Source organism: Gilliamella sp. W8123 (genome assembly GCF_016101085.1).
Classification (GTDB): Bacteria; Pseudomonadota; Gammaproteobacteria; order Enterobacterales; family Orbaceae; genus Gilliamella; species Gilliamella apis.
In genome coordinates, this window is record NZ_JACFRE010000008.1 from 1 (window position 1) to 57,671 (window position 57,671).

Below are 57,671 nucleotides of genomic sequence, written 5' to 3' on the forward strand. Positions count from 1 at the left end.
AACACGACCTTTGTCTGCTTGTCGCTGACGCCGTGTCAGTGGATGCGCATTATAGGCACTTCATTTTTTTTGGCAAGTGAAAAATTGCAATTATTTATTTGTTCGAATAAGCTTTAATCAGCATTAACGCTAATACAATGATATTTATTAAGATTATATTCAGTAAATTTTTTAGTTAATTTTTCAACTTGCTGATTATGCAATGTACTTATCACAATATTATCTAAAGTAGATAGTTTATTTAAGCTATTTAGATCATACTGATCATTAAGTAATGTATTAACTCTTGATGCAATTGCATATCCTGAATCGATAAAAGTTGTATTAGGAAAAAGTATTCTTAACTCATCTTTAATAAACGGATAATGAGTACAGCCAAGTACAATAGTATCGGGGACAGTAGATAAATTTAGCCATGGCTGCAATAACTTCTCCAGTTGCTGCATATCAACAGCAATACCTTGTAATTTATTTTCTGCTATATGGGCTAATTCAGATAAACCAAGCAATTTAACATCACAATCTGGAGCAAACTCCTGAATTAAATTACTGGTATATGCTCTTTGTATTGTTGCTTTGGTTGCTAATAACCCTATACATTTATTTTTAGTAACTTTGCTGGCAGGCTTAATTGCAGGTACAACACCGACAATTGGAAAAGGAAAGTTTGTCCGTAAACTTGGTAAACAGATAGTGCTAGCGGTATTACATGCAATCACAGCTAAATCAATAGAGTATGATTGTAAAATGGTAGCAATGATATGATTCACTCTAGTAATTAAATATTCAGATGATTTATCACCATAGGGAAATCCTTCATTATCAAAAGCATAAATATAATGTAGATTCGGCATTTTATTATAGATTTCATTATAAATTGATAATCCACCGATACCCGAATCAAAAACTAATACTGTGGGAGATTGTTTTACAATATTCATATATAGTTAATGAAGGTTAAAAAAATAAACGAGCCATATCCTAAATTGATTAAAATTTTATGCAAGTAATTTTGTTTGTGGTAGTACTGGCTTTTTTTAGAATAAATCATTAAAATGGACGTCTAGATGGTAAAACTGCTAAACACAAGCAACTTTCATTGTTATTTTATATTTAGAGAATTGCACTAAATAAGTTAAAGAAGGTAAAACATGTCAGAATTTCTATTTACTTCAGAATCTGTATCAGAAGGTCATCCAGATAAAATAGCCGATCAAATATCTGATGCAGTATTAGATGCTATTTTAGAACAAGATCCTAAAGCACGAGTTGCTTGCGAAACTTACATAAAAACCGGTATGGCATTAGTTGGTGGAGAAATTACAACTTCTGCATGGGTTGATATTGAAGAATTAACCAGAAAAACCATTAATGATATTGGTTATACTAGTTCAGAAATGGGCTTTGATGCCAACTCTTGTGCAGTTCTCAATGCAATTGGTAAGCAATCGCCGGATATTAATCAAGGTGTTGATCGTCAAAATCCACTGGAGCAAGGTGCTGGTGACCAAGGTATTATGTTTGGTTATGCAACGAATGAAATGCCTAATTTAATGCCAGCGGCAATTAGTTATGCTCATGATCTTATGCATCGTCAAGCTGAAGTAAGAAAAAATGGTACTCTCCCATGGTTAAGGCCTGATGCCAAAAGCCAAGTCACATTGATTTACCAAGATGGAAAAATCCAAGGAGTCGATACTGTAGTTTTATCGACCCAACATTCAGAAGGCATTGAACAAAAAGAGTTGCATGAAGCGGTTATGGAAGAGATCATTAAACCAACGTTACCAAACGAATGGTTAACTTCAAGAACAAAATATTTTATCAACCCTACTGGACGCTTTGTTATTGGTGGTCCTATGGGAGATTGTGGTTTAACTGGTCGAAAAATTATTGTTGATACCTATGGCGGTGCCGCACGTCATGGTGGTGGTGCATTTTCTGGCAAAGATCCTTCAAAAGTAGACCGCTCAGCAGCTTATGCAGCAAGATATGTTGCCAAAAATATTGTAGCCGCAGGACTTGCTGATAAATGTGAATTACAAATTTCTTACGCTATCGGTGTTGCTCATCCAACTTCTATTTATGTTAATACTTTTGGTACTGAAAAAATTGCTCATGACAAAATTATATCATTAATAAAAGAATTTTTTGATTTACGTCCTTATGGACTAATTCAAATGCTTGATCTTATCCAGCCAATTTATCAAAAAACCGCCAGCTATGGCCATTTTGGTCGAGATATCTTCCCTTGGGAAAAAACCGATAAGGCAGCTATTCTTCGCGATGCAGCAGGATTATAAACACATACCAATTTATCTACATAATCAAGTATTGGCTTGTTTAAGAACCCACTTAATTCAAGCCAATCAAATATTAAAAACCAATTATAAAGAGCCTAAAATCAGTTACAAACCTAAAGGTAGTGTTGCAGGCTGCGCATTATTAACCCATTGGGAAATACAACTTAATAACACAATGCTCTATGAGAATAAGGAAGATTTTATTAATGAAGTTGTGCCTCATGAATTAGCTCATCTCATTACTTTTCAATATTTTGGTAAAGTAAAACCGCATGGCAAAGAATGGCAATATGTCATGTCTAAAATAATGAAAAAAGAACCAAAAGTGACCCATAATTTCAAAATTAAACGCAATGGATATATATATTTTTGTGACTGCCAAGAGCATCATTTATCACCAATACGGCATAACAAAATTATAAATAATAAAACTAGTTATCAATGTCGTAAATGCGGTACTATACTCAAACTTAAAAATTGTATTTAATTTTGAAATAAATCATGCCTAATTTTGATACTCATTTTTACAAAAGCTCGATTTTCATTGTAATTTTAAGCCTTTGTCTTTACATCTTTGGTAACTTTTACATTCCATTATATGGAAAATTAACAGTTAGCTTAGTTGAACACTTCCAATCTCTGTTCTTATTATTTATGTGTTGTTACACATACTATTATGCTAAAAATTTCAAAAATCATGCGGATCTCTACAAATTTTGGATTTGGACAATATTTTGGTGGTTTATGCTATTTGGTCGAGGAATCAGTTGGGGGCGAGATTTTTTCCCTGACGTGCCACGTTTTTATTACAAAATCATTGCTAGCATTATCATGGCAATACCCATATTAACTATATTTTTACCAACCATTCGCCGAGAAATAGCTCGTCGATATAAATATGACACAATTCCTGTCTGGCATCTGTTTTTTGCCTTTCTTTTTTTAGGTATTGCCGACATGGCTGAACACCGTCGTTTAGGTTACCAATGGTTAGTTTTAGATCCTCATCGCAAAGATCTTATTGAAGAGTTGATGGAGATACCTTGTCTTTTAAGCCTTGCATTAACAACATTTTATATGCAAAAAAATGAACAAAAGAGGTTAAATAAGTCATGTTAAGCTATCGTCATAGCTATCACGCAGGCAATCATGCCGATGTATTAAAACATATTGTATTAACATTATGTATTAACTCATTAAAAGAAAAAGAAAAACCATTTTTGTACTTAGATACTCATTCTGGAGCTGGTCGTTATTTACTACAAAGTGAACATTCTGAAAAAACAGGGGAATATTTATCTGGTATCAATTTAATTTGGCAACAATCCGAAACACCTGAATTGCTTAATACTTATTTATCGGTTTTAAAACGTTATAACCCGTTCGATAAGTTGAAATATTATTTAGGATCCCCTTTAATTGCTAAACAATTACTAAGAGAACAAGACAAGATCAGTCTTACTGAACTTCATCCTACAGATTACCCATTATTGCGACAAGAATTCAGTAAAGATAAGCGAGCTAAAGTATTAAGAGAAGATGGGTTTGCTCAATTAAAATCAAAATTACCCCCAGAGTCTCGACGTGGCATTGTTTTGATTGATCCTTCATATGAAATAAAAGATGACTATCAAAAAATCCCTAAAGCATTATTGGAAGCATATAAACGTTTCGCAACTGGCATTTATTTAATTTGGTATCCGGTTGTTTCTCGAACTCAAACGCAAAAGATGATAGATGAAATTGTTAACTTAGGTATTAAGAAAATTTCTCAATTTGAATTTGCAATCAAACCAGATAATAACCAAAAAGGTATGACCGCTTCGGGTATGATAGTTATTAATCCGCCATGGAAGTTACACGAACAAATGCAAACCATTATGCCGTGGTTGAAAAACACCCTTGATACAGAAAAAATGGGGAATTATCTTATTAAAGAATTAGTTCCAGAATAATTTCTAATAGTTATAAACCAAAAATGCGAGAACCTCTCGCATTTTTAATAAATAATATTTAAACAACAATTAAATAATAAAAATCAAGGAAAGAAATGACAAGCAAACAAATAAATCCATAAAATTATAGTTAGTAACAGGGAAAGAAAAACTGCTGCAGAACCATAATCTTTTGCCCGCCCTGACAATTCATGCCTTTCACTACCAATACGATCAACCACACATTCAATAGCACTATTAAGTAATTCAACAATCATCACAACGCCAATTGAACCCAATAATAAAATGCGTTCATAAATAGAAAAATCGATTAACATTACTGTTATATAAGCTAGAATTAATATAATTAATTCTTGACGAAATGCGACTTCATATTTTATTGCAGACTTAAATCCCTTCAAAGAATATTTTGTCGCATTAATAATGCGTTGCAATCCGGTCGGTTTATTCATATTTATATTCGATCCCTAAATTATCGTACATAACCGTAGTTCATAAGACGTTGGAATCTTCTTTCAAGCAGTTCTGATAATGCTAAACCTTCTAATTCATCCAGATCAGCTAATAATTGTGCTTTAAGTGAAGTAGCAATAGCAGTATAGTCACGATGAGCGCCACCAAGAGGTTCTGGTACGATAGAATCGATCAGATTCAATTTTATCAATTTGTCAGCAGTCATATTCATTGCTTCTGCTGCTACTGGCGCTTTATCAGCACTTTTCCATAAAATTGATGCACATCCTTCCGGAGAAATAACTGAGTAAGTACTATACTGTAGCATATTAACTTTATCTGCGACACCAATTGCAAGTGCGCCACCCGATCCACCCTCACCAATGACAGTACAAATTGTTGGTACATTTAATCGTGACATCTCACGTAGGTTACGGGCAATTGCTTCAGCTTGTCCTCTTTCCTCTGCACCAATTCCAGGATAGGCTCCTGGAGTATCAATAAATGTAATAATTGGTAACTTAAATCGCTCAGCCATTTGCATTAATCTCAATGCTTTACGGTAACCTTCTGGAGCAGGCATACCAAAGTTACGATAGATTTTCTGTTTAGTTTCACGACCTTTTTGGTGGCCAATCACCATAACTGGGCGATCATCTATACGCGCTATGCCACCAACAATTGCCTTATCATCAGCATAGGCTCTATCACCAGCCAACTCATCAAAATCAGTAAAAATTTCATTGATATAGTCTAATGTGTAAGGGCGATTAGGGTGCCTAGCTAATTGAGCCACATCCCAAGGCGATAGATTAGAAAATATTTTTTTAGTCAATTCACGACTTTTCTGATTTAATTGCTTAATTTCTTTATCTAAATTAATATCTAATTCAACTTGTTGCGAATCAATATTCTTTAAGGAATTAATTTTTGCTTCTAATTCCGCTATCGGCTTTTCAAATTCCAAAAAATTGTTCATAACGCTTGTGATTGCCTCTTGTATTATTTGTATTTTATTAAAAATACGTTACTAAATTTAGTATACTGACTATTTATTAAAATAAAATTAAACCAATTCTACTATGTAATTGTCATTGAAGTCATCAATATTTATTATTAATAGACTTAAACAGGTTAAATAGCACCTTTAATATTTATTTAAATCTTTATTTCTAAATAGCCCAAATTTTTATTACTTATTCGATTAATATAACTTAATTAATCAAATTCAAAATTCACACGCTCATTACCTAGTAAGGTTTTTAGTTCTATTATTAGTGCATCTTCAGGTACTATACGCCAAGTGGTACCAAATTGTAGGCGTACGATAGAGTCTTCTCTTTGATAATATAAATTAATTGGCACACTACCGTGTCGATAAGGTTCTATAATTTGCTGTAGTCGTTGTAGGATTGTCCGATTAACTTCAATATCAGTTAATGTAACAGCTAACCCTTTAACATATTTAGCCCGAGCATCTTTTAAGTCAACAATATCACGAACAGATAATTTAAACCCACCATTGAAATCATCATGACTTACTTGCCCTGAAACAATTAGAATTTTATCTTTTACCAGTAAATGACCAAATTTATCTAATGCTTCAGAAAAAAGCATGCCATCAATTCGTCCTGACCTATCATCTAAAGTAAATAATCCAATTTTATTACCTTTTTTGGTAATTCGAACTCTGGCATCAACAACAATACCGGCAAAAGTAGCCATTTTGCCCCATCCAGTAGGTGCTGCCTCGCTAATACGAAGGCCCCCTGAATATCGATTGAGTTCTTTTAAATATTGGGTAACCGGATGGCCGGTTAAATAAAGTCCTAATGCTTCACGTTCACCATCAAGTAAAACTTGTGCTGGTAATTCAGGTACAGCAGCATATGCATGTTCAACTTGTTCTGGCTCTTCAGCAAGGACTCCGAACATATCTTCTTGACCAATATTCTGTGCTTTAGCATATTGATCTGCCGCTTGCATGGCATCATTAATACTATGTAAAATAGCCGCTCTATGTGGTCCTAATTTATCGAAAGCACCAGCCATAGTTAATTTTTCTAACACCCGACGATTAATTCTTTTCATATCAGTTCGAGCACAAAGCTCAAAGATATTTTTAAAATAACCACCGCTATTACGCGCCTCTACAATTGCTTCAATCGGCCCTTCACCTACCCCTTTTATGGCACCAATGCCATAAACAATTTCACCTTTATCATTCACATGAAAATGGTAAAGACCACTGTTAATATCTGGAGGATTAACTTGCAACCCCATTCTTAGACATTCGTCAACTAAACCAACAATTTTATCTGTATTGTCCATATCAGCTGTCATTACAGCAGCCATAAATTCAGCCGGATAATGAGTTTTTAACCATAATGTTTGATATGAAACCAGTGCATAAGCTGCGGAGTGAGATTTATTAAAACCATAGCCAGCAAATTTTTCAACCAGATCAAAAATATGCATTGAAAGCTCACCATCAATGCCTTGCTTTTCCGCACCTTCTTTAAAAACAGAACGTTGTTTAGCCATCTCTTCTGGTTTTTTCTTACCCATCGCTCGTCGTAACAAGTCTGCACCACCTAGCGTATAACCAGATAGTGTTTGGGCAATTTGCATAACTTGTTCTTGATATAAAATTATGCCATAGGTTGGTTCTAATATTGGTTTAAGAGATTCGTGTTGATGATTGATATCTGGATATGATACTTCTTCTCGTCCATGCTTACGGTCAATAAAATTATCTACCATCCCTGACTGTAACGGCCCCGGTCGAAATAAAGCAACTAAAGCGATCATATCTTCAAAGCAGTCTGGCTTTAACCGCCTGATCAAATCTTTCATACCACGCGATTCCAATTGGAAGACCGCGGTAGTTTCAGCTTTTAATAATAATTGGAAAGATTCTTCATCATCTAATGGAATACGAGTAATATCAACTGCGGCCTTACCATCCTTTAACTGGCGCTCATTAATCATTTTAATCGCCCAGTCAATAATGGTTAAGGTACGTAATCCTAAGAAGTCAAATTTAACTAGTCCAGCATATTCAACATCATTTTTATCAAATTGCGTTACTGGATGGTGGCCCTCAGGATCACAATAAATAGGAGAAAAATCAGTAATCTTAGTTGGAGATATTACAACACCTCCAGCATGTTTACCTGCATTTCGAGTAACACCTTCCAACTGTCTTGCGATATCAATAAGAGACTTAACTTCTTCGTTATTATCATAAAGCTCTTGTAGTTGTGGTTCAGCTTCAAATGCCTTAGCTAAGGTCATACCAGGATCAAGAGGAATTAATTTTGAGATACGATCGACAAATCCATAAGGATGGCCAAGTACTCGCCCTACATCACGGATAACCGCTTTTGCAGCCATAGTACCAAAGGTAATAATTTGCGATACAGCATCTCGACCATACATATCAGCAACGTGATCAATAACCATATCACGCTTTTCCATACAAAAGTCGACATCAAAATCCGGCATTGAAACCCGTTCTGGATTCAAAAAACGTTCAAAAAGTAGATCAAATGCTAATGGGTCTAAATCAGTGATCTTTAAAGCATAAGCAACTAAAGAACCCGCTCCTGATCCGCGTCCTGGTCCAACAGGAATATCATTATCTTTTGACCATTGAATAAATTCCATTACGATCAAAAAGTAACCCGGGAAACCCATCTGATTTATTACGTTTAATTCTGTTTCTAATCGTTCATCATATTCTGGACGTTTTTGTTTTCGTTCTTCGGGATCAGGAAAAAGAAATTCTAATCTCTCTTCTAAACCTTCTCGAGATTTATGTACCAAAAAATCTTCCGTCGACATATCACCAGTAGGAAATTGTGGTAGGAAATATTCACCAAGCCTTATAGTAACATTGCATCGCTTAGCTATTTCTACACTATTTTCTAATGCCTCTGGAATATCTGAAAATAAATCGCACATCTCTTGTTCAGTACGCAAATATTGTTCAGCTGAATAATTTTTCGGTCTATTAGGATCTTCAAGTGTATTACCATCATGAATAGCGACGCGAATTTCATGTGCTTCAAAATCCGAAGATTTCAAAAATCGTACATCATTAGTCGCCACAACAGGTAAGGCATGTTGTTCAGCTAGCTTAATAGCACTATGAATAAATAATTCTTCATTAAGGCGATTTGTGCGAACCAATTCAAAATAAAAGTGTTGATTAAAATTTTCTTGATAAAAGTTAATTGCATCATCAATAATCGCCTGATTATCACGAATAATACCAATACCAATATCACTTTCACGACCAGCTAATATGATTAAACCATTGCGATGCAATGTTAACCATTCTTGATCAACAACTGGTAAATCTCCAATATAGCCACGCTGGTAAGCTTTAGAAATTAATAAAGTAAGATTTTGGTAGCCTTCATTATTTGCAGCTAATAATGTTAACCGATAAACCTCATCACTTAATTGTGAATTTTTAACAGCTAAATCGGCACCAATAATCGGTTTGATGCCCTTACCCATTGCTGAACCATAAAACTTCACCAGTCCACACAGATTGGTAAAATCAGTAATAGCAAAAGCAGGCATTTGCAACTTGCTGACTTCATTAACTAAAGCACCTACTTTAGCAATGCCATCAATCATTGAAAAATCGCTATGTAAGTGAAGATGAATAAACTTAGGTTCAGTCATATTTACCAAAAATAATTACTCCGAAAATTAGCCTCAATTATAGCATAAACCATATGAATATTCTTATTGTCTTTATTTATCGGAAAATCCCATAACGGACAAATAAAATTCGTTATTTATATTAAAAATTTTTAATAGTTAATCGCTTTATCCATCACGATATTTTGCTATTTTTAGTGATATACCTAAATATTAATATTAAATTAGTTAGTATTAACAGTTGGTTAGCTTCTTTGACACAGATATGAACTTTTTGAACTGATACTAACTAAATAAAGATTTTTAGATAATACAAATTAATATCAAAATTTATCCATAGGTATAACTACGATTATCGCTGAGGAAAACTTATCGTTTATGGGAGAAACAATAAAAGGTGTGATTCCCATCACTAAATTGTGATGGGAAAAAAAGATTAGATCTTTTTAAATAAAACTGAACCGTTAGTACCACCAAAACCAAATGAATTACAAAGCGCATATTCTAAGTTTTTCACTTGACGAGCAGTATGTGGAACATAATCCAGATCACAACCTTCATCAGGGTTATCAAGATTAATTGTCGGTGGAACAGCTTGATCACGTAACGCAAGCACCGTAAAGATAGATTCAACAGCACCAGCAGCACCTAATAAATGCCCAATCATTGATTTGGTTGAACTGACCATTACTTTATTAGCGTTTTCTTGGAAAATACTTTTAACCGCTTGCGTTTCAGCTTTATCGCCAGCTGGAGTTGACGTACCATGTGCATTAATATATCCAACTTGTTCCGCTGTTATACCTGCATCTCGAATAGCACATTTCATAGCTAATGCTGCGCCACTACCATTTTCTGGAGGTGAAGTCATATGATAAGCATCGCCACTCATACCAAAACCAACGATCTCAGCATAAATTTTAGCGCCACGTTTTTTAGCATGTTCATATTCTTCTAAGAACATGATACCTGCACCATCACCAAGCACAAAACCATCACGATCTTTATCCCACGGGCGACTTGCAGCTTTAGGATTATCATTGTTAGTTGATAATGCACGAGCAGCACCAAAACCACCAATACCCAATGGGGTACTAGCTTTTTCACCGCCACCAGCTAACATTGCATCGGCATCACCATAAGCAATCATACGTGCAGCATGACCAATATTATGCACGCCCGATGAACAAGCGGTAGCAATAGTAATACTTGGCCCCTTTAATCCGTAGATAATTGATAAATGACCAGCAATCATATTGACTATTGTTGATGGCACAAAAAATGGGCTAATTTTACGCGGTCCACCATTGACTAATGCACTATGATTTTCTTCAATTAATCCTAGTCCACCAATACCTGAACCGATAGCACAACCGATGCGTTCTGCGTTTTCTTCAGTAACTTCAATGCCAGCATCTTGCATTGCTTGCATACCTGCAACAATACCATATTGGATAAAATAATCCATTTTACGAGCATCTTTACGTGAAATATTATAATCTTCGCCATTAAAGTCTTTAACCATTGCGGCGAAGCGCGTTGCAAAAGGGGCTGTATCAAAGTGTTCTATAAGTTCTACGCCACTTTGACCTGCTAATAATGCTTGCCAAGTAGACTCAACTGTATTACCTAATGGAGATATCATGCCCATTCCAGTAACAACAACTCTGCGTTTAGACACATTGTCCTCCAGAAAAGGATTGAAATAAAATTTGAATCATTGAAAATTTTATTATGAGTTTTCAGAATTTTACGTCAAATTAACTCTATAAAATAGAGACATAAATAAAAACTAGGCGATCATTTGACCGCCTATTGTGAAAACTCTGCTAACCTTATTGATTTGCAGTAATATAATCAATTGCTGATTGTACAGTTGTAATTTTTTCAGCTTCTTCATCAGGAATTTCTGTATCAAATTCTTCTTCTAAAGCCATAACTAATTCAACTGTGTCAAGAGAGTCAGCGCCAAGATCTTCAACGAAAGAAGATTCATTCTTAACTTCGTCCTCTTTCACACCAAGTTGCTCAACAATAATTTTCTTAACTCGCTCTTCAATAGTGCTCATACTCTTTTTTTTCCTATAAATATCGCCGAAAGTGGCGGTGAATGTAAGTTTATAAAATGTTGAAAAAGATGCCAATCATTTTTCAACCCAATTGCTTATTTTTTGTTCAAAACATCAAATTATTGGTTTATTTTACACTATTCTGATCAATTACACCATATACATGCCACCATTGACATGTAAAGTTTCACCTGTGATGTAAGATGCGTCATCAGAAGCCAAAAATGCCACCGCATTAGCAATCTCAGCCGGTTCACCTAAACGTCCTGCTGGTACTTGCGCTAATGTTAAAGCTTTTTGCTCATCCGTTAGTGCTTCAGTCATATCAGTTGCAATAAATCCTGGCGCTACCACGTTAACAGTAATTCCACGAGATGCAACTTCACGTGCTAAAGATTTACTAAATCCAATTAATCCTGCTTTTGCTGCAGAATAATTAGCCTGACCAGCGTTACCCATAGTTCCTACAACTGAACCTATAGTAATAATTCGGCCATAACGTTTTTTCATCATAGTACGCATTAATGCTTTTGATAAACGAAAAACTGATGTTAAGTTAGTATTTAAAATATCTTGCCATTCGTCTTCTTTCATTCGCATTAATAGATTATCACGGGTAATACCTGCGTTATTAACTAAAATATCAATATCGCCAAATTCCGTTTTAATTGCATTAATAACTGATTCGATAGATGCTTCGTCAGTTACATTTAGTGCTAAACCTTTTCCGCTAGAGCCTAAATATTCACTTATGGCCTGTGCGCCTTTTTCTGTCGTTGCAGTACCAATCACTGTTGCACCACATGCAACTAATTTTTCCGCAATGGCCTTTCCAATTCCACGGCTTGCACCAGTTACTAAAGCAATTTTTCCTGATAGGTTCATAACTACCCCTTTTGTATTCTATTTAGTATTTTCAATTGCAACATCTAATGACGCTTTATCATTAACAGCACAAGCTGATAATGAATCAACAATTCGTTTAGTTAAGCCAGTTAAAACTTTACCTGGGCCCATCTCAACTAATAGTGTTACACCTTGTTTTGCCATTTCTTCAACCGTTTCAGTCCAACGAACTGGGCTATATAACTGGGCTATTAATGCCGCTTTAATATTTTCTGCAGATGATTCAACTTTAACATCAACGTTATTAATCACAGCAAATTGAGGTGCATTAAACGTCATGTTATTTAAAGTTGTCGCTAGTTTATCAGCGGCTGGTTTCATTAATGCACAATGTGAAGGAACACTTACCGCCAATGGTAAAGCACGTTTAGCTCCGGCTTCTTTACAAAGCGCACCAGCACGTTCAACCGCTTCTTTATTACCAGCAATAACAACTTGGCCTGGTGAATTAAAATTAACTGGCGCGACAACTTGACCTTGTGAAGCTTGTTCACATGCTTTTCGAATTGAATCGTTATCTAAACCAATAATAGCAAACATTGCACCAGTACCACTTGGCACTGCCTCTTGCATTAATTTACCACGTAACTCTACTAATTTAATAGCGTCTTTAAAATCTATCACACCAGCACATACTAATGCTGAATATTCACCCAAACTGTGACCAGCCATAAATTCTGGTTGAGGGCCATTAATACTTTGCCAAACTCGGTAAATCGCAACCGATGCAGCAAGTAATGCCGGTTGTGTTTGCCAAGTTTTATTGAGTTCATCAGCTGGACCCTCTTGCACTAAAGTCCATAAATCATAACCTAATACTTGTGATGCTTCATCGAAAGTTGATTTCACAACTGAATAATTTTCAGCAAGATCTTTTAACATACCAACAGCTTGTGAGCCTTGTCCTGGAAATACCATTGCAAATTTGGTCATTTTGAAATCCTTGATTACCTAAATAATTTATAAAATTAAAATCTAACGAGTGCTGAGCCCCAAACAAAGCCGCCACCGAAAGCTTCTAATAAAATTAACTGCCCTCGCTTAATACGGCCATCTCGTACCCCGGTATCTAAAGCACAAGGCACAGATGCGGCAGAAGTATTGCCTTGTTTATCAAGCGTCACAATAACTTTACTCATATCCATATCAAGGCGTTTAGCCGTTGCTGAAATAATCCGTAAATTAGCTTGATGTGGCACTAACCAATCTAAATCAGATTTATTAAAGGCATTTTCGGTTAAAAGTTCATCAACTAGATTAGAAAGTTCTTTGACTGCAATTTTGAATACGTCATTACCTTGCATTGTCATATAGACAGGGTCATTAAGAGAACGGCGATCAACATATGGGTATTTTAATAATTCGCCATATCGGCCGTCGGCATGTAAATGAGAGGCAATAAGACCAGGATCTTCAGAAGCACCAACCACAACCGCTCCAGCACCATCACCGAAAATGATAATTGTACCGCGATCATTTGGATCAACACCGCGGGTTAACATATCAGAACCAACAACTAAGGCATATTTTATTACACCACTTTTTACATATTTATCAGCAATATCTAATGCATAAATAAATCCAGAACAAGCTGCCGACACATCAAAGGCAACCACATCACCGAGATCTAATTTAGCTTGTAATTCTGTAGCTGAACTAGGAAAAGCATTAGCTGATGTTGCTGTTGCAACAATAATTAAACCAATTTCTTGTTTATCAATATCCGCCATTTCAATAGCTTTAATCGCGGCTTCATAGGCCATACTAGTAACAGTTTCATCAGGTGCAGCTATCCGTCTTTCTTTAATACCTGTACGAGTAGTTATCCATTCGTCGCTAGTATCCACCATTTTTTCAAGATCGGTATTGGTTCTTATTTGTTTTGGAAGATAACTTCCTGTTCCTAATATTTTTGTATACATCGAATTATTCGCTCTTGGGTAGTGCAGAAGAAAGGCTATTGGCAATCTTCTCTGGTATATTGGTTTCGATAGCTAAAATAGCTTGCTCAATTGCTGCAAAAAATGATTTTTGATTGGCACTACCGTGACTTTTAATCACAATACTTTGAAGACCAAGTAAACAAGCGCCATTATATCGCCCAGGGTCTAAATAGCCAAAATTTTTTACTATTTTTCTTTGCAGCCATTTACTCAAAAATTTCATAACTAATGAGTTGTGTCCTAAAAGCATTTTGAACGAAGATAGAAAAATTTTAATTAACCCTTCTACCGTTTTCAAAGTCACATTACCAACAAAGCCGTCACAAACTAATACATCGGTTTTACCAGTTAATAGCTCATTACCTTCTAAATAACCGATATAATTAATTTGATGATTAGCCTTCAAAACAGATGCAGCAGCACGAATTTTATCCAATCCTTTAATGTCTTCTTCACCAATATTAAGCAAAGCAACTCGAGGATTTTCAATATGAAGAACCGATTTTGCTAGTATTTCACCCATTATAGCAAATTGAACCAGCATATCACTATCACATTCAGCATTTGCCCCCAAATCAAGTACCACAGTATTTTGATTATTTAACGCAGGAATGGTGGCAACTAATGCTGGTCGATCAATGCCTGTTAAAGAATGCAACAACAACTTAGATAACCCCATCAGCGCACCAGTATTACCAGCGCTAACACAAGCTTGAGCTTTATTATTTTTTACTAATTCTAATGCAATTCTCATTGACGAACCTTGGCTATGCCTAATTGCATAAGAAGGTTTCATATCGTTAGTAATGATAGATGTTGATTCTGTCACCATCAAGCGACCTGTTTCTTGGTACTGGGTAACTAGCTTGGCATTTTCTTTAGACAAAAAAAATCTAACTTCCTTTATGTCACCAACAAGGAAGATAGAAAGATTTGGATAATGATGTAATGCTTGAATTGCAGCAGGAACAACAATACGAGGACCAAAGTCCCCGCTCATAGCATCTAACGCAATGGTTAGATTATCCAAAATGTCACCTGAAGATTTCTAATTACTAATTAATTATTTAGAAATTACTTTTCGGCCGCGATAATAACCATCAGCGGTTACGTGATGACGTAAATGAGTTTTACCTGATTCATCAACTGAGATATTAGCAACAGTTAATGCATCATGAGAACGACGCATACCACGTTTTGCACGAGTTTTACGATTCTGTTGAACAGCCATGGATTTACCCCTTATTCTTTAAACTAACTAAAATTGCAAATGGATTTGGTTTTTCATTCTCAGCAGGAATTTCACCAAACACCATATCTGCCTCTGACACTTCGCAGTGTTTACTATCATGCACCGGCGCAATTGGTAATGAGAGAATAATTTCGTCTTCAATTAACGCTAATATATCTACTTCACCAAACTCGTTAACTAAAACGGGCTCATAATGTTCCGGTAATTTCTCTGCTTGAGCATCGCTCTTAACAGGACTAAATTTATTCATCACATGAACTTCAGTGATAAAAGGTTTAAAACAACGCTGGCAAATTTGTTCTAGCGTCATTTTTGCATCAATGGTGATAACGCAAAGTCTTTGCTCATCAAAATCAAAAGACAAATGACATTCGATATCACTTTTTGGACTTTCAATCCTTGTTGCACTTTGAGCTGGATAATATCCAACATAATCAAGTCTTTTTTGTGCTGCTTTGATTGGGTCAATTGTTAATGGTAATTTATTTTGCATAAGATATGCATGCCTACCTTAAAAATTATTAAGTGCAGCTAAAAACCACACAAAGCCATAAGGCGCGCATAATACCTTTAAATCACCATTTCGTCAATGGGCAAGCACATGATAATTTGTTTTAATTGTTGATTATTTCTTAAATATTTATAATTATTATTTTACTTATTTCTTAACAAAAAATTTTGAGGAACAGGGTTTTTTAGCGCTCACAATTATTATTTATTTAATCGCAAAATAACTTGTGTTACTCACTTAGTTGAATCCCTTTCTTAATTGCAAATTAACTCAAGTTTATTACGATAAACGCCCAAAACTATCTTTTACAATAGCTTGAAAATCATCGAAATTACGACTATTTAACAACCGTTTAGTTGATCTCTCTTTAACAAAATTGACGACTAAGTTATAAATTCGCATCGCATCTTCATATTCATCTTTGCTAATTGCTAATAAGAAAATAACATGCGCAATTTTATTTGATAACCTATTGAATAATTGTACAGTTTTACGTGCTAGCACTAAGGACTGCTCTGAGAGCTCATCAAATAGAGAAGGATCAACCTCAGGTAGTTTTTCTAGCGTTTTTGCTCTTTCAACCATTGCTTTAACATGTGATAACAACATCGCTTTTTGCACATTATTTTGGGTTATTTGATGATCCGTTAACCAACGATTAATGATTTCTATCGTTTGCGCAGTCACAACTTCGGGATCTAAATCATCTTCGATCATACGGAATTGTATTTGTGGCATAGTCATTCTAATTTTCTTTTTTCTTTTTAAGATGACTTAGCCTAAAGGAAATAATTATCAATGTGGAGAGAGACTTTTTCCTATTGCAAAAGGAAATTTATTGTCAGGCTAGCTGAAAGCTGTTGTAAACAAGGATTATTATGTAGGATATGATTGAAGATTAACTAAATTGATTTTAAATTTAAACAAACTATTGCTTAAAAGTATCATTAATAAATTTTTTTGATATAAAAAACCCCTTTCCTCAAAATTTTTTCAAGCAAAGATAGTTATTTTTGTTATTGAGGCTATAAACCTAGGTAGTATTATTGTTAAAAAAGTAAATTGCCAATTTCTTTTGGTGCTTTCTAAGAAAATTTACCAGCTGCCAGATGCACCACCACCGCCACTACGACCACCGCCTCCGCCACCAAATCCGCCGAATGAACCTCCGCCAAATCCACCACCATTACCCCCTCCGAAACCGCCGCCTCGACCACCACGCCCGCTACCACCACTCATGGTTAAAATTCCACTTAAAATCGCACTGGCAACAAATGCTAAAAATATTAGAGGTAAGACAATATGTAATGAATAACCATTGAACAAAGTAAAACCACCAACTGATATACCATTTAGTAAACCAGTACCTAAACTTCGGCTAGCACTACGTTTAGTGGAAGTAATCGAAAATAAGCTAGCAATAGTGAAACAAATAAAAAAGGATGCTAATCCATAATTAAATAAATTGGCACCAAAATCACCAGCAAGTACCGTTTTGAGATCTGGATCACTATTAGTCGCCGGTACCTGCTGAGGATCATTCAACTTATTAATTAAAACTGAAAGCGCATCATGTATACCTTGATAATAGTTATTTTGTCTAAATTGTGGCGCTAATTGTTCACGAATGATATGACTAGCAATTAAATCCGTAATGATGCCTTCAAAACCATAACCAACTTCAATTCGCATCAACTTATCATCTTTAACAATTAATAATAAAATACCATTATCTTGCTCTTTTTTACCTATTTTCCACTGTATAAACACCCGATCAGCATACTGTTCAACCGTTTCATTATCGAGTTTGGAGATCATTAATACCGCGATCTGTGCACCATCAGTTCGCGTCTTTTCAAAAGCAATCAAGCTTGATTCCAAATCATCTATTTGTGATGGTTCTAAAGTATCTGACGTATCAATAACACGGCGATCAAATGTAGGAATCTCAGTTAATGCATAACTTATCGCACTAAAAAACAGTAAACAAAAGAGCAGATAATATTTTTTCATTATGCTTATTGTCCAAAATTGACTGCTGGTGGATTAGAAATTTGTTGTTCGTTTTCAACAGTAAATTGTTGTTTTGGTTGTACCCCTATAATATTTGCAATCCATTTAGTTGGTAATTGACGAATATAAGTATTAAATGATTGTACTGTTTCTATATATCGACCTCTAGCAACCGTTATCCGATTTTCAGTACCTTCAAGTTGGCTCATTAAATCTTGATAAAGTGTGTTTGCTTTAAGTTCTGGGTAATTTTCACTAACAGCAATTAAGCGACTTAATGCGGAACTTAATTCTGATTGGGCTTGTTGGAATTTTGAGAATAAAGCAGGATCGCTAAGTTGATCTGCATTAATTTGGATAGACCCCACTTTCGCTCTTGCATCTGTTACCTGAGTAAAAACGTCTTTTTCATGAGTTGCATATCCTTTTACTGTATTGACTAGATTCGGAACTAAATCTGCTCGACGTTTATACTGATTAACAACTTCTGACCAAGAAGCCGCTACTTTTTCGTCTTGAGTTTGAATACTGTTATAGTCTTTAAAAAAGAAAAATCCACCAACAATAATTAAAATAAGAATAAGCAATAGTAATTTGGATTTCATGACGAGCCCCTGTAAATAGTTAAACTTTCAAATAGCTTAAAAAAGCAATGATAATTAGAAAATACTAACCAGTAGCCTAAAAATTTTTTTACTAAACAAACTTATAATGCTTAATTAAGGAATATATTTTTACAACTTTTTATAAAAATAATTATGAACTATAAAATACAAAGAAGAGACTTTAAGATAGTAGATTTAATTTACATGGACTGATCGAGTTCTTTAATAATGCCCATGTAACTTTATTTGATTATATCTTTTTTTATGCAATTTGCGAAGAATTATCATCGGTAATTTTTTATTGGTATTGCTCACAATGCTTATTTTAAAATTTGATTTTTTAGTTTAAAAATTACTTAGATAATGACTTCAAAACATTCAAGTTGAGCAGGTTCAAAATAGATATCTGCGTTATTTGGGCGGCTATCGGTATTACGGTGAGTATGTTTGAAATGAGCAGAATTAACCCAATTTTCAAAATCTTGTTTTGATTCCCATTCAGCATATGATGAAAACAATGTGTAATCTTCATAAGTTTTACCTTTAAGGAAATAAAAACGATTAAAACCTTTCATCTCTTTTAAATGGCTATCACGATTACGCCAGATTTCAATAAAAGAGTCTTCACTACCTAACTTAATTTTAAACCGATTCATGACAATATACATCTAATACTCCTTTCATATACCATACACTCGACAAAAAAATAGCACGTGATAACACGTGCTACTTTAGTCGATTTATCTAAAATCTATTGATTTTCTTCTGCTGAATTCAATAATTCCGCTAAGTTAGCTGTAGCTTCCTCAGCTGAAACAGTTGTTGGTTGAATTACATCATCAGATGGCATTGCGCGTTTACGCAAACGTTCTTTATGATATGCATAACCAGTACCAGCTGGAATTAAGCGACCAACAATAACGTTTTCTTTCAGGCCACGAAGTTCATCATTTTTACCTGCAACTGCTGCTTCAGTTAATACGCGAGTCGTTTCTTGGAACGATGCCGCAGAAATAAATGACTCAGTAGTAAGTGATGCTTTAGTAATACCAAGCAAATCATGCAAGTAAACAATTGGTTCTTTACCTTGTGCTTCAAGCTCACGATTAATAATCTTCAAGCGTGAAACTTCAAGTTGTTCACCATCAAGTAAACGAGAACCACCAGGATGAATAACAGTTGCTTTACGTAACATTTGACGAACAATAACTTCAATATGTTTATCGTTAATTTTTACACCTTGTAAACGATAAACTTCTTGAACTTCATTCACAATGTAACGAGTTACTGCATTAACACCTCGTAGACGTAAAATATCATGTGCTGATTCAGGACCATCAGAAATCACATCACCACGGCCAACTTGTTCGCCTTCGAATACGTTAAGTTGACGCCATTTTGGAATCATCTCTTCATATGGTTCACTACCATCTAGTGGAGTAATAATTAAGCGACGTTTACCTTTAGTTTCTTTACCGAATGAGATAATACCATCAATTTCAGCAAGAATTGCCGGCTCTTTAGGTTTACGAGCTTCAAATAAATCAGCAACTCGTGGTAAACCACCGGTGATATCTTTAGTACCTACAGATGCTTGTGGAATACGTGCAAGTGTATCACCAACATTAATTTCCGCACCATCTTCTAATTGTACTAATGCTTTACCTGGTAAGAAGTACTGCGCAAGCATTTCTGTACCTGCCACAAAGATATCATTACCTTTAGCATCAACAATTTTAATCGCTGGACGTAGATCTTTACCAACACCAGTACGTTCTGCTACATCTAAGATCACGATAGAGGATAAACCTGTTAACTCATCAGTTTGACGAGTAATAGTTTGACCATCGATCATATCAACAAAACGAACAAAACCTTTGGCTTCCGAAATAACTGGCATTGTATGTGGATCCCAGTTTGCTATCGTTTCACCAGCATCAACCGCCGCACCATTACCTTTAGTTAAAATCGAGCCATAAGGAACTTTATAAGTTTCTTTCATTCGACCTAATTCATCAATAATAGTTAATTCAGCATTACGTGAAGTAATAACTAGTTTCTGATCTGGGTTAGTTACAAATTTAGCATTAGTTAGTTTAATACTACCTTTGTTTTTAACTTGAACACTAGATTCTGCTGCTGCTCGCGATGCCGCACCACCGATATGGAACGTACGCATGGTTAACTGTGTACCTGGCTCACCGATTGATTGAGCAGCGATAACACCGATTGCTTCACCTTTGTTCACTAAGTGACCACGAGCTAAGTCACGTCCATAACATTTCGCACAAACACCAAAATCAGTATCACACGAAACTACTGAACGAACTTTAACGCTATCTACAGATTCTTGTTCAAGTAGATCACAATAACTTTCATCAAGTAATGTATTGCGAGGGATTAAAATATCCGCACTACCTGGTTTTAATACGTCTTCAGCTGTTACACGACCTAATACACGTTCACGTAATGGTTCTTTAACATCACCACCTTCAATCACAGGTGTCATTACCACACCTTCTAACGTGCCACAGTCATCTTCAATAACAACTAAATCTTGAGCCACATCAACTAAACGACGAGTTAAGTAACCTGAGTTCGCTGTTTTCAATGCGGTATCAGCAAGACCTTTACGCGCACCATGGGTCGAGATAAAGTATTGAAGTACGTTTAATCCTTCACGGAAGTTTGCGGTGATTGGCGTTTCGATGATCGAACCATCTGGTTTTGCCATCAAACCACGCATACCAGCTAACTGACGAATCTGAGCTGCAGAACCACGAGCACCAGAGTCGGCCATCATATAGATGCTGTTAAATGAAGATTGAACTTCTTCTTTACCTTCACGGTTAATAACTTTTTCAGTTGATAAGTTATCCATCATCGCTTTAGCAACACGCTCATTAGCTGCTGCCCAAATATCAATAACTTTGTTATAACGTTCACCTGCAGTTACTAAACCTGATTGGAACTGTTCTTGAATTTCTGCAACTTCGATTTCAGCTTCATTGATAATTTGTAATTTCTTAGCAGGAATTTCCATATCATCAATACCAACCGATACACCAGAACGAGCTGCATAAGCAAAGCCGGTATACATAACCTGGTCAGCTAAAATAACAGTTTCTTTCATGCCTAATTGGCGATAACAAATATTTAAAATTCGTGAAATCGCTTTTTTACCAAGCGGCTGATTGATAACTGAGAAACTCATGCCTTTAGGCATAATTAACCATAAGATAGCACGACCAACAGTAGTATCAATTACAGAAGTTGTATCTTCCCATTCACCAATACTGTTACGATGGCTTTCAGTTATACGTACTTTAACTTTAGCATGTAATTCAACTAGACCTAAACGATACAGTTTTTCTGCTTCTTTAGGGCCGGTTAATACCATGCCTTCACCTTTAGCATTGACTTTATCACGAGTCATGTAGTAAAGCCCTAAAACCACGTCCTGAGATGGAACGATGATAGGCTCACCACTTGCAGGTGAAAGAATATTGTTGGTTGACATCATTAACGCACGTGCTTCTAATTGCGCTTCTAACGTTAATGGAACGTGCACCGCCATTTGGTCACCATCGAAGTCAGCATTGAATGCCGCACAAACTAATGGGTGTAACTGAATAGCTTTACCTTCAATAAGAATCGGTTCAAATGCTTGAATACCTAATCGGTGAAGTGTTGGCGCACGGTTTAATAATACCGGATGTTCACGAATAACTTCATCTAAGATATCCCAAACAACTGCATCTTCACGCTCAACCATTTTCTTCGCTGCTTTAATGGTTGTTGCATAACCACGACGTTCTAATTTACCGTAGATAAATGGTTTAAATAATTCAAGCGCCATTTTCTTCGGTAAACCACATTGATGTAAACGTAAGTATGGACCTACAGTAATTACTGAACGGCCTGAATAGTCTACACGTTTACCTAATAGGTTTTGACGGAAACGACCTTGCTTACCTTTAATCATATCGGCAAGTGATTTTAGTGGACGTTTATTTGAACCAGTGATTGCACGACCACGACGACCATTATCTAACAATGCGTCTACAGATTCTTGTAACATACGTTTTTCGTTACGTACAATAATATCTGGTGCAGCTAAATCTAATAAACGTTTTAAACGATTATTTCGGTTGATTACACGACGATATAAATCATTTAAGTCTGATGTTGCAAAACGACCGCCATCAAGTGGTACTAATGGTCGTAAATCAGGTGGCAACACAGGTAACACATTTAAGATCATCCATTCAGGTTTATTTTCTGATTGAATAAATGCTTCAATGATCTTAATTCTTTTAGTTAACTTTTTACGTTTTGTTTCAGAATTAGTAGTTGATAGTTCATCACGTAATACTTCACATTCAGATTGAACATCAATATTACGTAATAATTCTTGAATAGCTTCTGCACCCATACGTGCATCAAACTCATCACCGAACTCTTCTAACGCATCTAAATACTGTTCTTCAGTTAAGATTTGCCCACGTTCTAAATTAGTCATGCCACCATCAAGAACCATAAATGATTCAAAATAAAGCACTCGTTCAATATCACGAAGTGGCATATCAAGTAATAAACCAATACGTGATGGTAATGATTTTAAAAACCAAATATGTGCAGTTGGTGATGCAAGTTCAATGTGGCCCATACGTTCACGACGTACTTTAGCTTGTGTGACTTCTACACCACATTTTTCACAAATAACACCACGGTGTTTTAAACGTTTATATTTTCCACACAAACATTCATAATCTTTAACTGGCCCGAAAATACGCGCACAAAACAATCCATCACGTTCAGGTTTAAACGTACGATAGTTAATTGTTTCAGGTTTTTTAACTTCACCAAAAGACCATGAACGAATCATATCAGGAGAGGCAAGGCCAATCTTGATAGCATCAAAATCTTCAGTTTTTGTTTGTGCTTTTAGAAACTTTAGTAAGTCTTTCACAATTGACTCCTATGGAGTTAAATCAATTAGATAACTTATCATTACTGATAAGTTATCCCTTATAAATAGAAATCATTTTAGCTAGCTAAGATTACTCTTCATCTAACTCGATATTAATACCTAACGAACGAATCTCTTTTAACAATACATTAAATGATTCTGGGATCGCAGGTTCCATACGATGATCACCATCTACAATATTTTTATACATCTTAGTACGACCGTTCACATCATCTGATTTAACAGTTAACATTTCTTGTAAGGTATAAGCTGCACCATATGCTTCAAGTGCCCACACTTCCATCTCACCGAAACGTTGACCACCAAATTGAGCTTTACCACCCAACGGTTGCTGTGTAACCAAACTATATGAGCCTGTAGAACGAGCATGCATCTTATCATCAACTAAGTGATTCAATTTCAACATGTACATATAACCTACAGTTACTGGACGTTCAAATTGCTCACCGGTACGACCATCAAACAAGGTAATTTGACCTGAAGTTGGTAAATCACCGAGCTCAAGTAATGCTTTAATTTCTTGCTCTTTTGCACCATCAAATACTGGTGTTGCAAGTGGCATACCATTACGTAAATTTTGCGCCAATGTCATCACTTCTTGATCGGTAAATTCAGCAACATTGACTTTTTGCGCTGCACCTAAACCAAGGTCATAAGCTTTTTGGATAAAATCACGTAATTTAGCTAACTCTTGCTGTTCTTTTAGCATAGCATCGATCTTTTGACCAATACCTTTCGCCGCCATACCTAAGTGAGTTTCTAAAATCTGACCAATATTCATACGTGAAGGAACACCTAGCGGATTCAATACGATATCAACTGGACGTCCTTTATCATCATATGGCATATCTTCAATTGGGTTGATTTTAGAGATAACCCCTTTGTTACCATGACGACCCGCCATCTTATCACCAGGCTGAATTTGACGTTTAACCGCTAAGTAAACTTTAACAATTTTCAGCACACCAGGTTGTAAATCATCACCTTGAGTGATCTTCATACGTTTAGCTTCAAGTTTTTTGTTAAACTCAGCTTTAATTTCATCATGCTGTTCAGCAAGTTGCTCTAATTGCGCTTGTTTGCTCTCATTAGCAATACCAATAGTTAACCATTTTTCACGTGGTAAGGCATCTAATTTGTCGGCTTTAATACCGCCAGAAATTAATACATCACGAATACGAGCAAATAACGCTGCTTCAAGGATTTTAAGCTCTTCGGTTAAGTCTTTGCGAACTTGTTTAAGTTGCATCTCTTCAATTTCAAGTGCACGTTTATCTTTTTGTACACCATCACGAGTAAAGACTTGAACATCAATAACTGTACCTGAAACACCATTTGGTACACGAAGTGAAGTATCCTTAACATCTGACGCTTTTTCACCAAAAATAGCGCGTAGTAATTTTTCTTCTGGTGTTAATTGTGTTTCACCTTTTGGTGTTACTTTACCAACCAGAATATCGCCACCTTTAACTTCAGCACCAATATAAACAATACCTGATTCATCTAGTTTAGAAAGAGCCGCTTCACCCACATTTGGAATATCTGCGGTAATTTCTTCTGCACCTAGTTTAGTATCACGAGATACACAAGATAATTCTTGAATATGAATCGAAGTGAAACGGTCATCTTGTACCACTTTTTCAGAAACTAAAATAGAATCCTCAAAGTTATAACCATTCCATGGCATGAATGCCACACGCATGTTTTGACCTAAAGCTAACTCACCTAAGTCAGTTGATGGACCGTCAGCAAGGACATCACCACGCTCAACTTTTTCACCTAATTCCACACATGGAATTTGGTTAATACAAGTATTTTGGTTTGAACGGGTATATTTAGTTAAATTATAAATATCAATCCCTGTTTCACCAGCATACATTTCATCATCGTTAACATTAATTACGATGCGTGAAGCATCAACATATTGTACTGTACCACCACGACGAGCAACTGCAGTTACACCTGAGTCAACTGCTACTGCACGTTCCATACCAGTACCAACAAATGGTTTTTCTGCTTTTAACGTTGGTACCGCTTGACGTTGCATGTTTGCACCCATCAATGCACGGTTAGCATCATCATGTTCTAAGAATGGAATTAATGAAGCACCAACCGATACGATTTGTTGTGTTGATACGTCCATATAATGGACTTGTTCAGGGCTATATAAACCAGACTCACCATTTAAACGACAAGTCACTAAATCTTCTTTAAAACGACCATCGTCATCAAGATTTGAGTTAGCCTGAGCAATAACAAATTCACTTTCGTCGATTGCTGATAAATAGTTAATTTCATCAGTTACCACACCATCAACCACTCGGCGATATGGAGTCTCAAGGAATCCATACTCATTAGTACGAGAATATACCGCTAATGAGTTAATCAAACCGATGTTTGGACCTTCCGGTGTTTCAATCGGACATACACGACCATAATGGGTAGGATGTACGTCACGTACTTCGAATCCGGCACGTTCACGGGTTAAACCACCAGGACCTAATGCTGAAATACGACGTTTGTGAGTAATTTCAGATAATGGATTGTTTTGATCCATAAACTGAGATAACTGGCTAGAACCAAAGAATTCACGAATTGCCGCAGAAATTGGTTTAGCATTAATCATATCTTGTGGCATTAATGATTCAAGATCGCCTAGTGATAAGCGTTCTTTTACCGCACGTTCTACACGTACTAAACCAATACGGAATTGGTTTTCAGCCATTTCACCAACACTACGGATACGACGGTTACCTAAGTGATCGATATCATCGACTTCACCATGACCATTACGAATGCTGATCAATTTCTTCATTACATCAACGATATCAGTTTTAGTTAAGACACTTTCGCCTTCAATATCGTCACGTCCTAAAGAACGATTAAACTTCATACGACCTACTGCTGATAAGTCATAACGCTCATCAGAGAAGAATAAGTTATCAAATAAAGCTTCAGCTGCTTCTTTTGTTGGTGGCTCACCAGGACGCATCATTCGATAAATTTCAACTAATGCACCTAGTCGATCTCGAGTAGAGTCAACATTTAAGGTTTCAGAAATAAATGCACCATGATCTAAATCATTAGTGAATAATGTTTCAATTTTCTTATAGCCTGCATTAGTTAATTCAAGCAATAGTTCTAATGAAATTGGTGTATTAGCAAAAGCAACAACTTCACCAGTTTCTTGATTCACATAATCTTTCGCTAATACTTTATTAACAATATATTCAACTGGAACATCGATCTTAGTTACTTTATCTTTTTCAAGCTCACGAATATGACGAGCTGTAATACGACGACCTTTCTCTGCGTAAACTTTGCCTTTTGATTCAATATCAAATAATGCTGTTTCACCACGTAAACGCTCTGGTACAAGATCCATTTTTAATTTTGATTTGCCCACTTCGAAAATAGTTTTTTCGAAGAACATATCTAAAATTTCTTCAGTTTCATAACCTAACGCACGCAAAATGATTGTTGCAGGAAGTTTACGACGACGGTCAATACGAGCAAAAAGATTATCTTTTGGATCAAATTCGAAATCAAGCCAAGAGCCACGATAAGGAATAATCCGAGCATTATATAAAACTTTACCAGAAGAGTGTGTTTTACCTTTATCACTATCAAAGAACACACCCGGACTACGGTGTAATTGTGAAACGATAACACGCTCTGTACCGTTAATCACAAACGTACCATTGTCAGTCATTAAAGGAATTTCGCCCATGTAGACGTCTTGCTCTTTAATATCTTTAACTGTTCCTTCTGGCGCATCTTTATCATAAATAACTAAACGTAATTTAACGCGCAATGGTGCTGAGTAAGTGATCCCTCTAATTTGACATTCTTTTACATCAAATACAGGTTCGCCCATCTTAAAGCTCACGTATTGTAACTCAGCGCTACCACTATAACTTTTTATCGGAAATATTGAACGAAAAGCGGCTTCTAAACCATATTGACCTTCAGGGTCTTGCTCAATAAACTTCTGGAACGAATCAAGTTGAATAGAAAGAAGATACGGTATATCCAAGACTTGTGGACGCTTACCAAAATTCTTACGAATTCGTTTTTTCTCGGTATAAGAGTAAACCATTAGTTCCTCAACTTGCTTATCTGCTATTTTAGCATGATTAAATATTCATCAGGGTACTACGAAATAATAACGCCTGACACCTCATCGAAAATATCTATAAATATCAAATGATTAGGCTTAATAAATATATTATTTCTTTATTACTTTTTATTGATAATCTTCAAATAAAATTCTTTGACTTATTACAGCGCAAAAAGGCTGGAGGTATAAAACCCCCAGCCAGTTAGCTTGTTATCGATAAACTTACTTAAGTTCGACAACTGCACCAGATTCTTCAAGTGCCTTTTTAAGTTCATCTGCGTCAGCTTTACTAACACCTTCTTTAACAGTTGCTGGAGCTGATTCAACAAGGTCTTTAGCTTCTTTTAAGCCTAAACCAGTTGCACCACGAACTGCTTTGATAACAGCTACTTTGTTAGCACCAACATCTTTTAAGATTACATCAAATTCAGATTTTTCTTCTGCTGCTTCAGCTGGACCCGCTGCTGCAACTGCTACAGCTGCTGCTGCAGAAACGCCAAATTTTTCTTCCATCATAGATACAAGTTCAACAACATCCATTACAGACATTTCAGCAACTGCATCTAAAATTTGTTCTTTAGTGATAGACATAATATAGTTTCCCAAATTTACATTTTTTTAATTAATAAAATTCACAATCATACCGCAATTAAGCAGCTTGTTTTTGATCGCGAACCGCTGCAAGAGTACGAACCAATTTGCCAGCTGCGGCTTCTTTCATGGTTGACATCAAGCGAGCTAATGCTTCTTCATAAGTAGGTAATGTTGCTAAGCGATCAATGTTCGCTGCAGTAATCAACTCACCTTCAAAGGCTGCGGCTTTAATCTCAAAATTATCATTTTCTTTTGCAAACGCTTTAAAAATACGCGCTGCAGCACCTGGGTGCTCATTTGAAAACGCAATTAGAGTTGGACCAACAAACGTATCTTTTAAACACTCGTATTGAGTTCCCTCAACAACACGGCGTAATAAGGTGTTACGAACAACACGCATATAAACACCAGCTTCACGAGCAGATTTACGTAATGCAGTCATTTTTTCTACAGTTACGCCACGAGAATCAGCAACAACTGCAGATAGCGCACCTTTGGCTATTTCATTAACTTCAGCAACAATTTCTTGTTTATTTTGAAGATTTAGTGCCATTGGTATTGCTCCTGGATTAAACTAGGCAAAGCCTAGAATTACTTTAACTAACTACAAATGTAGCTAGCACAATCACGATGAGCAGAATTCCTGTATTATATCTTATCAGGTTCTGTCACCGTCTACGTAGGAAAATTAAGTAATTAAATATCAATTACACCTACGGTCTTGGACGGGGTCTGGTTAAGGCCAGACACCAACCGATTCTTTGTTTAATTGTTAATTAAACAGATGCATTTAAAGTTGCTTGATCGATAGCAACACCAGCGCCCATTGTAGTAGAAAGACTAACTTTCTTCACAAATACACCTTTTGAAGATGCTGGTTTTGCACGTTTTAAAGCAACAAGTAATGCTTCTAAATTCTCTTTAAGTTTATCTGCATCAAAATCAGCTTTACCGATAGTAGTATGGATAATACCATTTTTATCATTACGGTAACGGATTTGACCTGCTTTAGCATTTTTAACAGCTTCAGCAACGTTAGGTGTTACAGTACCAACTTTAGGGTTTGGCATTAAGCCACGAGGTCCTAAAATTTGACCTAATTGACCAACAACGCGCATTGCGTCTGGAGATGCGATAACTACGTCAAAGTTCATTTCGCCTTTCTTGATTTGATCTGCTAGATCATCCATACCAACTAATTCAGCACCAGCTTCTTTAGCAGCATCAGCGTTTGCACCTTGAGTAAATACAGCAACACGAACACTACGTCCTGTACCATGTGGAAGAACGATAGCGCCACGTACATTCTGATCTGATTTACGTGAGTCGATACCTAAATTAACAGCAACATCAACGCTTTCAGTGAATTTAGCTGTAGCAAGTTCTTTCAATAAAGCGACTGCTTCATTGATATCATATAGTTTAGTTGCGTTTACTTTTTCGCGGATAAGTTTAGCTTTCTTAGATAATTTAGCCATGAATTAACCCTCCACTTCCAAGCCCATTGAACGTGCAGTTCCTTCGATAGAACGCATCATCGTTTCAATGGTTGCACCATTCATATCAGCAGCTTTTAATTCAGCGATTTCGCGAATTTGAGCGCTAGTTACTTTACCGACTTTTTTCTTATTCGGTTCACCAGAACCAGACTTGATTTTAGCCGCTTTCTTTAATAATACTGCAGCAGGAGGAGTCTTAGTTACAAAAGTGAATGAACGGTCAGAATATACAGTAATAACTACAGGAATAGGTAAACCTTTTTCCATGCTTTCTGTTTTAGCGTTAAATGCTTTACAGAATTCCATAATATTCACACCGTGTTGACCAAGTGCTGGACCAACTGGTGGACTAGGATTTGCTGCACCAGCTGCAACTTGCAACTTGATGTAGGCTTGTACTTTTTTTGCCATTTTAGTTTCCTTTTCTCGGGTGCAAACGCTTCTATTAATAATAGCTATTAATAAATAGACAGCTCCCCTAAGTTAAATGAGGGCGAAATTATCCTATAACTAATACAAAAATGCAACATTTATTTGTTGAAGGATAAAACAAAAGCAGAGTTTATTGCTCTGCTTCTTTATATACAATAAAAAATATTAGAAAATTTTACAGTACGTCAATAGCGTTAAGTTCTTTAAATGCAAGTTCTAAACGAGCAACTAAAGATTCTTGTCCTTTACGTAACCATACACGTGGATCGTAATATTTTTTATTCGGCGCATCAACACCTTCAGGGTTACCTAATTGACCTTGAAGATAAGCTTCGTTTGCTTTGTAGTAATCTAAAATACCAGCCCAGTTTGCCCATTGAGTATCAGTATCGATATTCATTTTAACAACACCATAGCTAACTGCTTCAGCAATTTCTTCTTGTGTTGAACCTGAACCACCATGGAAAACGAAGTTTAATGATTTAGCTGGTAAATTGAATTTCTCAGATACATATTTTTGAGAATTATCTAAAATTTTTGGCGTTAATTTCACGTTACCTGGTTTGTAAACACCGTGAACATTACCGAATGATGCAGCAATAGTAAAACGTGGGCTAATTTCGCTTAAACGTTCATAAGCATAAGCAACATCTTCTGGTTGTGTATACAATGCAGAACTATCCATATGACTATTATCTACGCCGTCTTCTTCACCACCAGTACAACCTAATTCTAACTCTAATGTCATTTTCATCGCAGACATACGAGCAAGATATTGACAACAAATATCAATATTATCTTTTAATGTTTCTTCGGAAAGATCGATCATATGAGATGAGAATAAAGGTTTACCTGTTTTAGCAAAGTGAGCTTCACCAGCGTCAAGTAATCCATCAACCCATGGAAGAAGTTTTTTAGCACAGTGGTCAGTATGAAGAATAACTGGCACACCATATTTTTCGGCCATTAGGTGAACATGTTTAGCACCTGAAACCGCACCTAAAACAGCAGCTTCTTGTCCATCTAATTTTAAGCCTTTACCAGCGATAAATTGAGCACCGCCATTAGAAAATTGAACAATTACAGCTGAACCAACTTTAGCTGCAGTTTCAATTACTGCGTTAATTGTATTTGTATCAACACAGTTAACAGCAGGTAAAGCAAAATTATTCTCACGCGCGATTTGAAAAACTTTTTGTACATCATCACCAGTAACAACACCAGGTTTAACGACATCAGAAATCTTTGTAGCCATTTTAATTCCTATAGATTTATTTATATAAAAAGTAAAGGATGAGTAATTGGCTCATCCTTCTTATCAAAATAGAATATTAAGCTTTTGCTCTCTCTTCTAACATTGCAACAGCTGGTAGTTTTTTACCTTCAACAAACTCAAGGAATGCACCACCACCAGTAGAAATATAAGAAATTTTATCTTCAATACCAAATAGGTCAATTGCAGCTAATGTATCACCACCACCAGCGATTGAGAATCCTTGGCTATCAGCAATTGCTTTAGCAACAATTTCAGTACCACGACGGAAATTAGGGAACTCAAACACACCGACAGGGCCATTCCATAAAATGGTTTTTGCTTTTTTGATAATATCAGCTAACGCTTCTGCTGACTCATCACCTAAATCAAGGATTTGTTCATTTTCTTTCACATCTTTAACTGATTTTTCAGTTGCCGTTGCTGTTTCGCTAAATTCTGTTGCTACACGAACGTCAGTTGGAACTGGAATATGACAATTAGCCATTAATTTTTTCGCTTCAGGAATTAAATCAGCTTCATAAAGTGATTTACCTACATTATAGCCTTCAGCTGCGATAAAGGTATTAGCGATACCACCACCAACAATAATTTGATCAGCGATTTTTGATAAAGAATCAAGAACTGTTAATTTAGTTGATACTTTAGAACCAGCAACAATCGCAACCATCGGACGGGCTGGATTATCAAGTGCTTTACCTAATGCATCAAGTTCAGCAGCTAATAATGGACCTGCACAAGCAACTGGAGCAAACTTACCAGCACCGTGAGTTGAAGCTTGAGCACGGTGAGCAGTACCAAACGCATCCATTACATAAATATCGCAAAGAGCCGCATATTTTTTAGATAAAGTTTCATCATCTTTACCTTCACCAACATTAAAACGTACGTTTTCAAGAACGACAAGTTCACCTTCGTTAACATCAACACCATCAAGGTAATCTTTAACTAAACGAACAGGGAAAGAAACATGTTCTTTTAAGTAATCAACCACAGGTTGTAAAGAGAACTCTGGGTTATATTCGCCTTCAGTTGGTCGGCCAATATGAGAAGTAACCATTACTTTAGCACCTTTTTTAATGGCTTCTTCAATAGTAGGTAATGATGCTTTGATTCGCGCATCTGAAGTAACCTTACCATTTTTAACAGGCACATTAAGATCTGAGCGAATAAATAAACGTTTCCCTTTTAGATCAAGATCTTGCATTCTAATGATAGACATGAGACTTCCTCTTATAAATATAAAAACAATAAAATTTTTGCTATTCTAACATAAAATTTCTAATTAGGTTACAATCAATATCGGTTATATAGTAAACATTACTCGAAATTTGTGCTTTGTACTTTTTATAGTAAATTTTTTTATGTAACAGCATTGACAATGGAAAGAAAATCAGGCATATTTCCCCGCCTTATTAATATGTATTTTTATTTAAACTTGGGAGTTGACTTTGGCTAATATCAAATCAGCTAAAAAGCGTGCGGTTCAATCCGAAAAACGTCGTAAACATAATGCTAGTAACCGTTCAATGATGCGTACTTATGTTAAAAAAGTTTACGCAGCTGTTGCAGCTGGTGATAAACAAACAGCTGAAGTAGCATTCAAAGACATGCAAGCAGTTGTTGACCGTCAAGCGGCTCGTGGTCTAATCCACAGAAACAAAGCTGCACGTCATAAAGCGAATTTAATTAAACAGATTAAAGCACTAGCTTAATGTTCTAATCTGTTGACAATAGAGTTAAAGAAAATTGAAAAAAAGTGGTGTAAGCCACTTTTTTTATTTATATACTGTTATTTCAATTTATATGAATGAAAGAAAAGAGAGCATATTGTGGTTCAACGTGATTATGTAAGAAAAAAGAGCCAATCAAAATCAAAAGCTAAAAAGAATAAGTCACGAATATTACCATCGTTAATGATAGTTCTTGCAGTTATCATTATTGTTTTGTTTTCTGCTATTTTATATTTACTATCAACAAATTACCCAGAAAAACCTATTGAGCGACCAAAAGTAAAAACTGAGTCGCCGGTAGCAACTTTACCTGAACAACCACAAGAACGTTGGACCTATCTTAAAGAATTAGAAACACCGAACGCGAGTAGTGATACTAATTCCACTGCAAGTGAAAGGCAACAAATATTAGATAGTTTTATCAATAATTCTTCTACAACACCAACTACATCAACCAATACTGAAAATAATAAATGGTTACTACAGTGCGGTGCATTTAAAGAAAAAACAAATGCAGACACATTAAAAGCATCTCTAGCTATGACCGGTATTAGTGGTAATATAACCTCCAGTCAACAGTTATATCGAGTTACTGTTGGCCCATATACAAATAAAACTGATGCACAAAAAATATTAAACACATTAAAAGGTAATGGGATCAATAATTGCATTCTTTCTAACTAAATGAAGGTATATTATGAATATACTTAAGCATATGCAGTCATTTTTAGTAATGTTGTGGGCTCGAATAAATCATGATAGATTAACTACTTCAGCAGCAGAACTAGCTTACACAACTATACTGGCATTAGTCCCCCTGATAACGGTAATTTTTGCATTACTCTCAGCCTTTCCTATGTTTGACGAGGTGAGTCAATCATTAAAGCAACTCATTTATAGTAATCTCGTTCCAACTGCTAGTGATACTATCCAAAATTATCTTGAGCAATTTATCGCCAACACAAAAAAAATGACCTTGGTCGGAATTATCGGCTTAATAGTGACATCATTATTACTTATTAACTCTATTAATAACGCACTTAATCGTATCTGGCGAACTAAGCGGAAACGTTCGTTCATGTACAACTTAACTATGTATTGGACTATTTTGACTTTAGGTCCTATTTTAGTTGGTTCAAGTGTTGCTGTAAGCTCTTATATATTTTCACTAAAATGGTTATCCGATGCAGCCAGCGGTGATGTACTACTAAGTACCTTACCATTTATTATATCTATTGTCGGATTTTGGTTACTTTACAGTATTATACCTACCGAATCGGTACCATTTAAAGAAGCCTTAATTGGCGCATTAGTCGCAGCGATATTATTTGAAATTGGTAAACGTGCTTTTGCGCTGTACGTGACATCATTTCCTACTTATCAACTTATTTATGGTGTAGTATCCTCAATTCCTATTATGTTAGTTTGGATATATTGTTCTTGGTGTATTGTCTTATTTGGCGCCGAATTTGCTGCAACACTCACCGACTATAATAGACATAACAAAATGCATCTAAAACATTCATCCCAATCGGAGTAATATAAAAATGATTGCCTTAATCCAACGAGTAAAACACGCTTCAGTTTCTGTAAATAACCAAATTATTGGTGAAATAGATCAGGGATTATTAGTTTTACTTGGTGTTGAACAAGGCGATAATGAACAAAAAGCGATCCGTTTAAGTGAAAAAGTGCTTGGCTATCGTATTTTCAGTGACAATGATGGCAAAATGAACCTCAATGTTCAACAAATTAATGGAAAACTATTGGTTGTTTCTCAGTTTACACTAGCCGCTGATACTCAAAAAGGTATGCGGCCAAGTTTTACAAAAGGGGCTTCGCCAGATATGGCCAATAAGCTTTACCAATTTTTTGTCAAACAGTGCCAACAGCATATTGAAACACAAACAGGGCAATTTGCAGCCGATATGCAAGTATCACTGATTAATGATGGCCCAGTGACCTTTTGGCTACAAGTTTAATTATGCTGTCTTAAAGGAATGATATTCTAAATTTTTTAAGTAAATATAACGTATTTATTTAATTTTATTTAGCCATTTTAATACCACTCCTTGGTCGGTAAGCCCCCAGTTATTTAATTTATTTTTATAGAACTTCTTCAATTCGTCCCATTGATAATAAGGGTAATCGTTGGTTTTTAAAGGTAAATGGACTTCTCGCTCATTTAACATGACTTTAACTAAAATAGGCTGGTCAGCTTGTTCACTTCTATAAAATATCCATTGAATATTTGCTGCCATTGGAATAATTTTATCGGCTTGCCAAACGGAAGGATAATCAGTTACTGGATTAGCTACCATATTGGTACCTTCAATTTCCATCAATGTTGCTAATGGTGATACAGTTTCGGCATGAGCAAATCGCAAATTGGCATCAATATCCTTATTAGCTATCGCACTATCAGCTGTTTTTAACATATCTAATAATAATGGTGCAGCAATCTTAATTTGGATACCATTACTATCAAAAGCAGGACCAATTTGTAAATAATTTTTTGCGGTGACGACAGTGCTAAACCATAATAGCTGATCTTTGGTGAAGTAACCGCTAAAATCAAGATGATTATCGGCTAATAATGGTGGTGAAAAGGATAATAATTCTTGATAAAGTTGATAAACAGCAAACACAAAATTTTGCGTTTTAACTATAGAATTTTCTGATAGCGAGATACCATTATTCAATTGATGAATAAAATTAGATGTAAAGATCAGCCTTGCGATATTTTCACTCATTTCTATTGATTTAGGGGCATTTTCTAATGATTTTAGCGTATTTTTAATTATTTTATTTTTCTTATATTTAGCATAAGCAGGCGAATATTCGAAAAAACGTAACAACGTTTGCTGATCTTCTGGTTGTTGATGAACGTTTAGATTAGGATATTTGGTTTTGAATGTATTAATAAAGATTTCAGCCGTTTCTTTAGCCCGTGGAGAGGTTGATGAAATAACCGCTATTTTTTGACCTTTAAACACTGTTGGATTATTCTTTAACATTCGTTGACTAATTAAACTTAAATCTTTTCGCCCAAGATCACTAAGTTCACCATAATGATCTTTATTAAGTTCTCTAATAGTAGTAATTTGCGTTAATAATAATTTCCCTTTTTCAGTTAATTGATTATTTTTTTCCGCCAATACTAAAATTTTATAAGCAATATCTTCATATTTAGCTTTGCTGATATAACGGGAACCATGGCGACCAATATGATCAATATAAAACGCTTGATACCCACTAGGCGGAGGAGTAAGAGATTGTCTTGCATCATATTGATATGCAGTCTTTGAACCAGAAATCATCATTCCAGCAAAACTCAATGGAGTAAAAAGAGTAAGCATAATGGCTAATATCTGATTTGCTGGTTGAATAATAGAAAAATTTTTTATAAAAGACATAATTACCCCTATCTATAATTAATAATATAAGAGCAAAATAACAGGCCAATATTTATAAAATTATTTTATCTCATTAATAACATTATTTAACTGAAAATAATGCAATTATTTTAATAACACTCTTTCAATTTTTGAAAAAAGGATTATCTTATTATGTATTTTTTCCAACTCATTTAATTGATTTAAAAAATAATGAAATTATATGGCCTTTCTGGTACTAAAATTAGTAGTGCATTTATTTCGGCATGCATTAACACCCCTTATAACACGACTCGTTTTCTTAAAGATTTGATTGCCGGAATAACTGTTGGCATTATTGCTATTCCGTTAGCTATGGCGTTAGCTATAGCAAGTGGTGTTGCACCTCAACATGGCCTATATACTGCGATTATCGCTGGTTTCGTGATAGCACTGACAGGTGGTTCTCGTTTTAGTGTTTCCGGCCCAACAGCAGCTTTTGTGGTAATTTTATATCCGGTTTCGATACAATTTGGTTTATCAGGTCTATTAATTGCCACCTTACTTTCAGGCATATTTTTAATATTAATGGGCATAATTAGGTTAGGTCGCTTAATAGAATATATTCCTCTACCTGTGGTATTAGGTTTTACCTCTGGTATTGCAATAACAATTGCAACGATGCAAATTAAAGACTTTTTTGGTTTAACACTGGAACATATGCCGGAAAACTACATCAATAAAGTTATTGAACTAGTGAGGAAGTTGCCAACAATTAATATCGCCGATACATCAGTAGGATTAATAACACTTATTGTGCTAATTGTTTGGCCAAAATTTCGAATGAAAATTTCTGGCCATTTACCAGCATTAGTCGCGGGTGTATTAATAATGTTAATCTTCAATCAATTTGGTTATCAAATAGAAACAATTGGTTCACGATTCACTTATACATTGGCAGATAATACTACTGGTCATGGTATTCCGCCGGTTTTACCAGAATTTATCTTACCATGGGAACATGCTAATTTTACTTGGGATTGGGCAACATTAAGTGCTTTAATTCCAATCTCAATCACTATGGCAATGTTATGTGCTATTGAATCACTACTTTGTGCTGTAGTTTTAGATGAAATGACACATACTAAACATCATTCTAATAGTGAATTGATTGGCCAAGGTCTAGGTAATATCATTGCGCCATTTTTTGGTGGAATTTCAGCAACCGCCGCTATTGCACGTTCAGCAGCCAATGTAAAAGCGGGAGCGACTTCACCCATTGCTGCGGTATTGCATGCGTTAATTGTTTTATTGGCACTCATCTGTTTTGCGCCACTTTTATCATTTATCCCATTATCAGCAATGGCAGCATTATTATTAATTGTTGCATGGAATATGAGTGCCGTACAGCGAGTTATTTATATCATTAAACGCGCACCTAAAGATGATATTATAATCATGCTTATTTGCATGTCACTGACTGTATTATTCGATATGGTTATTGCTATAACAATTGGTATTGTATTAGCTTCTATCTTATTTATGCGTCGTATTGCAAGAATGACTCGTTTAGTCGAATTAAATCAAGGAAATGAGAAAACATTAGTACTGCGTATTAGTGGTCCATTGTTCTTTGCCGCTGCTGAGCGCACCTTTTTAGAGTTATACCAAAAAATTAATGGTTATCAACACATTGTTCTACAGTGGGATGCGGTACCTATTCTTGATGCGGGTGGCTTAAATGCGCTTATTCACTTCATTGATGAATTACCTGCGAAGGTGGAGCTCTCAATTTGTGAATTACAATTTCAACCATTAAAAACTTTAGCCCGAGCAAAAATTGTACCAATTCCAAACAAATTAATGTTTTATTCAACTTTAGATGAAGCACTGAAAGATAAAATTTAAGTGCGAAATTCGTTTTATTATATTGGTTAAATATTATACTTAGTGAAAATATAGTCTCTGATTTTCACTAAGTATTTTGTATCACCTATATACCTTGCCCTTTTTTAAAATAATATAAGTAAAAGTTAACCTTGTAAGATAGTATTTGTTTAATTCTTTACATTAACAACAAAAATAGGAAATTAATATGACAACTAATGAAAACACTATTCAATATGTTAAACATAAAGCGAATTGGTTTATTGTAATTGGTGTGATTTTGATTGTTCTCGGTTGCTTGGCATTGGGTTATCAATTCATGGCTACCGTTTTTTCTGTTTATTTTATCGGGTCACTGCTATTAATTGCAGGCATCATTCAAGTTGTACATGCATTTAATATCAAAGGTTTTGGCCAAACTGCCTTATGGGCAATCATGGGGATTTTATATATCTTTATTGGTGGAATGGCTTTTTTCCAACCAATAGCAGTTTCATCAGCACTAACTTTATTGATTTCATTATTATTGACTATTAGTGGATTTAGCCAAATTTTTGCTGCCATGAGTAATCGCAATATCCCTCGTTGGGGATGGGTAGTCTTTTCGGGAATTATTAACATCATTTTAGGACTAATGCTAATTGCTGGTTGGCCATATGATAGTGTTTGGGTATTAGGAATGTTTTTAGGTATCGATCTAGTTTTCCAAGGTTTTGCCTATATTGCTATTGGTTTCGCATTAAAAAATCACTAAATAGCGATAGTTTATCTTATTGCTCACAACACTACTTGTGAGCAATATTCGGCAACATATCAAAAATAGAAATCTGCTAATTATTAATGGTTATTTATAACTCTTATTGGTTTTCGCTTTAACCTCACGCATTGATTGCAAAATTCGATGATAATTATCTAATCTTGATGGAGCGATTGCTCCTTCTGATACCGCTTTTTGCAATAGACACCCTGGTGTATCTAAGTGATTGCAATCCCTAAATTGGCAACCTCCTAAATAATCATCAAATTCAACAAAACCACCAATAACTTGCTCTGGCTCTAAATGCCATAAACCGAATTCTCGAATTCCCGGCGAATCAATAATATCGCCGCCATTAGGTAAATGGTAAAGCCGAGTTGAAGTTGTGGTATGTTGGCCAAGCCCAGATATTTCAGACACTTCGCCAGTTAGCGTAGCTTGGTCATGAGGTAATAGCAAATTGATAATACTCGATTTACCGACACCTGATTGCCCAACTAAAATAGATATTTTGCCATCTAGTACCTGCTGCAAAGGGGCAATCCCCTGTTGTGATTGGCAAGAGACATATAAAACTTGATAACCAATTTTCCTGTAAATAAGAAACTGTTGTTCAATCTCTTGTTTTTTTTGTTCATCAAGCAAATCAATTTTATTTAATACGATAATTGGGGTAATTTTAGTCGCTTCACATGCAACTAAATAACGATCGATGATATTAAATGATAATTCAGGTAGTACCGCAGAAATAATAACAATTTGATCGACATTGGCGGCAACAGGTTTAACGCCATCATAAAAATCAGGTCGTACTAACTCGGAATGACGAGGATGAACGGCTTCTATAATACCATTAGTATTCGGTTCTAAACTTTCACGCCACAATACTTTATCGCCGGTCACTAATGATGGTAAAGTACGACGAATACTACATCGGTAGATATTGCCAGCATTATCTTCAACATCCGCTGATTTGCCAAAGCGACTCACCACCACGCCATCACGAGGCGCAGAGAAATTAGCCAGATTGTCATCTAACTTAGTTTCTAAACGCTGTTGATGCTTAGCGGCCATACGCCTTTTTTGATTTTTTGAGAGTTGATTTTTCGCCACAGTAACTAATTTTTTGCTCAAACAGTTTGGTACTTATGCTACACTACTCGGTATTAAAAAGAAAATTTATCTCGAAAATTATGACGACACAAGTAAATATAAACAGTAGTAATCTTATCTGGATTGACCTAGAAATGACAGGTCTTGATCCAAATAGCGATCGGATTATCGAAATCGCTACCATCGTAACTGATTCTAATTTAAATATCCTCGCTGAAGGCCCAGTCATTGCTATCCATCAATCAGATGAACAACTTGCGCTTATGGATGATTGGAATCAAAGAACGCATGGCAAATCCGGATTAATTGATCGTGTGCGTCAAAGTACCATTTGCGAACAACAAGCTGAACAACAAACCATTGAATTTTTAAAACAATGGGTGCCGGAAAACAGTTCACCAATCTGTGGTAATACCATTGGTCAAGATCGCCGTTTTCTATTTAACTATATGCCAAATTTAGAAAAATATTTTCATTATCGATATTTAGATGTCAGTACGATTAAGGAATTAGCCAGACGCTGGAAACCAGAAATATTAAAAGGTATCAGTAAACAGAGTTCTCACCAAGCTCTAGATGATATTCGCGACTCTATCGCCGAGTTAGTTTATTACCGACAACACTTTTTTAATCTTACTAATGAATGATCATGAGTATTGTATATACGATCTTACTTTATCTAATTCAACCACTAGTCTGGCTTAGATTACTTTGGCGCAGCCGTAAAGCGCCAGATTATCGTAAACGTTGGTTGGAACGTTATGGATTTTGTAAAAACAAAGTTAAATCAGGTGGAATTTTAGTGCACGCGGTTTCTGTCGGCGAAACGTTAGCCGCAATTCCATTGATTAAAGCACTTCAAAGCGAATATCCACAGTTACCGATTACGGTGACGACCATGACCCCCACTGGCTCTAAACAAGTTAAATCAATACTCAAAGAGAGTGTTAGTCATGTCTACTTGCCTTATGATCTGCCTTGTGCTATACATCGCTTTCTAAAAACAGTTCAGCCCAAATTAGTCATAATTATGGAAACAGAGCTTTGGCCAAACTTAATTAGCCAATGTTATAGCAAAAAAATTCCATTGATCATTGCTAATGCCCGCTTATCTGAACGTTCAGCCAAAAGGTACCATAAACTAGGAAAAGCGATTAGTAAACTATTAGCTAAAATCAGCACGGTTGCCGCCCAAAATAGACAAGACGGTGATAGATTTATCTCATTGGGTCTACCGGCAGATCATTTATCGGTAACGGGTAGTATTAAGTTTGATATTGAACTCACGGCCAAGCAACAACAGAATCTTGCGCAGTTAAAACAGCAATGGCAATTACATCGGCCAGTTTTAATCGCTGCCAGCACCCATGCTGGTGAAGATGAAATCATTTTATCAGCATTTCAACAGCTTCTTAAAAATCATGGCAATTTATTACTTATTTTAGTCCCTCGTCACCCTGAACGTTTTAAAACCGTTGAAAAGCTAATTGCCGATAATGGCTTGAATTATATTACACGCAGTAGCAAACAAAACCCTACAGATCAGACACAAGTGATTTTGGGTGATACCATGGGAGAATTACTGGAACTTTATGGTTTGGCTAATATTGCTTTTGTTGGCGGTAGTTTAATTGAACATGGTGGGCATAACCCTCTAGAATCGGCTCTACACCATATTCCCATTATAAGCGGTACACATCTTTTTAACTTTAAAGTTATTGGTGAACAGTTAATTGAGGCTAATGGCATGCTGGTATGTGATAGTTCTGCTGATTCGCTCTATTCCACCATTAATAGCTTATTAAATGATGAAAGTCGTTGTCAGCAAATTGGCGAAAATGCCTATCAAGTTTTAAAAAATAACCAAGGTGCGCTAAACCGCCTTCTTGAGGTTATCCATCACTATCTTGAAAAATCATAAGGATGGCTTGTGAATAAAAAACAGGGGTTATTGCTAGTTAATTTAGGCACACCAAGTGCCGTAACACCAATGGCGATTCGTTGTTACTTGACTGAGTTTTTACTCGATCGTCATGTTGTCGATCTACCTGCTTTTATTTGGTATCCGATTTTAAAATACCTAGTACTGCCTAAACGTGTCCCCTATATCATCAACCATTATCAAAAGATATGGATAGAGGGTGAATCACCATTACTCCAGTACAGTAAACGCTTGATCAATCAATTACAACCTGCATTACCTGATATGCAATGCGAATTAGCCATGACCTATGGGGAACCGAACTTACTGTCGGCGCTAAATAATTTAAAATCATGTGAAAAAGTCACTTTATTACCGTTATTTCCGCAATATTCGACCACCACAACTCAAGCGGTATTAGCTAAAGTAAAGCAACTTATTGCTGACAATAATATCAAAATTAACCTTAGCTATATTCGTGATTATGCCGACCACCCAAGTTATATTGATGCTCTTTATTGGCAAGTTCAGCAAGCGTTTTCAACCCAAGGGCAACCTGATGTGTTGCTCCTGTCTTATCATGGTATTCCTCAACGCTATATTGATAAACGCCAAGACGACTATGTGCAAAGATGCCAGTTAACCACTAAATTATTGGCAAACAAGTGCCGTGCAAATGGCATCGACTTACCAATAATAATGGCTTATCAATCAAAGTTTGGTAAAGGGAAATGGGTTGAACCAAACACCAGCGATATATTAGCAAACTTGGCTAAAACCGGTACTGAACATGTGCAGGTTATCTGTCCAGGTTTTTCGGCAGATTGTATTGAAACTATTTATGAAATTGACGAACAAAATCGAGAAATATTCTTAAATGCTGGCGGTAAACAGTTTTATTATATCCCAGCCCTAAACGATACACCATTACAGGTTAAATTAGTCAAAAATATAGTTGAAAAAACCCCTTTCCTCAAAAAATTTTAACTGATTAAGATTTATTTTTAACCAAAATCAAATCTTATCGGCACAACTTTAAATTGATTAATATTAAAGCTAAATAACCAACTAATCTAACTAGTGTGATTAACCTGTGTTAGGATGATAATTAAAAATTATTTGCGCTCAAAGGAGAATACTCGATGAAAATAATCATCATTGGCGCTCAAGCTGCTGGTGCAAGTGCCGCGGCTAAAGCCAGAAGAAAGGATCCCAATGCGACCATTCGCATCTATGAAAAATCAGATATTGTTTCATTTGGTGCTTGTGGATTACCTTACTTTATTGGCAATCATTTTCAAGATGAAAATGAAATGATATCCAGAACACCAAATCAATTTGCAAAAGATGGGATTGAAATCAAAACGTTACATGAAGTTATCGCTATTGATGCAAAATTAAAAAAAATTACAGTCAAAGATCTTAACACCAATAACTGTTTTGATGATGATTATGACAAATTACTTATTGCGGTTGGAGCAGCACCAATAATTCCACCTTTAGAAAATCACCAACTGGAAAATATTTTCACTTTGCGTGATATATATGATGGTCTGGCAATAAAAAATGCCTTAACGAATCGGCAAAACAGCAATATTGTGGTCATAGGTGGCGGCTATATCGGGCTGGAAATAACCGAATCTTTAGTCGCATTAAACAAAAATGTAAAGCTAATTCAATTAGATGAAAGAGTATTGGTCGACGCCTTCGATCCGGAACTTACCGAGATAATTGAAGAAAACCTAAAACAACATTGTGATTTACACCTACAAGAACGAGTACAAAGTTTTGAAGGTGTACAAAAAGTTACCCATGTTATTACCGATAAAGCTAAATATGCGGCAGATATTGTCATTATAGCTACAGGGGTAAAACCTAATAGCAAAGTATATAAAGATTTAGAGCTTGAAACACTTAGCAATGGCGCTATTGTCATTGATAGTTATGGCAAAACTAATATTGCTGATATTTATGCCGCGGGCGACTGTGTCGCACTATATCATCGAGTAAGTCAATCAATGACTTATATACCATTAGCTACTGGCGCCAACAAATTAGGTAAAACTGTTGGTGACAATTTAGCTGGTGGAAATAACCAATTTCCTGGTACTCTTGGTACATCAGCATTGAAAGTCTTTGATATTGAAGCTGGCCGAACAGGACTCACCGAACAGCAAGCTATCAAAGCAGGTATCCCTTACAAAACAGTGATAGTTAAAGATAAAAATCATAGTAACTATGTTGCAGGGCAAACTAGCGTTATTGCTAAACTGATTTATCACGCTAAAACTCGTGTTTTATTAGGTGGACAACTGGCTGGCGGCAGTGGCGCTGCATTAAGAACCAATAGTTTAGCTACGGCTATTTGGGCAAATATGAAAATTGATGAATTAGCGATGATGGACTTTTTATATGCGCCACCTTTCTCAAGACCGTGGGATATTTTAAATATCGCCGGAGGTATCGCTAAATAGAGTTTAAGCATAATAAATATTTGCTTAGTTATTAACATTCAGAATGGGCAGTTGGGTTAATTTAAATGGTTAATCCAACCCCAAAACAGATTATTCAAAATTAATTTAATTTTATCCAAACGCTGGGGGTAAACATGTCAGATGCCATATTTCAGGGCACTTTTTTCGAAAAGTTCTTATCTATCACTCATTATCAAACCTTAATCGGCATTGGCTTATTACTGCTTTGCTTTTTCGCTATCATGCGGCCACTACAAACCAAAAAAGTTAATTTTTCCATTCGAATGTTAGTCGGATTGATACTTGGTGCCGTTCTTGGTTTAGGTATCCAAGCCGCAGCCGGTTTTCCCACTGACTCAACAGTTTGGATGCAAGAAACAGCAACATGGTATGGTTTATTTGGTCGTGCCTTTATCGCTTTTATACGCATGCTGGTGATCCCGTTAATTTTTGTCTCAATCGTAAAAGTGATTATTGATTTTTCTGGTAAAGAGAATTTACCACAAATCGCATTTAGAGGTATTTTTTGGCTACTGTTCACTACAGCAATTGCCTGTATTATCGGGATTATCTTAGCTAATGTATTATCATTAGGTGAACTAAGTTCAACCTCAGCCAAAACTGCGGTTGCCAAACAATACACTAATATTATTGATACATTTGTCAATCTTATCCCTAGTAACATCATTGCTTCCATGGTAAAAGAGAATATTGTTGGTTTAGTCATCTTTTCGGCATTAATGGGGCTCGCAGCTAATCGCATGGAAAAAAAGAATCCGCAACCTATTGCCCTGTTTAAAACCTTTATTGAAGCACTTTATAAAATTATCATGTCAATTGCCATGACGGTCATCAAATATATGCCTTATGCGGTAATTGCCCTACTTGCTCGTACCATTATTTCAAATGGCATACCTGCAATTATTGAAGTTTCAAGCTTTGTATTAGCGATTTACCTTGCAACCATATTAATGCTTGCAGTACATATCGTGATTGTGATGGTGCATGGAGTTTCACCAATCATATTTATTAAAAAAGCGCTTGGTACATGGTTACTAGCTTTTACCAGCCGTTCATCAGTTGGTACATTACCTATGACAATATCAACATTGACCGTCAGAATGGGGGTAAATAGCGGTACTGCTAATCTGGTAGGATCATTAGGCAGTACAATGGGAATGAACGGTTGTGCTGGATTTTTCCCTGCGCTGCTTGCCGTAATGGTAGCCCATATGGTAGGCATTAATACTGATATCCAATTTTATATTATGCTAGTGATTGTGGTGGTTATTGGTTCGATTGGTATCGCTGGTATTCCAGGTACGGCAACTGTTGCCGCTACTGTGGTGCTTTCTGGTATGGGGATGGCTGAGTACTTCCCATTAATCGGTATGGTATTAGCCGTCGATCCAATTATTGATATGGCGAGAACTTTAGCTAATGTATCTGGAGCAATGACCGCAGCAATAGCAACGGATCACGAAGTTGGATTAATGGATATGGATATCTATAACGATCCAAATGTAACTTTAGATAATGAACAGTCAGAAAGTTAACGAATAAAAATGCGATGAATTTATTCTAAATAGCCAAAAGACGCCAATTGGCGTCTTTTTTACATCAGAAATAAAGATAAAATTAAATCGTTTTTAACCATGCTTTAACATCATCACCTAAGCTTTTGTGACGCATTGCATATTGAACAAAAGTTTGGACATAACCTAATTTATTACCACAATCATGGCTTCGTCCTTTAATGCAATATGCATCAACAGGATCTTCTGCAAGTAACATCGCAATTGCGTCAGTTAATTGAATTTCACCACCAGCACCTAATGGTGTTTTGGCTAATAAAGGCCAAATTTTTTCAGACAGTACATAACGTCCAACGACTGATTGATTAGATGGCGCATCTTCAATTGACGGTTTTTCAACAACACTATACATTTGTGTTACATTACCTGCAGATAACTCTTCGCCGCGGCAGTCAACAATACCATAAGATGAAACAAGTTCTTTAGGTACCGGTTCAACCATAATTTGGCTATGCTTAGTATCATGATAATTATGAATCATCGCCGCTAAATTATCTTGAGTAAGATCACTATCATACTCATCTATAATCACATCAGGTAACACAACAGCAAAAGGTTCATCACCAACTAAAGGATAAGCACAAAGCACTGCATGACCAAGCCCTTTAGCTAAACCTTGGCGAACACTTGTGATAGTGACATGTTTTGGTAGTATTCCTTGCACTTCTTGCAAGAGTTGACGTTTAACTCGCGCTTCTAACATGGCTTCAAGTTCGAAGCTGGTATCAAAATGATTTTCAATCGAATTTTTAGACGAATGGGTAACAAAAATAATTTCAGTTATTCCTGCTGCAATACACTCTTTGACTACATATTGAATAAGTGGTTTATCAACCACGGGTAACATCTCTTTAGGAATCGCTTTGGTTGCAGGTAACATCCTTGTACCAAGGCCAGCAACAGGGATAACCGCTTTTTTTACTTTTCCGTTTAAAGATGGTTCTAAATTTAATGACATTTTAATTCCTTAAAAAAATAAATTAACTAATAACATTGTTATAATTTTCCTCTCTACGATGTCCATTAACAAACGTGTTATAAACTCGCTTTGAATTAAGCATATAGGAAATGCAAATAATGCTCAAAATAATGTTTTTGGCTATATGAAACAAATCACGGCTTTCAATTTTAAATGAGGTAAATTGATGAGTAATAAACTGATCTAAAAGCATAAATACAATAACTAACAGTTCAAAACAAATCATCAAAGATGGAAATTTATAATTTTTAGTGAAAAAGAGATAAAGTAAGTAGATATTAAAAAAGATAATAATCAAATTCATACCGATTTCTAATGGATAAATCCAATTAAGATTTTCAATATAAAAAATAGAATTAGTAAGATTAGCCAATTTTATAAAGGTAATGCTACTATAAAGAATCAAAAATAAACTAGTGATACAACTCAAAAATAATCTTATCGCAACAACAATGAGCCAACCACCTAATCCTTTGAGAGTTAAGTTATCAGACATACAAATATCCTTAATTTAAAATAGATAAATCCTCAGATTGAATTAATGAAGGATTATCCCTGTCTTTAGCTAAAGAATCAATGGAAATATAGATAATCTGACAGTTTTCTAATACCGCTTCTTTGACCACAAATTTTGCCTTACGATCACGAGCTTCTTTCTGTTTAACACTGATATACAAATCGTCATAACCATCATCATACATTGATGCTCGTTCAAATATATTAGGACTCCGCCAAAATGTCTCTTTTGGATAATCGCGCTCAAAAGTTTGACCGGTTAATTTGCCTTTTAAATCAACATAACTTATTGGTAAATGATTACTCGCTCGACTTTGTGAGAGATAAATATGGGGATATTCTGTAAGATTGGGTTCAAGCTGGTTTAGCTTAAATTCAATACCAGAACGATTTTGATACTGGCAATTTTCCATTGTTAAAGGTGCAGTTCGAAAATTCAACGAACCACACCCTACAAGTAAAAATATAAAGAAAATATTAAAAATACGATACATCATTTATTGTTTACTTATAAAATATTTATAAGTAACTCCAGCTACTATTTACATCTTTTCACTAACATTTTCAGCAGTATTCGTAATTACTTTACCGCCAGATTGAACATCTTTACCGACACCTTTAAACGTGTTACAACCAACTACCATTGTTGTCATCGCAATACTTACCATTAAAATAAATACTTTACGTAACATGTGATTCTCCTCTAGTTAGTCACATTATGATTTTATTGTGGCAAATGCTTCTGCTACACGATGTATATTATGGTGATTTAATCCCGCCACACACATTCTTCCGCTGCCCACCAAATAAACGGCGAAATCATCTTTTAGCTGTGTGACTTGCTCTTTAGAAAAACCTGTATAACTAAACATACCTCTTTGTTTAACTAAATAATCAAAATTTTGTGTCGGTACGGCTGTTTTTAATAAATCGACTAGCGTTGAACGCATGATTACAATACGGTTGCGCATGGTTTGAACTTCTTGAAACCATAAAGTTTTAAGTTCCGTATTATTTAATACATATGAGACCAGTTGCGCACCATACGCAGCTGGACTGGAATAATTTCGACGAACGGTTGCTTGTAATTGGCCAAACACTCGGTTGGCCGCTTGGTTATCATCACATAATACGGATAATCCACCTACCCGTTCTCCATACAGTGAAAACGTTTTGGAAAAAGAATTACTAATCAAACCACATAATCCTTTCTCAGCGACTTTTTTGATTGCATAACTATCGCTTTCGATACTTTCACCAAAACCTTGATAAGCAATATCCATAAATGGGATAAGATCACGATTTTGTAAAACTTCAATCACTTTATCCCACTGCTGCTGTGTTAAATCGACGCCAGTAGGATTATGACAACAAGGATGTAATAGCACGATACTTTTAGCCGGCAAGCTATTTAATGTATCTAGCATAGCGTCAAATTTTACACCACAAGTTGCTGGGTCAAAATAAGGATATTTATTTACTTTAAAGCCTGCACCACTAAAAATAGCAATATGATTTTCCCAAGTTGGATCACTAACCCATACTTGAGAATTAGGAAAATAGTGATAAAGAAAATCAGCACCAACTTTAAGGGCTCCTGATCCACCTAGCGTTTGAATAGTCGCAATTCTTTTAGTTAGAATAGCAGGATTATCTTCACCAAAAAGCAGTGATTGAATTGCTTGGCAATAACTAGGTAAACCACTCATTGGTAAATAAAGTTGTGCACCTTGTTGATGTTGATAAATATAATCACGAGCCGTTTTAATACATGATAATTGTGGAACATGACTGTTTTCATCATAATAATAACCAATACTCAAATTAGTCTTATCTTGACGATTGTCATTATTAAATTCTGCGACTAATGACAAAATTGGATCACCAGCATACGACTCTACTTTTTCAAACATTTTTCCTACCTAATTAACCAATAAATAGCAATGTATAATTGTAGATTATTGCACCAACTTAATTGGCAATCAATCACAAAATAACAGTTTAAATATAAATAATTTTAGGCAAATAAAATCGACTGTTTAACAGTCTGATTCAGATAGAAAAACGTCATAATTGGTGACAAAAAATAGGGATATTTAGCAAAAAAAGCCACAAAAAAACCTTTCCTCAACTTTTTTGCTTCATTAGCACCTATTGGTGCTAATCACTTTGGCAAACTTATTTAACAGCAATAACTTCTATTTCAACTTTAGCATCTTTCGGAATTCGAGCTACTTGCACACAAGAACGCGCTGGAAAGCTTGCTTGATTTTCGGTAAAAAATGCTTCATAGACACTATTAACATCAGCAAAATCATTCATATCAGCTAAAAAAATAGTTGTTTTAACGATATTTTTAACTTGATAACCCGCCTCAGTAACAATTGCTTTAACATTAGCTAAACTTTGCTTAGCTTGTTCTTTCACACAAGTTGGTATCTCACCAGTTGCTGGATTAATTGGGATTTGACCTGATGCAAATAACATATTGCCCAAATCAATACCTTGCACATAAGGACCAATAGCTGCAGGGGCTTTATCGGTATTAACTACTTTCGCCATAGATAAATTTCTCCTTTTATTTATTATGACTCTCATTTCAACAGGAACACAATTTTGTGTCAAGTTATAACAAATTTATGAGCATGGGACTTCTGCAAATTTTCTGATATGATAGGTGATAATTTTTTCATTTGTTGAGAGTTAGTATGTTTGAGAATTTAACTGATCGTTTATCGCAGACATTCCGCAATATTAGTGGTCGTGGGCGTCTGTCTGAAGATAATATCAAAGATGCACTACGTGATGTCCGAATGGCATTACTTGAAGCTGATGTTGCCCTACCTGTAGTACGAGAATTTATTAATCAAGTTAAACAAAAAGCCGTCGGTTTAGACGTGAATAAAACGCTAACCCCAGGCCAAGAATTTATTAAAATCGTTCAAGCTGAACTTACTGCAGCAATGGGTGAAGTTAATAGTTCACTTAACTTAGCTACTCAGCCTCCAGCGGTAATGCTAATGGCTGGTTTACAAGGTGCAGGTAAAACAACTAGCGTTGCAAAACTAGCAAAATTCTTAAAAGAAAAACAAAAAAAGAAAGTATTAGTTGTTTCTGCCGATGTCTATCGACCCGCAGCGATAAAACAATTAGAAACACTTGCTAAAGCAATTGATGTCGAGTTCTTCCCATCAGATATAAAACAAAAACCGGTTGATATTGTTAATAAAGCAATTTCACATGCGAAATTACAATTTTTTGATGTACTGATTGTCGATACGGCTGGTCGATTACATGTTGATAGCGACATGATGGATGAAATCAAAGCACTACATGATGCAATCAATCCAATTGAAACGCTATTTGTTGTCGATGCAATGACCGGGCAAGATGCTGCCAATACAGCTAAAGCATTTAACGATGCCTTACCACTAACCGGTGTCATTTTAACTAAAGTTGATGGTGATGCTCGTGGTGGTGCGGCATTATCCATCCGCCATATCACTGGCAAACCAATTAAGTTTTTAGGGATGGGGGAAAAAACGGATGCATTAGAGCCTTTTTACCCTGACCGCATTGCTTCGCGCATTTTAGGCATGGGAGATGTTCTCTCTTTAATTGAAGAATTACAGAGTAATGTTGATCGTGAAAAAGCGGAAAAAATCGCTAAAAAGTTAAAAAAAGGCGATAAATTTGACTTCAATGATTTCCAAGATCAGCTTAAACAGATGCGTAATATGGGCGGAATGGGAGCCATGCTGGCTAAATTACCGGGGGTAGGTCAGCTACCGGATCATATTAAAGCGCAAATGGATGACAAAATCACCATCAAAATGGAAGCAATAATTGGTTCTATGACATTAAAAGAGCGAGCGAATCCAGAAATCATCAAAGGATCACGCAAACGCCGTATTGCAAATGGATCAGGAACACAAGTACAAGATGTCAACAAACTACTTAAACAGTTTGAAGATATGCAAAAAATGATGAAAAAAATGAAAGGTGGCGGCATGATGAAGATGATGCGTCAAATGAAAGGTTTAATGGGCGGAGGCATGGGTTTCCCACCGAGATAACGTTTTACTTTTCTCTTTCTTTCAATTCATTACTATCGCGCAGCTTGGCGCGATAGTATTTCAATAAACTTAATTATCTCGATTTACTGCTTTAATTTTACTTGGCCGATGCATAGTTAATACCGTTCCAATCGATGAAACGATAATAAACATAATAGCCAACCATTGATAATGTGTTAACTGTTCGTGCAACACAATTAATCCGGAAAACGCCGCAAATACCGGTGACAAACTCATTAAGGTACTAAAAGTTTGGGCTGGTAAGCGTGGTAATGCAACCATATCAAGGCCATAAGGAATCGCTGACGCTAATAGTGAAACCATGAAAGCCAATGGCAAAATATCTAAGGAAAACATTGTACTACCACTTTGCCATACCCCAATTGGAAAGAGTAATACTGAAGCAACAATCGATCCGAGTGCAACACTTGGCGCACCATATATTTCGCCAGCTTTACGACCAAAAAGAATATAACCAGCCCAACAGCTTCCCGCACATAAAGCAAGTAAAAGACCAATCGGATCTAAGTCACTGCCTGCTTGATGAATAGGCAACAACATAACTAATCCAATTATGGCAATACCTAACCAAATAAAATCGGTTAATCGTCGACCGGAAAACATAGCCACCATAATTGGCCCTGTCAATTCAATTGCGACAGCAATACCTAAAGGAATACGAGAGATAGCATTATAAAAAGATAAATTCATGCAACCCATGGCAATACCATACAAAATAATATATTTAATTGCTGATTTTGAAATCTTTTTACGCCATGGTTTAAAGATTATGACCAATAAAATAGAGGAAAAAAATAAACGCCACGCAGTCATTGCTTCTGGTCCAAGTATTGGGAACAAATATTTAGCAAATGACGCACTTGATTGTACAGAAATCATTGATACAAAAATTAATAAAACTGGCCAAGATCTTTTGAACATAATAATAACCTTATTTGAACAATGGGATTGTTATAAAAAGGGAACAAACTGTTTGCATAACAAATAAAATTCAATTTAAAATTTTTACCATCTATAGTAAAAAAGTGTTAATTAAACAAATTGTATAAATAATGTATTTATAATTATCAAATAAACTTCACTGTTAGTTTTCCCTTTTTACTGATAACAATGCCAGATCTTGTAATGCTTTTTTATAAGGAGAATCTGGTAAAATTGAAATCACATTAAACGCTTTGTTCGCCTCTTGCTGGGCTGTTTTTAAAGTAAATTCAAGCGATCCGCATGATTTCATCACAGCTAAAACATGCTCTAACAAATGACGGCCATTTCCTTGTTCAATCGCTTGCCGAATTAAAGCCGCATCCTGCGCGTTAGCGTGATGCATAGCATGTAATAGTGGTAATGTCGGTTTACCCTCATTAAGATCATCACCCAAATTTTTACCCAATTTTTGATTACTATCGGCACTATAATCTAATAAGTCATCAATAATTTGAAAAGCAGTACCTAAATATTTTCCATATTCTTGCAAGGCAAATTCTTGTTCTGGGGTTGCTTCAGCAAGGACAGCCGCGGAATGAGAAGTCGCTTCAAATAGTCTTGCTGTTTTACGATATATGACTTGTAGATATTGTTCTTTAGTAATATCAGGATCATTACAATTAAGTAGTTGTTGAACTTCACCTTCTGCAATAATATTCGTGGCTTCAGACATAATTTGTAATACTTTAAATGATTCAGTACGAACCATCATTTGAAAAGAACGAGTATAAATATAATCGCCCACCAGAACACTAGCAGCATTACCAAATAATGCATTAGCTGTTGATTTTCCTCGCCGTAAATCTGACTCATCAACAACATCATCATGCAATAAGGTTGCAGTATGAATAAATTCGATAAAAGCAGCCGTTATAATATGTTTATCACCCTGATAATTCAGTGCTTTAGCAATGAGCAAGGCAATGATTGGACGAATACGTTTACCGCCACTACTAATAATGTAATTGCCTAATTGATTGATTAATACAACATCAGAGCTAAGCTCTGCTTGTATTGCCTGATTAACCTTCACTAAATCGTCTTGAACTAGATCGAGTATCTGTTTTATCGATGGATTATTCATCAGTCTAACCGCTACAAATGAGAGATATTTACTTACTATTATCTGATAAATATTTTTATGCAACAAGTTATTGATAAATCATATTTAAAAAAACACTACAAATGATAAGCATTTTCATTTAGAATACACACCCTAAGGGAAAAATTATTACTGTTATGAAGATCAATTTTGATATAGATATCAACACAGAAAAAGAGCCGCAATCATCTGCTGCAAATAAGCAAAAGGATGATTATATATACGTATTTGCATCTGTTGCTGTGATATCTCATCTACTTTTATTAGGATTATTATTTAGCTCGGCATTGTTCGCAAATAATATTATGATTGATGAAGGTGATGATTCAATTAAAGCCGTAATGGTTGACCTTACTCAGTTAGCAGCCCCAGAACAATCATTAGTTGAAAATACGCCTGATATTCAAGGTGCTGAAAACAGTGAAATCATAGATAATAAACCTATTGAAGAGCAACCCGTTGAACCTGTTGTAGAACCTGAAGTTGTTAAAGAAGAAACACCTGAGACTACACCGGAAAAAGAACCCGAAAAACCTACTGTTGAACCGGATAAACCAACAATAGTAAAACCAGAACCAAAACCGAAACCAAAAAAGAAAAAGCCACCTACACAAAAAGCTTCTCATCAACAAGTTAGACAAGAAGCAATTAGTGATAATACGGCAAAAACATCAGTAGCACCTAAAATTTCTGATAGTCAGCAATATTCAGGCACTCCAACACCGATTAGCCGAAATCGCCCAGAATATCCAAGAAGAGCACTAGACATGCGCTTAGAAGGTCATGTTATTGTCATGTTTGATGTAAATAGTGAAGGGCGAGTTGAAAATATTAGAATTATTGAAGCTCAACCCAATAATATTTTTAATCGCTCAGTGATCACAGCAATGAAAACATGGAAATACAAACCAATTGCTGGTAAAGATATCAAAATGAAGATTATCTTTAATCGTGATAGCTCAATTAGTTTAGGTAACGGCTAAACTGACATTTATCAATCAATAACTATCATTCAATAGTATTTATTTAAAATAAAACTTAATGGTGCTAATCTTAATTTATTGATTAGCACCTTACTTGATCATAAGTTTATTTATTGATTTGCATTAACTTCTCAATTTGTTGAGGATCTTTAGGCACCATTGCGGTTAAAACTTCATTGCCTGAATCAGTAATTAAAATATTATCCTCTATACGGATGCCGATTCCTTTATAACGCTCAGGAACATCGGCTTCTTGATTAATATAGAGCCCTGGTTCAACCGTTAACACCATGCCTGGAGCAAGGATACGATCACGATCGCTACCGACATCATGCACATCAATACCTAGCCAATGTCCTAAACCATGCATATAAAATGCCATGTAAGCTTTATTTGCAATTAACGTCTCGATATCGCCCTGCATAATGCCAAGTTTAACTAAACCTTCAACCATAATTCGAATAATTTGTTGGTTTACTATTGATATTGAAGTACCTGGTTGTAATAATTTGATTGCCGCGTATTGTGCCGTTAACACAATGTCATATATTTCACGTTGTGACTGATTAAATTTACCATTTATAGGAAATGTACGGGTGATATCACCGGCATAATATTGATATTCACAACCAGCATCAATTAAGACTAAATCGCCATCTTTCAATTGGTCACTATTATTTTCATAATGCAATATACAACCATTATTTCCCCCACCAACAATAGTGTTATAGGACGGCCAACGAGCACCATGCCAAGCAAACTCATGTAAAATTTCCGCTTCTAACTGATATTCATACCAACTAGACTGACATTTTTGCATTGCTCGAATATGTGCCTTAGCACTTATTTCACAAGCCTGGCGTAAAATGGCGATTTCATATTCAGACTTAAACATCCGCATTTCGTGAACGATTGGTCGCCAATCAATAACAATGCTTGGCGCTGAAAGTTTGAATCGACCGCCTTGCCGTAGCGTATTAAGCGTTTTTTTAATTATCTCGTCAGCATAATGATATAGCTGGTCAGCATAATAAATAGCTTTTTTACCATTGATTAAATTAGGCAAAACCTCATCAATATCATCAAAAAGATAGGCTTCATCTACTAAAACTTTTTCAAGTGCAGCTTGTTGACCTAACCGATATCCGGTCCATGTTTCCGCTAAAGGATCCTTTTTACGGTTAAATAATATGTATCGAGCCTGATTATCAGATTCCTTTATTACCGCTAATAGTGCTTCTGGCTCAGCAAAAAAAGTAAAATACCAAAAATCACTATCTTGCCGATAAGGATAGTGAGTATCATTGCTTCGTGTAACCTCTGGTGAAGCGAAAAACAAAGCGATACTATTTTGCTCCATTTGTGCCAATAATTTATTTCGTCGCGCTAAAAGTTCTGTTTTGCTATACATATCTACCATAACTTGTACCTTAAAAATCAATAATACTGATATTAATGAATAGTTGGGGTTATATCAGATTCATTAAACTCATCAAAACAGAGCATCGCCGTGATCCGAACGTATTCTTTAATTTCTTCAAACGCAAAGCCTAACTCTTGCTGATCTTCATTTTCATCATAACCCAACTTAACGATTTGTCTCAGGTCATATATTGCTTCACCAACATCACCTTTAACCCGATTAATTTTAGGTTGTACCAAACCAATTCCTAATAAAAAATGATTGACCCATCCGACTAAATCATCAATTTGGGTAAATAAATCTTGCTCGCCGAGTAACAATTGAAACTCAAAATCTTCATCAATAAGTTGTTGTTTTGTTAAATGATATAATTTTTCAATTTCTTTGTTTAAAGGTTCAGCAATGCTTTGCCCATCATTTAACATATCCTTAGTTAAAATTTTCCAACTTTCATCATGATTGCCTCCTGCTAAAATACCTGATAAAAAACCATGTAGTTCAGCCGCTGTCATGCCGATTTTATTTTGGATAAGTTGGCGATTAAGTTCATTGTAATTATTGCTATTAGTCATTAGATCCACCTTAGTCTTAAATACCGTGAAAACACACCCCTGCACTTTCACGGATTAATAGTATATAATTTATGCCTAGCTATAAATAATAAACAGGTTATTGTGCTTTATAAAGGAAATATTTTGAACATTTTTAGATTGATCGTAGCATTGCCCTCGCTATTTTTATTCTTTGTTATGTCATTAACTGCATGTAGTTCATGGGTGCCCAATAAAGGCGTGATTGTTCTTAATGTACAGAATCAAACAAATACCTCTATAACTAGCCAAGATTTACCTAAAAATTATCATTTAGGCAACAGCGAACAAGAGCTTGAAAAATTTGAATCTTTTTGCCACGAAGAGATCCGAGCTTCACAACTTGATGGTAGTGAAGAAGTTGTGTTTGAAAATATCAAACGAGGAATTCACGGGCAGGTGGAATTTAAAAAATGTCGTGATAAAATCACTCGAATTTACCGATATTAACAATAATATCGGCTAACTTGGTTGATTTATCACCATCAAGATTGGGCGAATTGTTAAAGAACAGTGAAATCTTACTAGCCTTTCACGCTGTTTTT

Annotated in this window: 54 protein-coding genes; 18 read left to right on the plus strand and 36 right to left on the minus strand. The window is 35.6% G+C overall.

Going from position 1 to position 57,671, the window contains the following annotated elements:
* Positions 1-113: 113 nt before the first annotated feature.
* Complete coding sequence (gene murI / locus H3T56_RS09955) at positions 114-941, minus strand: glutamate racemase (protein ID WP_198192865.1); 828 nt, start codon at positions 939-941, stop codon at positions 114-116.
* A gap of 210 nt (positions 942-1,151) precedes the next feature.
* Between murI and metK the strand changes: the two genes are divergently transcribed.
* The 4 genes from metK (at position 1,152) to H3T56_RS09975 (ending at position 4,258) form a co-directional block, all read left to right on the plus strand.
* Positions 1,152-2,303, plus strand: coding sequence for a methionine adenosyltransferase (gene metK, locus H3T56_RS09960; protein ID WP_198192867.1), 1,152 nt, complete (start codon positions 1,152-1,154; stop codon positions 2,301-2,303).
* Positions 2,287-2,790 carry a SprT family zinc-dependent metalloprotease gene (locus H3T56_RS09965; protein WP_198192869.1) on the plus strand — a complete coding sequence of 168 codons (504 nt, stop codon included), beginning with the start codon at positions 2,287-2,289 and terminating at the stop codon, positions 2,788-2,790. The genes metK and H3T56_RS09965 overlap by 17 nt, the downstream gene beginning before the upstream one ends.
* A 257-nt stretch (positions 2,791-3,047) precedes the next feature.
* Complete coding sequence (locus H3T56_RS09970; RefSeq protein ID WP_198192871.1) at positions 3,048-3,422, plus strand: hypothetical protein; 375 nt, start codon at positions 3,048-3,050, stop codon at positions 3,420-3,422.
* A complete protein-coding gene (locus tag H3T56_RS09975) occupies positions 3,416-4,258 on the plus strand; it encodes a 23S rRNA (adenine(2030)-N(6))-methyltransferase RlmJ (protein ID WP_198192872.1) in 843 nt (280 codons plus the stop codon). Before H3T56_RS09970 ends, H3T56_RS09975 begins: the two co-directional genes overlap by 7 nt.
* An 83-nt stretch (positions 4,259-4,341) precedes the next feature.
* On the opposite strand, the gene H3T56_RS09980 is transcribed toward H3T56_RS09975, so the two are convergent.
* The 23 genes from H3T56_RS09980 to pgk form a co-directional block, all read right to left on the minus strand.
* Entirely contained in the window at positions 4,342-4,710 is a 369-nt protein-coding gene (locus H3T56_RS09980) for a diacylglycerol kinase (protein WP_086320906.1), read from the minus strand.
* Between the two features lie 20 nt (positions 4,711-4,730).
* Positions 4,731-5,690 carry an acetyl-CoA carboxylase carboxyl transferase subunit alpha gene (gene accA / locus H3T56_RS09985; RefSeq protein WP_086365137.1) on the minus strand — a complete coding sequence of 320 codons (960 nt, stop codon included), beginning with the start codon at positions 5,688-5,690 and terminating at the stop codon, positions 4,731-4,733.
* Between the two features lie 239 nt (positions 5,691-5,929).
* A complete protein-coding gene (gene dnaE, locus H3T56_RS09990; protein ID WP_198192873.1) occupies positions 5,930-9,409 on the minus strand; it encodes a DNA polymerase III subunit alpha in 3,480 nt (1,159 codons plus the stop codon).
* A gap of 415 nt (positions 9,410-9,824) precedes the next feature.
* Positions 9,825-11,069, minus strand: coding sequence for a beta-ketoacyl-ACP synthase II (gene fabF / locus H3T56_RS09995; protein ID WP_198192874.1), 1,245 nt, complete (start codon positions 11,067-11,069; stop codon positions 9,825-9,827).
* A 154-nt stretch (positions 11,070-11,223) separates the two neighbouring features.
* Complete coding sequence (acpP, locus tag H3T56_RS10000; protein WP_025316503.1) at positions 11,224-11,457, minus strand: acyl carrier protein; 234 nt, start codon at positions 11,455-11,457, stop codon at positions 11,224-11,226.
* Between the two features lie 150 nt (positions 11,458-11,607).
* Positions 11,608-12,342, minus strand: coding sequence for a 3-oxoacyl-ACP reductase FabG (gene fabG, locus H3T56_RS10005; protein ID WP_086365136.1), 735 nt, complete (start codon positions 12,340-12,342; stop codon positions 11,608-11,610).
* An 18-nt stretch (positions 12,343-12,360) separates the two neighbouring features.
* Positions 12,361-13,296 (minus strand): ACP S-malonyltransferase, encoded by a 936-nt coding sequence (gene fabD, locus H3T56_RS10010; RefSeq protein WP_198192875.1) that lies wholly within the window; start codon positions 13,294-13,296, stop codon positions 12,361-12,363.
* Positions 13,297-13,331: 35 nt separating this feature from the next.
* Positions 13,332-14,285 (minus strand): beta-ketoacyl-ACP synthase III, encoded by a 954-nt coding sequence (locus tag H3T56_RS10015; RefSeq protein WP_086360912.1) that lies wholly within the window; start codon positions 14,283-14,285, stop codon positions 13,332-13,334.
* Positions 14,286-14,289: 4 nt separating this feature from the next.
* Complete coding sequence (gene plsX, locus H3T56_RS10020; RefSeq protein WP_081300049.1) at positions 14,290-15,336, minus strand: phosphate acyltransferase PlsX; 1,047 nt, start codon at positions 15,334-15,336, stop codon at positions 14,290-14,292.
* 33 nt (positions 15,337-15,369) lie between these two features.
* Positions 15,370-15,537 (minus strand): 50S ribosomal protein L32, encoded by a 168-nt coding sequence (gene rpmF / locus H3T56_RS10025; protein ID WP_025316508.1) that lies wholly within the window; start codon positions 15,535-15,537, stop codon positions 15,370-15,372.
* Positions 15,538-15,541: 4 nt separating this feature from the next.
* Positions 15,542-16,051, minus strand: a complete 510-nt coding sequence (gene yceD, locus H3T56_RS10030) for a 23S rRNA accumulation protein YceD (RefSeq protein WP_065578348.1) — start codon at positions 16,049-16,051, stop codon at positions 15,542-15,544.
* Positions 16,052-16,348: 297 nt separating this feature from the next.
* Entirely contained in the window at positions 16,349-16,807 is a 459-nt protein-coding gene (locus H3T56_RS10035) for a hypothetical protein (RefSeq protein ID WP_198192876.1), read from the minus strand.
* Positions 16,808-17,164: 357 nt separating this feature from the next.
* Complete coding sequence (locus H3T56_RS10040; protein ID WP_198192880.1) at positions 17,165-18,082, minus strand: YgcG family protein; 918 nt, start codon at positions 18,080-18,082, stop codon at positions 17,165-17,167.
* Between the two features lie 5 nt (positions 18,083-18,087).
* On the minus strand, positions 18,088-18,687 hold the full coding sequence (locus H3T56_RS10045; RefSeq protein ID WP_065578358.1) for a LemA family protein: 600 nt from the start codon (positions 18,685-18,687) through the stop codon (positions 18,088-18,090).
* Between the two features lie 356 nt (positions 18,688-19,043).
* Complete coding sequence (locus H3T56_RS10050) at positions 19,044-19,355, minus strand: antibiotic biosynthesis monooxygenase (RefSeq protein WP_065651685.1); 312 nt, start codon at positions 19,353-19,355, stop codon at positions 19,044-19,046.
* A gap of 83 nt (positions 19,356-19,438) precedes the next feature.
* A complete protein-coding gene (rpoC, locus tag H3T56_RS10055) occupies positions 19,439-23,659 on the minus strand; it encodes a DNA-directed RNA polymerase subunit beta' (RefSeq protein ID WP_110453795.1) in 4,221 nt (1,406 codons plus the stop codon).
* Between the two features lie 91 nt (positions 23,660-23,750).
* Positions 23,751-27,779 carry a DNA-directed RNA polymerase subunit beta gene (gene rpoB / locus H3T56_RS10060; RefSeq protein ID WP_086320893.1) on the minus strand — a complete coding sequence of 1,343 codons (4,029 nt, stop codon included), beginning with the start codon at positions 27,777-27,779 and terminating at the stop codon, positions 23,751-23,753.
* 243 nt (positions 27,780-28,022) lie between these two features.
* The gene (gene rplL / locus H3T56_RS10065; RefSeq protein WP_034901671.1) at positions 28,023-28,391 is read right to left on the minus strand and encodes a 50S ribosomal protein L7/L12; all 369 of its coding nucleotides are present in this window, start codon (positions 28,389-28,391) and stop codon (positions 28,023-28,025) included.
* 58 nt (positions 28,392-28,449) lie between these two features.
* Positions 28,450-28,947: a 50S ribosomal protein L10 gene (gene rplJ / locus H3T56_RS10070; RefSeq protein ID WP_034901673.1), complete on the minus strand. Its 498-nt coding sequence runs from the start codon at positions 28,945-28,947 to the stop codon at positions 28,450-28,452.
* Between the two features lie 223 nt (positions 28,948-29,170).
* Entirely contained in the window at positions 29,171-29,872 is a 702-nt protein-coding gene (rplA, locus tag H3T56_RS10075) for a 50S ribosomal protein L1 (RefSeq protein WP_034901675.1), read from the minus strand.
* Between the two features lie 3 nt (positions 29,873-29,875).
* Positions 29,876-30,304 carry a 50S ribosomal protein L11 gene (gene rplK / locus H3T56_RS10080; RefSeq protein ID WP_034884321.1) on the minus strand — a complete coding sequence of 143 codons (429 nt, stop codon included), beginning with the start codon at positions 30,302-30,304 and terminating at the stop codon, positions 29,876-29,878.
* 196 nt (positions 30,305-30,500) lie between these two features.
* Positions 30,501-31,580 carry a class II fructose-bisphosphate aldolase gene (gene fbaA, locus H3T56_RS10085; RefSeq protein WP_065578362.1) on the minus strand — a complete coding sequence of 360 codons (1,080 nt, stop codon included), beginning with the start codon at positions 31,578-31,580 and terminating at the stop codon, positions 30,501-30,503.
* A gap of 76 nt (positions 31,581-31,656) precedes the next feature.
* Positions 31,657-32,820: a phosphoglycerate kinase gene (gene pgk / locus H3T56_RS10090; RefSeq protein ID WP_065578363.1), complete on the minus strand. Its 1,164-nt coding sequence runs from the start codon at positions 32,818-32,820 to the stop codon at positions 31,657-31,659.
* Positions 32,821-33,049: 229 nt separating this feature from the next.
* Between pgk and rpsT the strand changes: the two genes are divergently transcribed.
* The 4 genes from rpsT to dtd all read left to right on the plus strand — a co-directional run bounded on the left by rpsT (position 33,050) and on the right by dtd (position 35,313).
* The gene (rpsT, locus tag H3T56_RS10095) at positions 33,050-33,313 is read left to right on the plus strand and encodes a 30S ribosomal protein S20 (protein ID WP_034901681.1); all 264 of its coding nucleotides are present in this window, start codon (positions 33,050-33,052) and stop codon (positions 33,311-33,313) included.
* Positions 33,314-33,430: 117 nt separating this feature from the next.
* Entirely contained in the window at positions 33,431-34,015 is a 585-nt protein-coding gene (locus H3T56_RS10100) for an SPOR domain-containing protein (RefSeq protein ID WP_198192882.1), read from the plus strand.
* A 13-nt stretch (positions 34,016-34,028) separates the two neighbouring features.
* Positions 34,029-34,871, plus strand: coding sequence for a virulence factor BrkB family protein (locus H3T56_RS10105; RefSeq protein WP_065614608.1), 843 nt, complete (start codon positions 34,029-34,031; stop codon positions 34,869-34,871).
* A 7-nt stretch (positions 34,872-34,878) separates the two neighbouring features.
* Positions 34,879-35,313, plus strand: coding sequence for a D-aminoacyl-tRNA deacylase (gene dtd / locus H3T56_RS10110; protein ID WP_198192884.1), 435 nt, complete (start codon positions 34,879-34,881; stop codon positions 35,311-35,313).
* A 54-nt stretch (positions 35,314-35,367) separates the two neighbouring features.
* Here dtd and H3T56_RS10115 read toward each other — a convergent pair whose 3' ends face one another.
* A complete protein-coding gene (locus H3T56_RS10115; protein ID WP_198192886.1) occupies positions 35,368-36,747 on the minus strand; it encodes a histidine-type phosphatase in 1,380 nt (459 codons plus the stop codon).
* Between the two features lie 192 nt (positions 36,748-36,939).
* Between H3T56_RS10115 and dauA the strand changes: the two genes are divergently transcribed.
* Together dauA and H3T56_RS10125 are read left to right on the plus strand one after the other, a co-directional pair.
* Positions 36,940-38,613 carry a C4-dicarboxylic acid transporter DauA gene (gene dauA, locus H3T56_RS10120; protein WP_198192888.1) on the plus strand — a complete coding sequence of 558 codons (1,674 nt, stop codon included), beginning with the start codon at positions 36,940-36,942 and terminating at the stop codon, positions 38,611-38,613.
* Positions 38,614-38,800: 187 nt separating this feature from the next.
* Positions 38,801-39,346: an HdeD family acid-resistance protein gene (locus H3T56_RS10125; RefSeq protein WP_065578369.1), complete on the plus strand. Its 546-nt coding sequence runs from the start codon at positions 38,801-38,803 to the stop codon at positions 39,344-39,346.
* A gap of 90 nt (positions 39,347-39,436) precedes the next feature.
* On the opposite strand, the gene rsgA is transcribed toward H3T56_RS10125, so the two are convergent.
* Entirely contained in the window at positions 39,437-40,462 is a 1,026-nt protein-coding gene (rsgA, locus tag H3T56_RS10130; RefSeq protein ID WP_198192925.1) for a small ribosomal subunit biogenesis GTPase RsgA, read from the minus strand.
* Positions 40,463-40,542: 80 nt separating this feature from the next.
* Here rsgA and orn point away from each other — a divergent pair, with 80 nt between their 5' ends.
* From orn to H3T56_RS10155, 5 genes are all read left to right on the plus strand, one after another.
* Positions 40,543-41,109 (plus strand): oligoribonuclease, encoded by a 567-nt coding sequence (gene orn, locus H3T56_RS10135; protein ID WP_034883923.1) that lies wholly within the window; start codon positions 40,543-40,545, stop codon positions 41,107-41,109.
* Between the two features lie 2 nt (positions 41,110-41,111).
* Entirely contained in the window at positions 41,112-42,383 is a 1,272-nt protein-coding gene (gene waaA, locus H3T56_RS10140) for a lipid IV(A) 3-deoxy-D-manno-octulosonic acid transferase (protein WP_199283319.1), read from the plus strand.
* Between the two features lie 9 nt (positions 42,384-42,392).
* Positions 42,393-43,370 carry a ferrochelatase gene (hemH, locus tag H3T56_RS10145; RefSeq protein ID WP_198192889.1) on the plus strand — a complete coding sequence of 326 codons (978 nt, stop codon included), beginning with the start codon at positions 42,393-42,395 and terminating at the stop codon, positions 43,368-43,370.
* Positions 43,371-43,525: 155 nt separating this feature from the next.
* On the plus strand, positions 43,526-44,857 hold the full coding sequence (locus H3T56_RS10150; protein WP_198192891.1) for a CoA-disulfide reductase: 1,332 nt from the start codon (positions 43,526-43,528) through the stop codon (positions 44,855-44,857).
* Between the two features lie 134 nt (positions 44,858-44,991).
* Positions 44,992-46,413, plus strand: coding sequence for a cation:dicarboxylate symporter family transporter (locus H3T56_RS10155; RefSeq protein WP_198192893.1), 1,422 nt, complete (start codon positions 44,992-44,994; stop codon positions 46,411-46,413).
* Positions 46,414-46,495: 82 nt separating this feature from the next.
* On the opposite strand, the gene galU is transcribed toward H3T56_RS10155, so the two are convergent.
* The 6 genes from galU to H3T56_RS10185 form a co-directional block, all read right to left on the minus strand.
* Positions 46,496-47,410, minus strand: a complete 915-nt coding sequence (gene galU, locus H3T56_RS10160; protein ID WP_034901703.1) for a UTP--glucose-1-phosphate uridylyltransferase GalU — start codon at positions 47,408-47,410, stop codon at positions 46,496-46,498.
* 22 nt (positions 47,411-47,432) lie between these two features.
* Positions 47,433-47,927, minus strand: a complete 495-nt coding sequence (locus H3T56_RS10165) for a DUF2569 domain-containing protein (protein WP_086360334.1) — start codon at positions 47,925-47,927, stop codon at positions 47,433-47,435.
* 10 nt (positions 47,928-47,937) lie between these two features.
* Positions 47,938-48,387 (minus strand): hypothetical protein, encoded by a 450-nt coding sequence (locus H3T56_RS10170; RefSeq protein WP_198192895.1) that lies wholly within the window; start codon positions 48,385-48,387, stop codon positions 47,938-47,940.
* 102 nt (positions 48,388-48,489) lie between these two features.
* The gene (locus tag H3T56_RS10175; RefSeq protein WP_034901708.1) at positions 48,490-48,639 is read right to left on the minus strand and encodes an entericidin A/B family lipoprotein; all 150 of its coding nucleotides are present in this window, start codon (positions 48,637-48,639) and stop codon (positions 48,490-48,492) included.
* A gap of 24 nt (positions 48,640-48,663) precedes the next feature.
* Entirely contained in the window at positions 48,664-49,860 is a 1,197-nt protein-coding gene (locus H3T56_RS10180; protein WP_198192897.1) for an amino acid aminotransferase, read from the minus strand.
* Positions 49,861-50,125: 265 nt separating this feature from the next.
* Positions 50,126-50,509: a RidA family protein gene (locus H3T56_RS10185; RefSeq protein ID WP_086320882.1), complete on the minus strand. Its 384-nt coding sequence runs from the start codon at positions 50,507-50,509 to the stop codon at positions 50,126-50,128.
* Positions 50,510-50,655: 146 nt separating this feature from the next.
* Here H3T56_RS10185 and ffh point away from each other — a divergent pair, with 146 nt between their 5' ends.
* Positions 50,656-52,023 (plus strand): signal recognition particle protein, encoded by a 1,368-nt coding sequence (gene ffh / locus H3T56_RS10190; protein WP_034901714.1) that lies wholly within the window; start codon positions 50,656-50,658, stop codon positions 52,021-52,023.
* A gap of 69 nt (positions 52,024-52,092) precedes the next feature.
* On the opposite strand, the gene H3T56_RS10195 is transcribed toward ffh, so the two are convergent.
* Together H3T56_RS10195 and ispB are read right to left on the minus strand one after the other, a co-directional pair.
* Entirely contained in the window at positions 52,093-52,965 is an 873-nt protein-coding gene (locus tag H3T56_RS10195; protein ID WP_198192898.1) for an EamA family transporter, read from the minus strand.
* Positions 52,966-53,128: 163 nt separating this feature from the next.
* The gene (gene ispB / locus H3T56_RS10200; protein ID WP_086361554.1) at positions 53,129-54,112 is read right to left on the minus strand and encodes an octaprenyl diphosphate synthase; all 984 of its coding nucleotides are present in this window, start codon (positions 54,110-54,112) and stop codon (positions 53,129-53,131) included.
* Positions 54,113-54,267: 155 nt separating this feature from the next.
* Here ispB and H3T56_RS10205 point away from each other — a divergent pair, with 155 nt between their 5' ends.
* Positions 54,268-55,113 (plus strand): TonB family protein, encoded by an 846-nt coding sequence (locus H3T56_RS10205; protein WP_086320878.1) that lies wholly within the window; start codon positions 54,268-54,270, stop codon positions 55,111-55,113.
* A 106-nt stretch (positions 55,114-55,219) separates the two neighbouring features.
* Here H3T56_RS10205 and pepP read toward each other — a convergent pair whose 3' ends face one another.
* Together pepP and H3T56_RS10215 are read right to left on the minus strand one after the other, a co-directional pair.
* The gene (pepP, locus tag H3T56_RS10210) at positions 55,220-56,533 is read right to left on the minus strand and encodes a Xaa-Pro aminopeptidase (RefSeq protein ID WP_199283318.1); all 1,314 of its coding nucleotides are present in this window, start codon (positions 56,531-56,533) and stop codon (positions 55,220-55,222) included.
* 32 nt (positions 56,534-56,565) lie between these two features.
* A complete protein-coding gene (locus H3T56_RS10215; RefSeq protein ID WP_198192900.1) occupies positions 56,566-57,108 on the minus strand; it encodes a UPF0149 family protein in 543 nt (180 codons plus the stop codon).
* 123 nt (positions 57,109-57,231) lie between these two features.
* Here H3T56_RS10215 and H3T56_RS10220 point away from each other — a divergent pair, with 123 nt between their 5' ends.
* Complete coding sequence (locus H3T56_RS10220) at positions 57,232-57,576, plus strand: hypothetical protein (protein WP_034901722.1); 345 nt, start codon at positions 57,232-57,234, stop codon at positions 57,574-57,576.
* Positions 57,577-57,671 lie beyond the last annotated feature (95 nt).

Coding starts and splice junctions, on each gene's coding strand:
- galU (WP_034901703.1), bottom strand. CDS start 47,410: ATGTCATTAAATTTAGAACCATCTTTAAACGGAAAAGTAAAAAAAGCG.
- H3T56_RS10105 (WP_065614608.1), top strand. CDS start 34,029: ATGAATATACTTAAGCATATGCAGTCATTTTTAGTAATGTTGTGGGCT.
- acpP (WP_025316503.1), bottom strand. CDS start 11,457: ATGAGCACTATTGAAGAGCGAGTTAAGAAAATTATTGTTGAGCAACTT.
- dtd (WP_198192884.1), top strand. CDS start 34,879: ATGATTGCCTTAATCCAACGAGTAAAACACGCTTCAGTTTCTGTAAAT.
- H3T56_RS10195 (WP_198192898.1), bottom strand. CDS start 52,965: ATGTTCAAAAGATCTTGGCCAGTTTTATTAATTTTTGTATCAATGATT.
- H3T56_RS10205 (WP_086320878.1), top strand. CDS start 54,268: ATGAAGATCAATTTTGATATAGATATCAACACAGAAAAAGAGCCGCAA.
- rplL (WP_034901671.1), bottom strand. CDS start 28,391: ATGTCTATCACTAAAGAACAAATTTTAGATGCAGTTGCTGAAATGTCT.
- ispB (WP_086361554.1), bottom strand. CDS start 54,112: ATGAATAATCCATCGATAAAACAGATACTCGATCTAGTTCAAGACGAT.
- H3T56_RS10015 (WP_086360912.1), bottom strand. CDS start 14,285: ATGTATACAAAAATATTAGGAACAGGAAGTTATCTTCCAAAACAAATA.
- rpmF (WP_025316508.1), bottom strand. CDS start 15,537: ATGGCTGTTCAACAGAATCGTAAAACTCGTGCAAAACGTGGTATGCGT.
- H3T56_RS09980 (WP_086320906.1), bottom strand. CDS start 4,710: ATGAATAAACCGACCGGATTGCAACGCATTATTAATGCGACAAAATAT.
- accA (WP_086365137.1), bottom strand. CDS start 5,690: ATGAACAATTTTTTGGAATTTGAAAAGCCGATAGCGGAATTAGAAGCA.
- H3T56_RS10180 (WP_198192897.1), bottom strand. CDS start 49,860: ATGTTTGAAAAAGTAGAGTCGTATGCTGGTGATCCAATTTTGTCATTA.
- H3T56_RS09970 (WP_198192871.1), top strand. CDS start 3,048: ATGCTATTTGGTCGAGGAATCAGTTGGGGGCGAGATTTTTTCCCTGAC.
- H3T56_RS10165 (WP_086360334.1), bottom strand. CDS start 47,927: ATGTCTGATAACTTAACTCTCAAAGGATTAGGTGGTTGGCTCATTGTT.
- pgk (WP_065578363.1), bottom strand. CDS start 32,820: ATGTCTATCATTAGAATGCAAGATCTTGATCTAAAAGGGAAACGTTTA.
- rplJ (WP_034901673.1), bottom strand. CDS start 28,947: ATGGCACTAAATCTTCAAAATAAACAAGAAATTGTTGCTGAAGTTAAT.
- H3T56_RS10040 (WP_198192880.1), bottom strand. CDS start 18,082: ATGAAAAAATATTATCTGCTCTTTTGTTTACTGTTTTTTAGTGCGATA.
- murI (WP_198192865.1), bottom strand. CDS start 941: ATGAATATTGTAAAACAATCTCCCACAGTATTAGTTTTTGATTCGGGT.
- H3T56_RS10175 (WP_034901708.1), bottom strand. CDS start 48,639: ATGTTACGTAAAGTATTTATTTTAATGGTAAGTATTGCGATGACAACA.
- rplA (WP_034901675.1), bottom strand. CDS start 29,872: ATGGCTAAATTATCTAAGAAAGCTAAACTTATCCGCGAAAAAGTAAAC.
- H3T56_RS10035 (WP_198192876.1), bottom strand. CDS start 16,807: ATGCCACAAATACAATTCCGTATGATCGAAGATGATTTAGATCCCGAA.
- H3T56_RS09975 (WP_198192872.1), top strand. CDS start 3,416: ATGTTAAGCTATCGTCATAGCTATCACGCAGGCAATCATGCCGATGTA.
- yceD (WP_065578348.1), bottom strand. CDS start 16,051: ATGCAAAATAAATTACCATTAACAATTGACCCAATCAAAGCAGCACAA.
- H3T56_RS10115 (WP_198192886.1), bottom strand. CDS start 36,747: ATGTCTTTTATAAAAAATTTTTCTATTATTCAACCAGCAAATCAGATA.
- H3T56_RS10050 (WP_065651685.1), bottom strand. CDS start 19,355: ATGTATATTGTCATGAATCGGTTTAAAATTAAGTTAGGTAGTGAAGAC.
- H3T56_RS10215 (WP_198192900.1), bottom strand. CDS start 57,108: ATGACTAATAGCAATAATTACAATGAACTTAATCGCCAACTTATCCAA.
- dnaE (WP_198192873.1), bottom strand. CDS start 9,409: ATGACTGAACCTAAGTTTATTCATCTTCACTTACATAGCGATTTTTCA.
- H3T56_RS10045 (WP_065578358.1), bottom strand. CDS start 18,687: ATGAAATCCAAATTACTATTGCTTATTCTTATTTTAATTATTGTTGGT.
- dauA (WP_198192888.1), top strand. CDS start 36,940: ATGAAATTATATGGCCTTTCTGGTACTAAAATTAGTAGTGCATTTATT.
- orn (WP_034883923.1), top strand. CDS start 40,543: ATGACGACACAAGTAAATATAAACAGTAGTAATCTTATCTGGATTGAC.
- H3T56_RS10185 (WP_086320882.1), bottom strand. CDS start 50,509: ATGGCGAAAGTAGTTAATACCGATAAAGCCCCTGCAGCTATTGGTCCT.
- metK (WP_198192867.1), top strand. CDS start 1,152: ATGTCAGAATTTCTATTTACTTCAGAATCTGTATCAGAAGGTCATCCA.
- fbaA (WP_065578362.1), bottom strand. CDS start 31,580: ATGGCTACAAAGATTTCTGATGTCGTTAAACCTGGTGTTGTTACTGGT.
- H3T56_RS10155 (WP_198192893.1), top strand. CDS start 44,992: ATGTCAGATGCCATATTTCAGGGCACTTTTTTCGAAAAGTTCTTATCT.
- ffh (WP_034901714.1), top strand. CDS start 50,656: ATGTTTGAGAATTTAACTGATCGTTTATCGCAGACATTCCGCAATATT.
- pepP (WP_199283318.1), bottom strand. CDS start 56,533: ATGGTAGATATGTATAGCAAAACAGAACTTTTAGCGCGACGAAATAAA.
- rplK (WP_034884321.1), bottom strand. CDS start 30,304: ATGGCAAAAAAAGTACAAGCCTACATCAAGTTGCAAGTTGCAGCTGGT.
- fabD (WP_198192875.1), bottom strand. CDS start 13,296: ATGACCAAATTTGCAATGGTATTTCCAGGACAAGGCTCACAAGCTGTT.
- H3T56_RS09965 (WP_198192869.1), top strand. CDS start 2,287: ATGCAGCAGGATTATAAACACATACCAATTTATCTACATAATCAAGTA.
- waaA (WP_199283319.1), top strand. CDS start 41,112: ATGAGTATTGTATATACGATCTTACTTTATCTAATTCAACCACTAGTC.
- rpoB (WP_086320893.1), bottom strand. CDS start 27,779: ATGGTTTACTCTTATACCGAGAAAAAACGAATTCGTAAGAATTTTGGT.
- H3T56_RS10125 (WP_065578369.1), top strand. CDS start 38,801: ATGACAACTAATGAAAACACTATTCAATATGTTAAACATAAAGCGAAT.
- H3T56_RS10150 (WP_198192891.1), top strand. CDS start 43,526: ATGAAAATAATCATCATTGGCGCTCAAGCTGCTGGTGCAAGTGCCGCG.
- fabG (WP_086365136.1), bottom strand. CDS start 12,342: ATGAACCTATCAGGAAAAATTGCTTTAGTAACTGGTGCAAGCCGTGGA.